We start from the raw sequence: 56876 nt of genomic DNA, 5'->3' as shown, positions 1-56876 counted from the left end.
CTGCGCCGCGCGGTGCCCTGAGCGGGCGACAGCACCCGACCAGAACGCGGGCCCCGGGGTGATCCTCGGGGCCCGCCTCGTCGTGCCACCCGCGGGGCGCCGCCCGGGGGCCGGACCTGCGGACGGGCGAGCCGCATCCGATAGCCTGAGGCCACCCGTAACGACACTGAAGAGGACGGCCGATGCGCGCCCTGGTCACCAGCTCCCGCAACACCTTCGCGCTCGACATCATCCGCAAACTCGGCAGCGGCGGCCACTACGTGGTCGCCGCCGACACGTACGCCGGGGCGATCGGCAGCCACTCGAAGTACCTGTCCGCCCACGTCGTGACCGCGTCACCGCGGTTCGAGACCGACCGGTTCATCGCCGACGTGTGCCGCATCGTCACCGAGCACGAGATCGACACGATCATCCCCACGTTCGAGGAGGTCTTCTACCTCGCAGCGCGGATCAATGACCTCCCCGAGGGCGTCCGGCTGTTCGCGGGCGGCTTCGACAAGCTCGCGCAGCTGCATGACAAGGGCAGCTTCCAGCGTCTCGTGGAGCGGGCCGGGGTTCCGATCCCCGAAACCGTCGTCGTCTCGGACGAGGACGAGCTGCACGCCGCCATCGCCCGCTTCCCGCAGTTCTTCGCGCGAGCCGTCTTCTCGCGCGGGGGCGTGGGTCTGCTGACGAACACCGGCCCCCTCGCCGGGAAGATGGATGTCGCGGACTGCCACCCGACCGCCGATCAGCCCTGGCTCGTGCAGCCCTTCACCGACGGGCCGATGATCTGCACGTACAGCATCATCGTGGACGGCCGGGTCACGGCCCAGTGCACCTACAGCGCGCCGGAGCAGTGGGCGCACAGCACCGGGATCACCTTCCTCGCGGAGGACAGCACCAAGACGCTGGAGTACACGCAGCGGCTCATCGACGAGCTCGACCCGTCCTTCACCGGTCAGCTCTCGTTCGACTTCGTCAACCACGACGGGGAGCTCTACGCCATCGAGTGCAACCCGCGCCCGACGAACGGCGTGATCCTGCTCGAGACCGCGGAATTCCTGCAGGCGCTGCACGGCGTCGCGCCGGCGCCGGTGGTCGTCGAACCGGGCGTGGAGCGGCAGATCCGGCTCGCCGTGCTCGCCGACGCGTTCACCGAGCGCATCTCGCACCTGGGGACCTCGCTGCACGACCTGCTGCACGTGCACGACATCGGGCACGGCTGGCACGACTCGCTGGCGATGATGTGGGGACCGGCCGCGCTGCTGCACGGTGCGAAGCTGGCCCACGGCCACCGCGAGGAGCTCCTCAAGGCCATGAGCGAGGACATCGTCTGGAACGGCGAGCAGATCGAGGGCATGACCCCCGCCGACGCCGCCGCTCTCCTGGACGTCCACGCCCAGCGCATCTGACCCTGCGGGGCCACCGAACCACCCCTGTCGCGGCGAGAGGGCCCGTTGACTGCGGCCGGTAGAGGGGTGGCTCGCTGGCAGAGGGGTGGCTCGCCGGCTGAGAGGGATGCGGGAGCGGGGGCGGAGGCTACGGGCGGGCGGCCAAGACCGCGGTGAGGAGCTCGGGCGCGCGAGCGGCCAGCCCCCGGCGCGGCAGGCGGTCGAGCTGCGGCGCGAGCGCCGGGAGGGAGTCCTGCGTCCCCTGGACGAGTCGGTCGATGGCGTTGAGCAGCGCGATCGGGTGGGTATCCAGCGCGCTGTGCCCGTTCTCGATCGTCACCGTCACCGCCCGTGGTGCCGCCGCGGCCACCCGCGCGGCGATCGCGGGCGGCGTGCGGAGGTCTCGCGAGCCGCTGAGCAGCACGAGCGGCCAGTCGAAGCGCCGCACGCCCTCAGCGAGGTCGAACGGCTCGCCCTCGAACGACGGGAACCGTCCGGCCAGCGGAGCGTACGTGAGCGCCGGGTCGAGCGGGAGCCCATCGGCCACCGCGCCGTAGCCCAGCTCGCGGAACCCGATCGCCCCGACAAGGTCGAACTCGAAGATTCCTGGCACCCGGGTGTTCTCCGTGTCGCGAGTGGCGTAGGCCTCAAGGCCCCGCCACACCCGGCTCCAGCGATGACGCAGGCGACGTCGCAGCACCGGGATCAGCAGCCGGTCGCCCCCGAGCTCATACGCCGCGCGCGCGACGTCGAGGAGGACGCGCTGATCGATGCCCGTGTCGGTCAGCCGCCGCACCAGACCGGCGGCCTCACTCGGCGCATCCCAGAGGAGATCGCGGATGACGGTGCGTTCCAGGTCCAGTTCGTCCGCGGACTGCAGGGCCGAGTCGAGGATCATCCCGGCGACCCGACCGGGGTGGGCGACGCCGAAGCCGGAGGCGAGGTAGCTGCCGTAGGAGGAGCCCACGATGTGCGCGCGCAACACGCCCTCCCGGTCGAGGACCGCGGCGATGTCGTCGAGCACGTCCGGGATGCGCAGGGCGCCGGGCGGCAGGTCGCGCCCGGCGAGGTCCCGGCGCGACAGCCCGACGCCGCGGTGCTCGACCATGATGAGGTCGAGCCCTCTGCGCGCCGCGATCGAGCGCAGCGAACGGTAGGGCAGCACCGAGCCGAGACCCGGGCCTCCGGGGATGACCACCACGGGCGGGCGCGTTCCCCGGGGGCCGGTGCGCACGTACGCGAGGTCGAAGGCCGAGGTGTCGCCCTGCTCCGGGCGACGGACGTACCGGACTCCGCGCGTCCGGCGCGCGATGGTCAGCAGTGCGCGCCCGTACCCGCGCTCCCCCGTGCCCACGACTCGACGACCGGCGAGGACTCAGCGGCCTTCCGCGGCCGCCGTGTGGTGGCGGATCACCTCGGCGACCACGAAGTTGAACCACTTCTCCGCGAACTCCGGATCGAGGTCCGCGTTCTCGGCGAGGGTCTTCAAGCGTGCGATCTGCTTCTCCTCGCGGGCGGGGTCGGAGGCGGGCATCCCGTGTCGCGCCTTGAGCTCGCCCACCTGCTTCGTGCAGCGGAACCGCTCGGCGAGCATGTACATGAGCGCGGCATCGATGTTGTCGATGCTGGCGCGCAGATTCAGAAGGGTCGCGGTCGGGTCGTCGGGCTCGGTCATGGCGTCCTCCACGATTCGAGACTACCGTCCGCGGCCGCACCCCTAGAGTGTGAGGCATGACCGATGCGCTTCCGGGGTCCGCCGGCGACACGACGCCCCCCGCCACGCCGTCCGCGGCCATCCCCGGGCGGTGGCGTGCGATCCACCATCCCTTCGCACTGGGGTTCTTCATCACGCTGGGCGGTCTGATCGCCGTCGTGCTGGGACTGGCGGTCTCGCATCTTTCGACCATCATCATCTACGTCGTGTTCGCAATGTTCGCGGCGCTCGGGCTCGACCCCATCGTCCGCGCCCTGGAACGGCGCGGTCTCAGCCGCACCTGGGGCATGGTCATCGTGTACCTGGGATTCGTCCTCGTGCTCGTGGGCGTGCTCATGCTCGTCATCCCGACCGTGGTGCGCCAGGTCTCGCAGTTCGTCCGGGATGTACCGAAGCTGATCTCCACGTTCCAGAAGTCGGACACCTACAGCTGGCTGCAGACACAGTTCGGCGACTCGGTCGGCGACATCCTGAGTCACGTCCAGAGCTTCCTCGTGAACCCCTCCAACATCGCCGCGATCGGCGGCGGCGTGTTCCAGGTGGGCATGACGATCGTCTCCGGCATCTCCGGGGTCATCATCATCCTCGTCCTCAGCCTCTACTTCCTCGCGTCACTGCCGGCGATCAAGCAGTCCTTCTATCGGCTGGTCCCCGCCTACACCCGCCCGCGGGTCGCCGACCTCACCGAGAAGATCACCGAGTCCATCGGTGGCTACCTCATGGGGATGGTCATCCTCGCGTTCTGCAACGCCACCTTCGTCGGGATCCTGTTCCTCATCCTCGGACTCCCGTTCCCGCTGCTGCTCTCGGTCGTCGCGTTCCTCATCACCCTCATCCCGCTCGTCGGTACCGTGCTGTTCTGGGTCATCGGCTCCGTCGTCGCCCTGTTCGCCGACCCGATGGGTGCGCTGATCTTCGCGATCGCCTACCTCGTCTACATGCAGGTCGAGGCATACATCCTCACGCCGCGCGTCATGAACCGCGCCATCTCGATCCCGGGCGCCCTTGTGGTCATCGGCGCCCTCGTCGGCGGCACGCTGCTGGGCCTCCTCGGCGCACTCGTCGCGATCCCGGTGACCGCCTCGGTGCTGCTGATCCTGAAGACCGTCGTCATCCCGCGACAGGACGCCAAGACCGTCCCCGAGGACTGACGGGCTCAGCGCACGGGGAGCAGGCAGGTCGGGGTCGGCACCTCGACGCGCCGGCGCGTCCGGGAGGGGACGCCCGTGCGCAGATCGAGGGTGAGCACGGAGACCTGGTCCGAGCGCTCCCCCGCCACGAGGACGGTGTCGCGGACGATCAGGTGGTGCCGGGGCCAGACGACCCCCGTCTCGGCGAGCGCCACGGGAACGAGCGTCTCGCCGCCACCGCGCACCCGCACGGCGGCCAGCGTGTCGCTGCCCCGGACGCCGGCATACAGGAACTCACCGTCGGCGGACGAGGCGAGCTCGGCGGCGAGGTCGGCCCCGGGGCGCACCTCCGCCGCGAGGGTCGTGCCGCCCACGATCCGCCATGCGCCGGTCCGGTCCGGGGCGAGTGCGAAGACCTCGCAGGACAGCTCGGTCACGACGTACAGATGACCACTCGGATGGCGCACCATGTGCCGGGGACCGCTCCCGCGGGGCAGGGGGACCGCCCCCACCGGGCGTAACCCGGCGGCGCCGCGGCGCCAGAACCGGACGAGATCGAACCCCATGTCGGTCGTCGCGAGGAGTCCGCCGGGCAGGAACACCGCCTGGTGGGCGTGGGACGCGCGCCCGGGGGCGACGGGATCGTCCGCGTCATCCGGTGCACCCGGTACGGGATCCGGCGGAAGCGCGTAGTCCGGCACCAGGTGCGCGAACTCGGAGCCGGCGGCCGCGCGGAGCGCCTGCGCGGCGAGCGCCAGGTCGACGTCCGGCGAGGAGAACAGCACGGCGCCCTGGGCGGCACCGGGCACCCCCGGGTCGGTCGGTGCCCCGGGGTCGGCCGGCGCCTCCGGGTCGATCGGGGCGTACGGATCCACGGCCGCGGGGGCGATGGTCGCGGAACCGGGACGGCCGCCCGCGTCCAGGTCGACCAGGACCACCCGGCCGTCACCCCAGCACGACGCGACGAGGGCTGAGGCATCCGGGGCGACGGCGATGTGGCAGACGGAATCGCCCACCGGGACGGGTGCACCCAGCGGGCGCAGGGATCGCTCCCCGGTGCGCCGGTAGGCCTGCACCGCTCCGGCTCCCTCGAGCGCCGCATAGACGATGTCGTGGGACGGATGCGGGGTGAGCCAGGAGGGCGAGTCCGCGCTCGGCGCGCTCGTGCCGGTGAACGCGAGTTCGCCGCCGGTGAGCGGGGAGTCCGGTTCCCCGGCGACGAGTCCGCCGATCCCGGTCGCGGAGCCGCCCATCCCGGCGGCGTACCCGCCCACCCAGAAGCGCATCAGTCGACGAGGTCGTGGCGCACGATGACGGCGTCACGGGCGGGGCCCACGCCGATCACCGAGATGCGCGTGCCGCTCATCTCCTCGAGGGCGAGCACGTACTCGCGGGCCGCAAGGGGCAGGTCTTCGAACGTGCGGGCGGTGGAGATGTCCTCGGTCCAGCCGGGGAAGTACTCGTAGACCGGCGTCGCGTGGTGGAAGTCGGTCTGGTTGACCGGCACCTCGTCGAAGCGCCTGCCGTCCACGTCGTAGGCGACGCACACCGGGATGCGCTCGATCCCGGTGAGGATGTCGAGCTTGGTGAGCACCAGGTCCGTGATGCCGTTGATGCGCGTCGCGTACCGGGTGACCGGGGCGTCGTACCAGCCGACGCGGCGCGGCCGGCCGGTCGTGGTGCCGAATTCGAAGCCCCGCGAGCGCAGGAAATCGCCCTGCTCGTCGAAGAGCTCGGTGGGGAACGGGCCGGACCCGACGCGGGTCGTGTACGCCTTCACGATCCCGACGATGCGGTCGAGCCGGTTCGGGCCGACGCCCGAACCCGTGGCCGCGCCGCCCGCCGTCGCCGACGAGGAGGTGACGAACGGATACGTTCCGTGGTCGACGTCCAGCATCGTGGCCTGGCCGCCTTCGAACACCACGACATCGCCCGCGTCGAGCGCGTCGGAGAGCAGCAGGCCGGTGTCGGCCACCATCGGCCGCAGCCGATCCGCGTAGGACAGCAGGTCGTCGACGATCTCGTCGACGGTGATGGCGCGGCGGTTGAACACCTTCACCAGGAGGTGGTTCTTCTGGTCGAGGGCGCCGTCCACCTTCTGCCGCAGGATGTTCTCGTCGAACAGGTCCTGCACCCGGATGCCGACGCGGTTGATCTTGTCCGCGTAGGCGGGACCGATCCCGCGCCCCGTGGTGCCGATCTGCCGCTTGCCGAGGAAGCGCTCGGTCACCTTGTCGAGGGTGCGGTGGTACTGCGTGATGATGTGCGCGTTGGCGCTGACCCGGAGGCGGGACGTGTCGAGGCCCCGGGCGTTGAGCGCCTCGATCTCGGCGAAGAGGACCTCGAGGTCGACGACGACGCCGTTGCCGATGACGGCGTTGACACCCGGGGAGAGGATGCCGCTGGGCAGCAGGTGCAGCGCGTACTTCTCATCGCCGATCACCACCGTGTGACCGGCGTTGTTGCCTCCGTTGAACTTCACCACCCAGTCGGTGCGTTCGCCCAGGAGGTCGGTGGCCTTGCCCTTCCCCTCGTCCCCCCATTGGACTCCGACGATCACGATGCCTGGCATGGAAGCTCCTCGCTTATTGCCGATCGGTACACCCCATCCTATCGACGCGCCCGATCGGCCCCCGATCGGCCGCGCGCGGAATAAAGCGGTGCGGCGTCCGATTGCGTCATATGACGCGCGTTTGGTGCGTCGCTCCCTCCTTCTCGAGAATTGCTGAGCCATGCCCTCCCCCGCCGATCACCACCGCTGGCGCGCCGAGCGCTTCGCCGCCGTCGCCGCACCGACCGGGAACCTCGCGCTGATCGAGACCCGCTGGACCGGGGAGCGCCCGGATCTCGAGGCCGCCCAGGCCGAGGCGGGACCGGGCCGGACGGTCACCCAGATCCAGCGCGCCACCTCCCCGGACGGGGACATCGAGTACGGGCTGCGCGTCTGGGATGCCGACTCCCCCGCCATCCGCGCATTCGACCGCATCGCCACGTACCCGTTCGATCCCGCATGGGTGCTGACCGGTCGCTTCGAGCCCATCGCCGCCGACCGCACGGTTCCCTTCGAGCACATCCGCGACAACGGCGGCACCCGCGACCTCGTCGTCCCGGGCGACGTGATCGTGGAGATCCAGGGCACCGAGTACACCGTCGCCGCCTTCGACGACGGCGGCGTGCTGCTGCTGGTGTTCGGCGACGAGACGAACGGCACGGAGACCTACGGCTCGGGCCGCTTCCTGTTCGTCGAGCGCGCCGAGGGCACCGGCTTCGGCGCGCCCGGACCGGTCGTTCTCGATTTCAACCGGGCGTTCGTGCCGCCGTGCGGGTTCTCCGCGCAGTACAACTGCCCGCTCCCCCCGGCCTCGAACCGCTTCCCGCTGCCGATCCGTGCCGGTGAGAAGAACGTGGTGTTCGTCGACGATTCCGACATCCACGCGCACTGAGCCCCACCAGGGGCTCCGGGAGAACCCAGGGGACACCGTGGCCGGACACCCGGCCCGCCACCGCCGCGCCGGGTGTCCGGCGCCGGCCGCCGGTTACGCTGATCCCATGCGTCGCCGCCTGCTCACCGTCCCCCTCGTCGCGCTCGCCCTCGTCGTCCTCGCCGGATGCTCGACCGGCGGTCCCGCCCCCGCGATATCGTCCCCGGAGGCGTCCGAGTCCGAGGCATCCGGGACCTGCAGCTACATCGTGGGCGGCCCGTCCGCCCGTGAGGTGACGCCCCCGCCCGCGGAGCCGACCCGCAGCGGCACCGTCGCCGCGACGCTCGCCACCAGCGCGGGTGACATCCCCCTGACTCTGGACGCCGACAGCGCCCCGTGCACGGTGGGGAGCTTCGTCGGGCTGTCGGAGCAGGGCTACTTCACCGACACCACGTGCCACCGCCTCACGACGTCGGGGATCTTCGTGCTGCAGTGCGGCGACCCGAGCGCCAACGGCAGGGGTGGTCCCGGGTACAGCTATGCGGACGAGCTCGACGGCTCCGAGACCTACCCGGCGGGCACCGTCGCGATGGCGAACGCCGGTCCCGACACCAACGGCTCGCAGTTCTTCCTCGTCTACGAGGACAGCGAGCTGCCGCCCGCGTACACGGTGTTCGGCACGATGGATGCCGCGGGCCTCGCCGTCGTGCGCGAGATCGCGGCCGCGGGAGCCGAGGGCGGCGCGGCCGACGGGCCGCCGGCGACCCCTGTGACGATCACCGGGGTCGCGATCGGCTGATCCGGCCCGGCATCCGGCCGATCCCGTCCCGCCGCGGTTCCGCCCGTCCCGCCGCGGCGAGGACATTCGCCCGGGCAGAGGACATTCCGGCGGTTTCCGTCCTCTTCTCGGCCGGTCCACCTCCGTTCGCATCGGGGCGCGTGCCCGGATGCGGGACCGGTCAGGGCACGGCCTACGCCCGCGCGCTCAGTAGGATTGAGGTATGTCCAAGGTCCTGCAGTCCCTTCCCGTCGGCGAGCGCGTCGGCATCGCCTTCTCGGGAGGGCTCGACACCTCCGTCGCCGTCGCGTGGATGCGCGACAAGGGCGCCGTCCCCTGCACCTACACGGGCGACCTCGGCCAGCCCGACGAAGACGACATCGAGTCGATCCCCGGCCGCGCGGCACAGTACGGCGCGGAGATCTCGCGACTCGTGGACTGCAAGGCCGCCCTCGTCGAGGAGGGCTTCGTCGCTCTCGCCTGCGGCGCGTTCCACATCCGCTCCGGCGGACGCACCTACTTCAACACGACGCCGCTCGGCCGCGCCGTGACCGGCACCCTCCTCGTGCGTGCGATGAAGGAGGACGGCGTCGACATCTGGGGCGACGGGTCCACCTACAAGGGCAACGACATCGAGCGGTTCTACCGTTACGGCCTGCTCGCGAACCCCGCGCTGCGCATCTACAAGCCGTGGCTCGACGCCGACTTCGTCACGGAGCTCGGCGGCCGCAAGGAGATGAGCGAGTGGCTCGTCGCGCACGGCTTCCCCTACCGGGACAGCGTCGAGAAGGCGTACTCCACCGACGCGAACATCTGGGGCGCGACGCACGAGGCCAAGACGCTCGAGCACCTGGACGTGTCGCTCGAGACCGTCGAGCCCATCATGGGCGTGCGCTTCTGGGACCCGGCGGTCGAGATCGCCACCGAGGACGTCTCGGTCCGCTTCGAGGGCGGTCGTCCGGTCGCCCTCAACGGGGTCGAGTACACCGACCCGGTGGCGCTGGTCTTCGAGGCGAACCGCATCGGCGGCCGCCACGGGCTCGGCATGAGCGACCAGATCGAGAACCGCATCATCGAGGCGAAGTCGCGCGGCATCTACGAGGCCCCCGGCATGGCGCTGCTGTTCATCGCCTACGAGCGCCTGGTCAACGCCATCCTGAACGAGGACACGCTCGCCACCTATCACGAGCAGGGCCGACGCCTCGGCCGCCTCATGTACGAGGGACGCTGGCTGGAGCCGCAGTCGCTCATGCTGCGCGAGTCCATCCAGAAGTGGGTCGGATCGACCATCACCGGCGAGGTCACCCTGCGGCTGCGCCGGGGCGAGGACTACTCGGTGCTCGACACGACGGCGCCGACGATGTCCTACTCCCCCGAGAAGCTCTCGATGGAGCGGGTCGGCGACGCCGCCTTCGGTCCCACCGACCGCATCGGGCAGCTCACGATGCGCAACCTCGACATCGCCGACTCCCGGGCCCGGCTCGAGCAGTACGCCGGGATGGGTCTCATCGGCGGCGCGACCGGCGAGCTCGTCGGCGAGCTGCGCCGGGGCGAGAGCCACGAGATCATCGAGAGCGCGACCCCGCTCTCCGCCGCGAACGAGGAGCTCGCCGAGGCGACGGATGCGGCCAGCGAGGCCGCCGCGTTCGACTCCGGCACCGACTGACCCGCCGCATCCCCGTCGCGCCGCTGTTCCGGTCGCCGGCGCCGTTCCGGTCGCCGACCCTGTGGCCGTGCCTGCACAACGGCGGAGATCGTCCGCGACACCCCGGTGCCCACCCATCCGGGCCGGGGTGTCGGGGTGGATCTCCGCCGTTGTGCACGGCTGACCCCGCGCACCACCATCCCGCACCACCACCGCACCACCGCTGACCCCGCGTACCGCCATCCCGCACCACCGCCGCACAACGGCGGAAGACAGCCGCGACACCCCGGCGCCGCGGCATCCGCGCCGGGGTGTCGGGGTGGATCTCCGCCGTTGTGCACGGCGGAAGGCCCGCGGGCCGGCGCATGGGGCCGCACCGGGCACGGGCGCCGGGCGTCAGCGCGGCTCGTCGCCGGTCTGGTAGACGTCCGGGATGCCGTCGCCGTCGGCGTCGACCGCCTCGGCCTCGGCGATGCGCCGGTACTGACGGTTCCTCACGATCAGGATGCTGGATGCCGCGAGGGCGGCGATGAGCGAGGCCAGCATGATGGCGATCTTGGCGTCGTCGTTGTGCGGGCTGCCGATGCCGAAGCTGAGCTCCGCGATGAGCAGCGAGACGGTGAAGCCGATGCCCGCCAGGACCCCCACCCCGGCCAGGTCGACCCATCGCAGTGAGGGGTCGAGTCGCGCGTGGGTGAAGGCGGTCACGAGCCTGGTCGCGAGGACGATCCCGATGGGCTTTCCCAGGACCAGCCCGGCGGCGACGCCGAGGGTGACCGGATCGGTCGCGGCGCGGACGACGCCGTCCCATCCCCCGATCGCGACACCGGCGGCGAAGAACGCGAACACCGGCACGGCGAACCCGGTCGACAGCGGACGGAACCGGTGCTCGAAGACCTCCGCGAGTCCCGACTGTTCCGCCTCGGCGGGGCTCGCACCCCGAGGCGGACGCACCGGGATGGTGAACGCCAACGCGACGCCGGCGATCGTGGCGTGGATCCCCGATGCGTGCAGGAAGCCCCATGCGACCAGTCCCAGCGGCAGCAGGATGAACCAGGCCGCCGAGGACTTGAGCCGGAAGAACCTCTGGTAGCGCTGGGCGATGAATCCGTACACCGCGATGACGAGCACGGCGAGCAGGAGCGCGACGAGGTTCAGGTCGCTCGTGTAGAAGATCGCGATGATGACGATGGCGATGAGATCGTCGACGACCGCGAGCGTCAGCAGGAAGATGCGCAGCGGACTCGGCAGATGCGACCCGACGAGAGCGAGCACGGCCACCGCGAAGGCGATGTCCGTGGCCGTGGGGATGGCCCATCCGCCGCGCAGACCCGGCTCCTGCCAGACGATCGCAGCGTAGATCGCCGCGGGGACGAGCACCCCGCCCACCGCTGCGGCGACGGGGACGACGGCCGTGCGGATATCCCGCAGGTCGCCCGCGATCACCTCGCGCTTGAGTTCGAGTCCGACGAGGAAGAAGAAGATCGCGAGCAGTCCGTCCGCGGCCCAGGCGCCGACGGACAGCTCGAGGTGCCACGGTTCGTATCCGAAGGTGAAGTCGCGCAAGGCGAAGTAGGAGTCTGCCGCGGGGGAATTGGCCCAGATGATCGCGATCACGGCGGCGGCCACCAGAACGGCGCCGCCGACGGATTCCCGGCGGAGCAGTGTCCCGATACGACGCGCCTCGGTATAGCTGCCACGGCGCGGGAAGACCGAGCCGGAGCGGGAACGAGTGCGGGGGGTGCGTGCAGCCACAGGTGACACCAATCGGAACGTTCGACGAAGGAGGATGTCGACCAGACTTCCCGACGCGCCACCACAAGCGTACCCAACGCGTTCGTCGGCAGGCCCGCGAGCGCGCGCTTTTCCGCGGCATCCGGTTCGCTGTGAGCAAGCCATAATGTGCACAGACGTGTGCATGTTAGCTCTACAATGGGACGCATGTCCGCCCTCCCCGCGCGCGCCCTCCGCCGTGACGCCGAACGCAACCGCGCGACGCTGTTGACCGCCGCCGAGCGCCTTCTGGGGCGCGACGCCCACGCATCGATGGAGGCCATCGCCCGCGAGGCGGGCCTCAGCCGTCGTGCCGTCTACGGCCACTTCGCCGACCGCGAGGCGCTGCTCGGCGAGCTCGTGCGGCTGGGCGCCGAGCGGTTCAACGCCATCGCCGCGGCCGTACCCGCGGATGACGGCGCCGGTGCGCCCATCGCCATCGCCCGCCTCACCGCTCGGCTGTGGGACGAGGCGGCGCAGGTGCAGGTGGCCGCGGCGATCGCCCTGGACGACGCACACGTCCAGCACACCGCCGCCGCCCTCGCCCCCCTGCGCCGACGGCTCCTCGACCTCGTCCTCGCCGGGCAGGAGGCGCGGTCCCTCCGCACGGACATCCCCGCCGGCACCCTCGCCCGGCTGATCGAGGAGACCGGCCGGATGATCATCATCCGGCTCGAGACCTCCTCCGCCGCCGCCGCCCGCCTCCTGGCCGTGCGCACCGTGCTCAGCGTCGCCGGACTGTCCTGGCGGGAGAGTGACGAGTTGCTGTCCGCCCACCCCGACCTGACCGGACCCGAATGATGCACGTCGACCTCTCCCATGTCACGAAGGGGCGGCGCGGGCAGGCCCTGCCCGCCACGTCCCTCTCCTACGCCTCCCGGGAGGCGCGCCTCGCGATCGCGGAGACCGAGCAGCGTCCCACCGTCCTCGGACTCATCGCGAGTGGACGGATGCAGCCGGACGCCGGCTCCGTGACGATCGACGGCGCCGCGAACGCCTCGGCGCTGCGACGGCGGGTCGCTCTCGTGGATGCGCCCCAGGTGTCCGAGCCGGCGCCGAACGTCACGGTCGGCACGGTCGTCGCGGAGGAGCTCATGTTCGCGGGGCGCCCCTCGAACCCGAAGGCCACGCGCGCCTGGCTCCGCGAGCACGGCCAGGCGGAGCACCTGCGCGTGCCGATCGCCGACGTCCGCCCTGCGGATCGGCTGCGGATGCTGCTCGAGCTCGCCGTCCTCCGGGACGGGGTGGAGGGCATCGTGCTGGTGTCCCCCGACCGGCACGGCGGCGATCCGCGGGTGTGGTGGGACCTCGCCGAGGAGTTCGCCGGGCGCGGGTACGCCGTGCTGGTGGTGGCGGGCGAAGCATCCGGGACGGTCCTGGCCGGACGCGCGACCCTCGCCCGACCCGCCGCTCCGCTCGTCTCGGATGCGGCGCAGGACGAGCCCGTGGAGGTGACGGCATGAAGATCCCGGCCATGATCCTGGCGGAACTGCGCCGTCTCACGTCGAGCCGGATGTCGGTACTCGCTCTCGCCGCTCTCATCTGCGTCCCGGTGCTCTACGGCGGTCTCTACCTGTGGGCGAACCAGGACCCGTACGCACGGCTGGACCAGGTGCCGGTCGCCCTCGTCGTGGAGGACAGCGGTGTCGACGAGTCCGGCGTCGTGACCAACTACGGCGATCGGGTCGCGGAGAGCCTCGTCGAGGACGGCGCGTTCGACTGGCAGCGGATGCCGGCTGCCGGCGCCGCTGCGGCCCTGGAGCAGGGAGCGGTGGATTTCACGGTCACGATCCCCACCGACTTCTCCGACGCGCTGGTCTCCCCGGCCGGCGATGAACCGCGCCAGGCCACGCTGGAACTCGCCACGAACGACGCCAACAACTACCTCGCCTCGACCATCGGCGCCCAGGCGATCGAACGCATCCGGTCCTCGGTGGCGAAGCTGGTCGGCGACCAGGCGGCGCTCCGCCTGCTGACCGCGCTGTCCGACGTCCGGGACAGCTTGCAGACGGCTGCCGACGGTGCCGGTGAGCTGACCTCCGGAGCGGTGGATGCCGTCTCCGGTGCGGGCCGCCTCGGGGACGGGGCGGGCCAGCTCGCCGACGGCACCGCCACCCTCGCCTCCGGCGCCGCGGATGCCGCATCCGGCGCCGCGCAGGTGGCCTCCGGGACCCGGCAGGTGGCCGACGGCACCGCCGCCCTGGACGGCTACGCCGACCGCGCCGCCGCCGCCGCGCAGAGCGCCGTCGACGCCCTTCCCGAGGTGCGCGCCGCCCTCGCCGACGAGATGGCCGCCCGCGGCCTCACCCCGGAGGAGATCGCCGACGTGCTCGCACAGCTCGATCCGCTGGGCACACGCATCACCTCGGCGAACGACTCCGTGCAGGCGGCGGTCGGGCAGGTCGACCGCCTGGCGGAGGGCGCCGCACAGGTCGCCGACGGCGCTGCGCAGCTGGCCGACGGCACCGCGCAGCTCGCGAGCGGTACGGAGGCGGCCGCATCCGCCAGCGGTCAGCTGCGGGACGGTGTGGGGACACTCGCGACCGGTCTGAGCGCACTGGCGGACGGAGCCGGAACCCTGCGCGATGGACTCGCGTCGGGGGTGACGCAGATCCCGGAGACGGACGAGTCGCTGCGCGAGCAGCAGGCGACGACCATCTCCGACCCCGTGCTGATCGAATCGAGCAAGGTCGCCGCCGCCGCCGACTACGGGGCAGGTCTCGCGCCGTTCTTCGCCGCCCTCGCCGGGTGGATCGGCATCTACGCGCTCTTCCTGATCGTGAAACCGGTGTCACGACGTGCGGTGACCGCCCTGCACTCCCCCGTGCGCATCACGCTCGCCGGGTGGCTGACACCGGGGCTCCTCGGCGGCGTCCAGATGGTGGCGCTGTTCGGCGTGCTCTCCATCGCTCTCGGCTTCACCTTCGCGAACCCGCTCGCCACTCTGGGGATCATGGTGCTCGCCGCGCTCACGTACGCAGCCATCATCCTGGCCCTGAACGTCTGGCTCGGGTCCGTGGGCCAGTTCCTCGGGCTCGTGCTGATGGTGCTGCAGCTCGTGACCGCGGGCGGAACGTTCCCTTGGCAGACCCTCCCGACACCGCTCACCGGGCTCCATCACATCCTGCCGATGGGTTTCGTGGTGGATGCGATGCGCCAGCTGATGTACGGCGGGGACCTCGGCCGGATCGCGGGCGATGCCGGGATCATGCTGATCTGGACGGCGGTCGCGCTCCTGCTCGCCGCCATCGGGGTCACACGGATGACGCACCGTCGAACGCTCCGCGACCTCGCCCCCAGCCTGATGAGCTGACGCGCCCCCGGCTTCCACCGTCCCGTCGGCCAGGGGTCTCCTTCCCCGCGAGACTGCATCGGCAGCACGAAACAGACGTAACCAGCCGCAGTCTCGTGCGTAGCGTGCTGTCTCGCGGGAGAAAGATTGCCGGTGACGCGGACTCAGCCGCCGGATGCGGGCGGTGTCCGCCGCGAATCGGCCAGCTCGTCCACGTACAGACCGGCCTCGTCCACCGTCCCGTTCCGGTACGACTGCCGCGCCACCATGTGAGCGGACAACGGGGCCGTCGCGAGCTGGACCAGAACGATCGGCACGAGGAAGGCGACCACGGGCCAGGAACGCGCGGACAGCGCGATGGCCAGGCAGATCAGGATCAGCCCGAGCACCTGCGGCTTCGTCGCGGCGTGCAGGCGGGTCGGCACGTCGTGGAAGCGCAGCAGGCCGATCGCGGCCGTCAGGCAGAGCAGGGCGCCGATCAGGATGAGGACGAGCACGGTGACGTCCAGCACCGCATCCCAGGGGCCGGTGACCTCCGCGATGGTCGAGTCGGAGGCGGCGGCGAGGACCGTGTTCCAGACGCGCATCAGTTCGATCCGTCCCTGCGTGCGACGAACCGGGCGATCGAGATCGACCCGAACACGCCGATGGCGGCGATGACCAGCAGCACCGGAAGGGTCGCGGTGTGTCCGTTGATCGCCATCTCGGCCCCCAGCACGCACATCAATTCGGTCAGCAGCACGTCCGAGGCGACCGCGCGGTCCAGGATGGACGGTCCGCGCACGATGCGCCAGACGGTGAGGATCGCGGCGACCGCGAAGATCACGTAGATCGCCATGAGAAGGACGTTCACGATGATGCCTCGCTCTCGGCCATGACCTGCGCGACCTGCACCCGCGAACCCAGGGCGCGCACGATCCGGCGCTCCCACTCCTGCACGCTTCGCCGCTGCGCCTCGACGTCCTCGTCCGACCGCACCCCGATGACATGCAGGTAGAGGATGCGGCGGTCGCGGTCGATGTCGATGATGAGCGACCCCGGGATGAGGGATGCGGTGACCGCGGTGTGCGAGAGGATCAGGTCGTCGTCCGTCCGCATCGGCACGGCGATGATGGCGGTTCCCGGATAGTGCTGGGGGTTGATGACCTGCCAGGCGACGGTGAGCGAACCGCGCACGAGCGCGACGCTGAACGTGGCGATGAAGACCAGTCCGTGCCAGAGATGCACCCGGCCGGACAGCTCCACCGGCGGCAGCTGGAAGACGCGGGTGACGAAGATCGCAGCGAGCAGCCCCGTCACGAACGCCACCACGGTGAACTGTCCCCACAGCAGCATCCACAGCGCGATCAGCCACACGAAGAAGGGCAGCTGCCGCCACACCTGCGTCCAGCGGGTCTTGCGGGTGGTCGGGCTCACGGTGCCACCTCCGCGGAGGGGGTGTCATCGAGCTGCGAGATGTGGACGGGCTGCAACAGGCCTTCGCCGATGCGGGCGCACATGTCGTAGAGGGGACCCGCGAACACCGTCAGCGCCAAAGTCACGGCGACCATGCCGGCGGTGGCGGCGGTCATCACCCGCGGGATCACGCGCCGCTCGGTCTGCACACCCGCGGCCGGCGAGTGGCCCAGGTACTCGACGCGGGCCTCGACCTCCGGCTCCTCGGTGCCGTCCTCGCGCCAGAAGCCGAGGTTCCATGCGCGCATGAGCGAGTACAGGGTGAGCAGCGAGGTGACGATCCCGCCGACGATGAGCACGATCATGAGCGGCGTGCCCACCTCGGCGGCGGCGTCGAACAGGGCGTACTTGCCGATGAAGCCGGAGAACGGCGGGAGGCCGCCCAGGTTGACTGCGGGGATGAAGTACAGCACCGCGATGATCGGCGCCGCGCGCATCAGCCCCTTCAGCTTGAGGATCGAGGTGGTCCCGGCGCGTCGCTCGATGAGCCCCACGGCGAGGAAGAGGGTCGTCTGCACCACGATGTGGTGGATCATGTAGTAGATCGTCGCCCCGATCGCGGCCGGCGTCGCGATGGCGAGCCCGAACACCATGTAGCCGATGTGGCTGACCAGGGTGAACGACAGGATGCGTTTCATCTCCGCCTGCGCGACCGCGCCCAGCACGCCGACGATCATCGTGGCGAGGGCGACGATCAGCAGGAGCGTGTTCACGTCGTTGTCGCGGAACAGCTGCGTCTCGGTGCGGATCATCGCGTAGACGCCGACCTTCGTCAGCAACCCGGCGAACACGGCCGTCACGGGCGCCGGGGCGGTCGGGTACGAGTCCGGCAGCCAGAACGAGAGCGGGAAGACCGCCGCCTTGATGCTGAAGGCGAGCAGCAGCATCAAGTGCAGGACGAGCTGCACGTCCTGCGGCAGCTCCGCCATCCGTTCAGCGATCTGCGCCATGTTCACCGTGCCGAGGGCGCCGTAGATCATCGCGATCGCCGCCAGGAACAGGATCGACGAGACGAGCGAGACGACGATGTAGACCACTCCGGCACGGATGCGGGGCGCCGTCCCGCCGAGGGTGATCAGCACGTAGGAGGCGACCAGGAGGATCTCGAACCCGACGTACAGGTTGAACAGGTCCCCCGCGATGAAGGCGTTGAAGATGCCGGCCGCGAGGATCAGGTACGAGGGGTGGAAGATCGAGACCGGCGTCTCGTCATCGCCGTCGGCGGCACCCTGTCCCACCGAGAACAGGAGGACGGCCAGCAGCACGATGCTCGAGATGAGTACGAGCAGTGCCGCGAGCCGGTCGACGTACAGGACGATCCCGAAGGGGATGGGCCACCCGCCTACCGCGACCGCCAGCGGGGTGCCGCTGTCGACGACCGTGAGCAGCACGGCCGCGATCACCATGACGGCGGTCAGCGTCGTGATCGACACGGCGACCTGGATGCGGCGGCGGCGGCCGAAGACGAGGGTCAGGGCCGCCCCGATCAGGGGCAGGGTGACCAGCAGCGGGACGAGGGCGCTCATCGCGTGCCTCCGTCCGGGTCGTCGTCGTCAGTGCGGGGCAGGTATCCCCGGTCAACCGGGGCGTCCTCGCGGAGTCCGGGCACGTCGCGGCTGCCGAGGACCGTGATGGGCAGGCTCGCCACATCCACGAAGTCCGTCGTCGCGTCGTCGTCCTCCTCGGTGATCTCCTCGTCCATCTCCTCGTCGGCCTCCGCGCTGCGCCGGCGCACGGCCACATCCACGACGTCGTCCTCGACCGTGTCCGCCTGGCCGAGCTGCCAAGAGCGGTAGATGAGGGCGAGGAGGAAGGCCGAGACGGCGAACGTGATCACGATGGCGGTCAGGGTGAGTGCCTGCGGCAGCGGGTCCGAGAACGTCTCGGCATCCGCGCCCTCCTGGAAGAACGGCGCGTCGCCGGGCGCGCCGATCATGATCAGCAGGAGGAGGTTCGCCGCGTTCCCGAGCAGCAGGAACCCGATCAGGACACGGGTGAGGCTGCGCTCGAGCATGGCGTAGACACCGCACGCGAAGAGCACGGCCATGATGATGATGAGCACGAGGGAGACGTTCATCGCACGATCACCCCCCGGTCGCGCAGCACTTTGGTCTGCCGGTCGACCTCGGCGCCGAGGCTGCGGAGGACATCGAGCACGAGTCCGATGACGACCAGGTACACGCCCACGTCGAAGATCGCCGACGTCACGAACTCGACGTGGCCGAGCACCGGGATCTCCGCTTCGAAGAAGGTGCTGGTCAGGGGCGCGGCGCCGAAGAACAGCGGGACGACGGCGCTTCCCACCGCGATCAGCATCCCCGCGCCGAGGAGGCGACCGGCATCCGTGGGCGCCGCCGCGCCGAGCTCGTACGGACCGCCCGCCACGTATCGCATGACGAGCGCCATCCCGGCGATGAGACCGCCGGCGAAGCCACCGCCGGGCAGGTTGTGCCCGGCGAACAGGACGTAGAGCGACACGATGATGATCGTGTGGAAGAGGATGCGGACGACGACCTCGAGGAGGATGGAGCGGTCCTCGGCGCGGACGCGCTGTCCGCCGACGAGCCAGGCGCGACGACCGGTGACCCCGGCGCCCTGCGGCTGCAGGCCCTCGGACGTCTCGAGCAGCGGGCGCCGCGCGGGCATGGTCTGCAGCGGTCGGGTGAGGTCGGAGAGCGTGTCGGATCGGTGCGTGACGAACACCAGTGAGGCGACGCCGGTCGCGGCGAGGATCAGCACCGACAGCTCCCCCATCGTGTCCCACCCGCGCAGGTCCACGAGTGCGACGTTGACGACGTTGCGTCCATGCCCCAGTTCGTATGCGAGGTCGGGGAACCGGAGCGAGATCGGCTCGGCGACGCGGGCACCGGTGGCGACGATGGCCACGAGTGCCATCGTGAGCCCGACCGCGGCGGCGAGGACGGCGCGTGCGATGGGCGCGACGGAGTCGTTGTGGTCCCCCATCCGAGCCGGGATGCGGCGCAGCACGAGGGCGAAGGCGACGAGCGTCACCGTCTCGACGAGGATCTGCGTCAGGGCGAGGTCGGGGGCGCCGCTCGTGGCGAACAGCAGCACCATCCCGAGTCCGGTCACCGAGACGAGGACGACCCCGGTGTAGCGCTTCTGCGCCCGCACGGCGATCAGCCCCGCCACGATCATCACCGGCGCGGCGAACACCTGCACGGGCGACTGCCAGAGCTCCAGCTCCACCTGCCACTGCGAACCGCTCAGCAGGGCGGTTCCCTGGGCGGCGACGAAGACGACGAAGATCGTTCCCACGTAGACGGGCAGCGATCCCCGCTGGGTGAAACCCGTCACCCAGACCGACACCCGGGCGATACCGCGCAGCACGCCGTTGTAGACGTCCGCCGCAGTGAACGGGAGCACCCTCCGGCGCGCCGACCAGCGCACGCGCAGGGCGAGGAAGAACACGAGCGCGCCGAGCAGCACGGAGCCGACCGACAGGAAGAGCGCGGTCTCCCATCCGTGCCAGAGCGCCAGGTGAGCGGTGTACTCGCTCACCTGCGGCGCGGTGTCCGCGTATCCGGCGAAGGCCGTGTCGAGCGCGGGGGCGGCAAAGCCGCCGACGACCGTCAGGCCGGAAAGGATGACGGGCGCGGCGAGGAAGCCCACCGGCGGGTCGGGCCATTCGGTGCGCGGCAGCGCGGCGCCGGATGCGTCCCGCTTGGTCCAGAACGCGCCCCACACGAAGCGGATGCCGTAGGCCATCGTGAGCACCGACCCGATGAGCACCCCGATGAGGGCCACGAGAGCCCACGGCGACGGGTCCTCGAGGAAGGCGGCGAGCACGGTCTCCTTGGCCACGAAGCCGAGCGTCGGGATGATCCCCGCCATGGAGCACACCGCGATGATCGAGAAGACCGCGAGCGTCGGGGCCTGCCGGCCCACGCCGGACAACTCGGTGATGTCGCGTGTGGAGAGCTGGCGGTCGATGACGCCGACCACGAGGAAGAGCGCGGACTTGAAGAGGGCGTGGCTCACCAGGAGGGCGAGACCGCCGAGGGCGGCGTCCCGCGTACCGAACCCGAGCACGATCGTGAGGAAACCGAGCTGGCTGACGGTGCCGAACGCGAGGATGCGCTTCAGGTCGTTCTCACGGAGGGCCTGGATGCCGCCGAGCAGCATCGTGAACACACCGAGCGAGACGACGATGGGACGCCACGGCTCGGCGATCGCGTACACCGGGGCGAACCTGGCGATGAGATAGATGCCCGCCTTCACCATGGCGGCGGCGTGCAGGTAAGCGCTGACCGGGGTCGGCGCGGCCATGGCGCCGGGCAGCCAGAAGTGGAAGGGGAAGATCGCGGACTTGCTGAGGGCGCCGACCAGCAGCATCACGAGGGCGGCGTTGACGACCGGACCCGTGGGTGCCTCGGCGAGGATGCCGGACAGGCTCGAGGTGCCGGCCTCGACCACCAGCAGCACGACGCCGATGAGCATGACGAGCCCGCCGAGCGTGGTCACCAAGAGAGCCTGCAGGGCCGCGCGCCGGCTGGCACCACGGACGTGGTAGTACCCGATGAGCAGGTACGACAGCACGCTCGTGACCTCCCAGAACATCACCAGCACGACGAGGTCGTCGGTCAGCACGAGCCCGTACATGGCGCCCGCGAAGGCCAGGAGGACGGCGGAGAACTGTCCGAGCCCCGAATGCTTCCCCTCGAAGTACCACCGGCAGTAGAGCATCACGAGCGCGCCCACGCCGGTCACGATGAGGGTGAGGACCCAGCTGAGGACGTCCATCCGCATGGACAGCGCGATCCCGAGGCTGGGGATCCACTCGTATGTCTCGAAGGGAATGTCTCCGCCGAGGACCTGTGGGGTGAGCCAGACGGTGTATCCGAACGCCCCGATCGGCAGCACCGCCGCCGCGTAGAAGGCACGCGCGCCGATCCGGCGCACCAGCCAGGGCAGCAGCAGGGGCAGAATCCCGAATGCAGCGAGGATCACCAGCATTGCGGCCTCCTCGGGGTCGTCGGCCTCCGGAGGACGGGAGGACTCAGGCGATCGGGGTGTCCGCTTTATTCTAAACGGACGATGCGGGCTCCCCGCGCGAAATCGGCGCCGGCCCCGTCGTATTCCCCGGTCGGAACGCAGAAGAAAGCAGCATCGACTCCGGCTGGCCACCGGCCAGCATCGCCGAGATCGCGGCTCCGGCCGCCCGCCCCTTCTCCGCCGCCGGCTGCACCATCGTCGTGAGTGTGAGCGGCGCGACACCGTCCACCCAGACGCCGTCGAAGCCGGTGACGGACACGTCGTCCGGCACGACCATGCCGGCATCCTGCACCGCCCGGATGACCCCGACGGCCAGCAGATCGCTCTGGGCGAGGATCGCGGTCGGGCGCGGACCGGGACCGGCCAGCACGGCCTCTGCGGCGGCGTAGCCCTGGTCGATCGAACTCGCCCCGGCGGCGAACGCGGGGGCGTCCGGGAACACGTCCCGGGCACCGGCCAGGCGGTCGCGCGTGACGTCCACGGCGATCGGGGCCCCGTCGGCGATCCATCCCGCGTGGGCGGGCACGGATGCCTGCAGCGTCACGAGGGCGACACGCTCGTGGCCGAGATCCCGGACGTGCCGGGCGATCACCGCCTGCGCCTCGCGGTTGTCCAGGCGGATCTGCGGGACCCCCTCCCCCGCATCCCCTTCGATCACGACGACCGGGATGCCGCGGGCGCGGATCGCGTCCAGGGAATCGGCCAGCCGGCCGCTGCAGCCGACGAGCACGAAGGCGTCGGCCGGCGCGGACCGCAGGCTGGGCTCGCCGCCGTCGGCGCCGTCCCGCAGGAGCAGGAGCCCCGCATCCTGCTCCGCCATCCCCTCGGCGAGGCCGTCCAGCATCACGGTGGTCACCGGATCGCGGAAGGCGTTCTGCAGCCGGTCCCCGATGACCACGCCGACGATGCCGGAACGTCCGCGGCGCAACGACGCCGCGCGCGGATCCGGGCCGGTGTAGCCGAGCTGCTTCGCCGCGGCCACGACCCGTTCGCGCGTCGCGTCGGACACCGGGGTCTTGCCGCTGAACACCACCGACGCGGTCGACGCGGCGACCCCGGCCAGCCGGGCGACGTCGGCGATCGTTGCTCGGCGCACGTTCATGGTGACTCGATGCTAGCCCGTCCCGCGCGCCGGTATCGAATCGATTCGGTATGGTGATCGGATGGAAACGGTCCTCACTCGCTCCCAGTTCGTGCGCTGGCGCACCGCGATCTTCGCCATCTTCCTGGTCAGCGGGCTGAGCATCGCCACCTGGGCCTCGCGGGTGCCCGCGATCAAGGCCGCCCTGGGGATCGACAACGTGCAGATCGGCGGCGTGCTGCTGGTGGGCGGGCTGGCCTCGATCCTCGGACTCTCGGTGAGCTCGGTCATCGTGGCGCGCTTCGGCGCCCGCCGCGGCATGCTCACGCTGATGCTGGTGTTCGCTGCCGGCCTCGCCGTGATCGGCCTCGGGACCGACATCGCCGGGTCCGTCCCGCTGGTGGTCCTCGGGCTGGTCATGTGGGGCTTCGGCAACGGTGCGCTGGACGTGATGATGAACGTCGAGGGCGCCGCGATCGAGACGGAGTCCGGCCGTACGCTGCTGCCGTTGTTCCACGCGTTCTTCAGCGCCGGCACGGTCGTCGGCGCGGGGCTGGGAGTACTGCTCATCTCCCTGGGATCGAACGTCTTCGTCCACCTCTCCATCGTCGCGGCGGTGATCGCCGTGGTCGCGTGCGTGAGCATCGCGAACGTCCCCGACCGCGCACAGGCGGGCGATCCCGCCGCCGCGGAACCGGCGGGCTGGAAGGCGCGCCTGGGCGTCACGCTGTCCGCGTGGCGCGAGCCGCGCACCTACGCGCTCGGCGTCGTGATGCTGGGGATGGCGTTCGCCGAGGGCGGCGCCAACGACTGGCTCGCGCTCGGCGTCGTGGAAGGCCACGGCGCGCCCCAGGAGATGGGCGCGCTGGGTCTCGCCGTCTTCTCCGTGAGCATGACGGTCGTGCGGGTCTTCGGCGGGCCCCTCGTGGACCGATTCGGGCGGGTGGCCGTCCTGCGCGTTCTGTCCGTAGCCGCGGTCGCGGGACTCCTGCTGTTCATCCTCGCGCCGACGACGCCGCTCGTCTTCGTCGGTGCGGCGCTGTGGGGCGTCGGGGCATCGCTCGGGTTCCCGCTCGGTATGTCCGCGGCCGGTGACGACCCCGCCCGTGCGGCCGCCCGGGTCAGCGCCGCAGCGACCATCGGCTACGTCGCCTTCCTCGCCGGTCCGCCGCTGCTCGGCGTCATCAGCGAGCAGATCGGCCTGCTCAACACGCTGTACATCCTCGTCGTCCTGGTCGCCGCATCCGGGTTCGCCTCTCCTGCCGCCCGACCGCTCCCCGGGGCGACCGTCGGTTCCGGACAGCACTGACCGGGGATCCCCTCCGACGCGCCGGACGGGCGCGGGCCGCGGGTAGGCTCTTCGGGTGCGCCTCGTCATCGCCCGCTGCTCCGTGGATTACACCGGTCGCCTCAACGCGCACCTGCCCCTCGCGACCCGCCTGCTCGTCCACAAGGGCGACGGCAGTCTCCTGGTGCATTCCGACGGGGGCTCGTACAAGCCCCTGAACTGGATGAGTCCGCCCTGCCGGCTGGTCACCGAGGTGCCGGATGAGGATTCCGCGAGCGCCGGCGTGATCGAGCAGTGGCGGGTCACCCACGCCAAGACCGGCGACGCGCTGCTGGTGCGCATCTACGAGGTGCTGCACGACTCCGCGCACGAGCTGGGCGTCGATCCGGGACTGCAGAAGGACGGCGTGGAAGCGGACCTGCAGCGCCTGCTCGCCGAGCAGGTGGAGGTCATCGGCGAGGACCTCACCCTGGTACGGCGCGAGTTCCCCACGGCGATCGGTCCCGTCGACCTGCTCCTGCGCGACCCCGCCGGCGGCACGGTCGCCGTCGAGGTCAAGCGCCGCGGCGACATCGACGGCGTCGAGCAGCTCACCCGTTACCTGGAACTGCTCGGTCGTGACCCGCACCTCGCTCCGGTGCGCGGCGTGTTCGCCGCGCAGGAGATCAAGCCGCAGGCGCGGGTGCTCGCCACCGACCGCGGTATCCATTGCGTGACCCTCGACTACGAGGGCATGAAGGGCATCGAATCGGGCGTTCCGCGCCTGTTCTGACGACACCCGACCCCGCTCGCGGCGCCGGCGTGCTCACAGCCCGAGCACCCAGGTCGCGACGAGGAAATACAGGATCAGGCTCGTCGCGTCGCAGAACGTCGAGATGAACGGCGTGCTGAACACCGCCGGATCGGCGCGCACGGCCCGGGCCAGCATCGGCATCACCCCGCCCACGCAGGCGGCGAGGGTGCAGATCGCGAACAGGGTGATCCCGATGACGAGGCCGAACCGGATGCCGAACACGAGTCCGGCCAGCACCAGCCCCAGCATCCCGAGCAGCCCGCCCAGGATGGCGCCCACCCGCACCTCCCGCCACGCGACCCGGAGCACGTCCCGAGCGGCCACCTCCCCCATCGCGAGGGCGCGCGTGACGGTCGTGGCGGCCTGCGCCCCGGTGTTCCCCGCCGTTCCGGTGAGCAACGGGACGAACAGCGCGAGCGTGACCACCTCCTCGAGTGTCGCCTCGAAGAAGCCGAGAACTTGCACGGTGAGCAGCGCCGAGATGGCCAGCACGAGCAACCACAGGACACGCGACCGCACGATCCCGAGCACGCTCGTGGACAGGTACGGGCGACGCAGCGGCTCGGAGGCCCCTTGCCGGGCGGCGTCCTCGTCCTCGGCGTCCTCCAGGATCCGGGCGGCGTCGTCCACCGTCAGCAGACCCACCAGCCGACTCTCGCTGTCGACGACGGGGACCGCCAGGAGCCGGGAATCGACGACCCTGCGCGCCGCGACCTCGGCATCCTCCGTCGCCTGCACGACCCGCGCCTCGCCCATGACGTCCTCGACCCGGGCGTCCGAGCGCCCCATCACGAGCTCGCGCAGTTCCACGACCCCCTGAACCCGTCGCGCTCCGTCCGTGACGGGGAGGATGTAGACCGTCTCGGCCTCCGCGTTGCGGTGACGGACATGGCTGAGCGCATCGCCCAGGGTGAGTTGCGGTTGCAGCCGGACGAACTCCGTGCTCATGTAGCGGCCGATGCTGGATCTCGGATACCCGAGGATCGGTGCCGTGAGCTCGCGTTCACGGGGCGACAGGCCGCGCATGAGCTTCTGCGCGACCCCCGCGGGGAGCTCGTCGACCAGCTGAGCACGATCGTCCGGGTCCAGCTGCTCGAAGACGCGCGCGACGTCCTCGTCGCGCAGGCCCTGGAACAACTCGATACGCATGCCCGGGTCGAGCAGCTCGAACACCTCCAGCGCCGCGTCCCGGCCGAGCAGCCGGTACAGCACCGCTCGATCCGCGGCCCCCTCCCGCTCGAGCAGGCGCATGATCACGGAGGCGTCCTGCGCGGCGAGCAGCCCGCTGAGCGCGGGGAGATCCCGTGATTTCAAGGCGGCCGCCACGTCGCGCTGCAGTCCGATCAGAACCTCGTCCATGCCTCCGCATCCTTCCAGACCGACGCGGCGACGGCGGGGCGCCCGTCCGTGCGCTCGGCGGTCCCCGGTCCGCTCGGGCCCGGATAGCGTAGGAGCATGACCGCCCGCTCCCCCTTCACCTGCATCCTCTGGGATGTGGACGGCACCCTCGTGGACGCATCCGACGGCATCCTGCGACGGCTGTCCGTCACGCTCGCCCACTACGGACTGCCCGCGCCGACCCGCCCCGAACTCGTGCACTGGATCGGTCCGCCGCTGTACGACTCCTTCCAGCACCACGCGAAGATGACCGCGGAGGGCGCGGCTGAGGCCGTCGCCTTCTACCGCGACCTGGGCCGGGCCGACGGCTACACGAAGGACGCCCGGCTCTACCCCGGAATGGCAGAGCTGGTGCACGAGCTCGCGGCGGCAGGCGTGCCGCAGGGCACGGCCAGCTCCAAGCCCGAGGTACAGGTGGTGGCACTGATGGAGTTCTTCGGTCTCACCGAAGAACTCGTCGCCATCACCGGGGCCACCCCGGATGAGAAGACGCTCGCCTCCAAGGCGGACATCGTGGCCGAGGCCCTGCGGCGGATGGAGGCCGCCGGCGTGGACGTGTCCCGCCCGGTGCTCATCGGCGACCGCCACCACGACGTCGACGGCGGGGCCGCCCACGGCGTCCCGGTGATCTTCGTCCGGTGGGGGTTCAGCTGGCCGCACGAGTCGGAGGGTGCCCAGGCCGTCGTGGACGACGTCGCGGCGCTGCGGTCCCTGCTGCTGGTGGACGAACCGACCGCTTGACCTCCGCGGGAGCGCTCCTCCCCCGCCGATAGGGTGAGCGCATGACGACGGACACCGCTGCCCGCCCCGCTGCCCTGCGGTTCCTGCAACGCATTCCCGCGACGCTCGCCGTCGTCGTCCTCCTGCTCGCCGTCGGGGTCCTCTCCGGGGGGCTCTGGGCGTCGTTCGCCGACAGCACGGGCCTGCAGACATGGGGCTACGGCCTGCCCGCTTTGGAGCAGGGCCGCTGGTGGACCCCGCTGACCGGGACGTTCCTCGTCGCCCATACCTGGGTCTATCCCCTCGTGCTCGCCACCTTCGCGGGGATGGCGTACCTCGAGTACCGGCGCGGATCCCTGGTCGCCCTCGCGTACTTCTTCGGCGGGCAGCTCTTCGCCGTACTGGGAGCCGCCCTGCTCCTCTGGGCACTCTCCCCGCTCGGCTGGAACTGGGCGCTCACGCAGGGCGCCGCGCTGGACGTCGGGCCGTCGGGAGGCAGCTTCGCGTGCCTCGCCGCCGCCATCAGCCTGTTCGTCCCGCCGTGGCGGGTGCGCGCGTGGCTGGTGCTGCTGGCCTACGTCTTCGTGACCATGGTCTTCTGGGGGACGCTGGACGACATCGAGCACCTGCTCGCCGTCGTCCTCGTCGTCTTCGTGGATCGCACCCTTCGCGTGCAGCGCACGACGCTGCGCGAGCAGCGTCTCGTCGCGTTCGTCTCGCTCGTCGTACTGGGCGTCCTCGAGATCATCGTGCTCCTGGTGCCGACGGACGGGCCGTTCGGGGTCAGCAGTCCGGCATCCGGATCCTTCGCCGACATCGCCGTGGACGTGGTCGTGATCGCCCTCATCGCGAACGGTCTGCGCCGTGGCCGCCGCTGGTCGTGGATCCTCGCCGTGCTGCTGTGCGTGCTCAACCTCCTCACCACAGTCGTCGTGGTGGTGCTGCTCGCCACCGTCGGGTGGACCGAGGTGCATGAGGCGATCGACGGCGACCCCTCGCTCACGCTCGCCACCGGCGCCACCTGGATCTTCCTCCTGCTGTACCTGATCGGGGTCCGCAGCGCCTTCCGCGCGCACCGTGGTGCGGACATCGGCGTCCCGCCCCGCCCGACGGTCGACGACGTGAAGGAGGAGCTGCACGCCCACGGCGGCGGCACGCTCTCCTGGATGACGACGTGGGAGGGGAACCGGTACGCGCGCACCTCGCGCGGGATCGTCGCCTACCAGAACCGAGCCGGGGTGGCCATCGCCCTCGCCGACCCGCTCGGCGCCGAGTCCGGGCGCCCGGACTCGGTACGGGAGTTCATCGACGATGCCGAGCGTGCCGGGCTCATCCCGTGCTTCTTCAGCTGCAACGAGGCGACGAGAGCGGCCGTGCCGCCGACCTGGCGCAGCCTCATCGTCGCCGATGACACGATCGTGGACCTCCCGGGACTCGCGTTCACCGGGAAGGCGTGGAACTCGGTGCGTTCCTCGTTCAACCGCGCCGAGCGCGAGCAGATGACCTTCCGGATGAGCCGGGTGAAGGAGGAGAGCTGGGGGGTCCGTCAGCAGCTCCGGGCCATCTCGGAGAGCTGGGTGGGAGACAAGGGCCTGCCGGAGATGGGGTTCACCCTCGGCACACTCGTCGAGGCCGAGGATCCGGAGGTGCGCCTGGCGCTGGCGATCGCCCCGAACGGGGACGTCGACGGCTTCCTCTCCTGGCTGCCGGTCTACGGTCCGACCGGGAGCATCCACGGCTGGACGCTCGATCTGATGCGTCGTCGGGATGGCGGGTTCCCGCCGGTCATGGAGTACCTGATCGGTTCGTCCGCGAAGCTCTTCTCCGAGGAGGGCGCACAGATCATGTCGCTCTCCGGTGCCCCGCTGACGCACGACTACCCGCCCGGAGCCGGCGTCATCGCCGAGCTGAGCGCGAAGCTGGCCGACGCACTGGAACCGGTATACGGGTTCCAGTCCCTGCACCGCTTCAAGGAGAAGTTCCACCCGCGGTACGAGACCATGTACCTCCTCTACCGCGATGAGAGCGACCTGGCGCGGATCGGACTCGGGCTCACCCGGGCGTTCCTGCCCACCGCGACGCTGCGGCAGTTCGCGGATGCGGGGTTGGAACTGGTCAGGGGCGGCTGACGCAGACGCAAGGAAGGGGTGGGATGCCGAAGCATCCCACCCCTTCCTTGATCGTTTCAGACCGCGCGGATGCTGGCGGCCTGCAGACCCTTGGGACCCTGTTCGACCTCGAACTCGACGCGCTGGTTCTCTTCCAGCGAGCGGTATCCGTTGCCCTCGATCGCGCTGAAGTGCGCGAAGACGTCAGCGCCGCCCTCGTCCGGAGCGATGAAGCCGAAGCCCTTCTCCGAGTTGAACCACTTGACCGTACCCTGCGTGCTCATGCAATGCCTTCTTGTGCTGCCCGGCACCGTGTGCGCCGGAATTGCCCCTTACCGTACCGGCCGGAAGCCCCTGGGGCGAGGGGTAGACAGATGGTGACCGAAACGTTGCAGAGAAGGAGACGCCACGAACCATTCGACGCCCGGGCCGAGCAGAGCTCACAGGCCCGGGCGTCGACGGATCCCCCCGGATATGCCGCGCAGAGCGCGACAGCGATCACTCTACTGGCTCGGGCGCGTCGCCGGGAGAGGATTTCGCCCGGATTCCGCGAAATCACCCGAAGTCCACCCGCTCGGCGGGGGAAAAGAGAAGCCCCCTCCAGCTGGGGGGAGCGGAGGGGGCGCAAATCCCGGCACTGGGGGAATGACGGAATTGCAATTACTAGGATACGCTCCCTTGCCGCCCGCGGAGACCGCACGCAGCCGACACAGGACGAACACTCAGGTTCATCCCGGCCAGGGCGATCCGCGGCGCGGGCACGGCCTCGATCACTCCGGGCGGACCCGGCCGCCCCGGCCCCGCTCCACCCGCTGGCGGAGGTGGGACGATGTACCGGTGCGCATCGCGATAACAGGATCATCCGGCAAGCTCGGCACCGTGGTGGCCCGCGAGCTACGGGCGAACGGGTATGACGTCATCGGGCTCGACATCGCCGGCGAACGCGGACCCGGTTTCGTGCAGGTGGACCTGACCGATTACGGGCAGGTCATCGATGCGCTCGGCGGTGTCGGAGACCGCCACGACGGCATCGACGCCGTCGTCCACCTCGGGGCCATCCCCGCCCCCGGCATCCGCAGCGACATCGCGACCTTCCACAACAACATGACCGCGACCTTCAATGTGTTCTGGGCCGCGGTCAGGCTCGGGATCCGTCGCATCGTGTACGCGTCCAGCGAGACGGTCCTCGGCCTGCCGTTCGACGTGCCGCCGCCGTATGTCCCGGTCGACGAGGAGTACGCGCCGCGTCCGGAGTCCGTGTACTCCCTGGTGAAGACGCTGGAGGAGAGGCTGGCGGTCGAACTCGTCCGCTGGCACCCTGACCTCTCGCTCACCGCCCTCCGGTTCTCGAACGTCATGAACCCCGAGGACTACGCCGCGTTCCCCTCCTTCGACGCGAACGCGTACGCGCGGAAATGGAACCTGTGGGGGTACATCGACGCGCGGGACGGTGCCCAGGCCGTGCAGCGCGCACTCGAGGTCGCCCCGCCCGGATTCGATCAGTTCATCATCGCGGCCGCGGACACCGTGATGTCCCGGCCGAACAAGGAGCTCCTCGCCGAGGTGTTCCCCGACGTGCCGATCGCCCGCGAGTTCGCGGAGCACGAGACGCTACTGTCCATCGCGAAGGCACGACGCCTGCTCGGCTACGAGCCCCGGCACTCCTGGCGCGACGCCGGCTGACGAAGACGGGCCCGTCAGTTCAGCGCCGAGGACGTCACAGAGCTCCGGGGCTACCTCGCCGACTGGGAGGCCGCCTCGCAGGTGAGGGATGGAGCGCCCGGGCCGTCGGCGCCTCGTCAACGCCACCTCGGAGGTGGGGCCTCTCCTGAGATCCTGCGAGATGGCTCAACGTACAGAACCTTCACGCAGGTGGGCACGGCGAAGATTCCGAGCACGGTTCCCGATTGGGAGGCGGTGGTGACGCACGTCTACAGCTCGTGCTGTTGCACAGATCGTTGCATGACCCCGAAAACGAAATAACCCCGACCAGTAAATCCCTGGTCGGGGTTATTTCGTCGCTGTGCGCGAGGGGGGAGTTGAACCCCCACGCCCTTTCGGGCACTGGCACCTGAAGCCAGCGCGTCTGCCTATTCCGCCACTCGCGCGAGTCGCTTTTCCGGGGAATCGCGAACTCAACTTCCCGATCGTACCACGCCGGATCGGGTCTCCTGAGCCGCGGGAAACCGGCGTCGGGGACCTGATCCAGCACATGCTCACGTCCTGACGCGTCCGTGCAACTACGATGGTCCCACCCGGTCTGCCTGCCTGAGGAGTCGTGTGGGACTACTTGACAGCTTCGAGAGAGGTCTGGAGCGCGCCGTCAACGGTGCGTTCGCCAAGACCTTCCGTAGCGGCATCCAGCCTGTGGACATCGCGTCCGCCCTCCGCAGCGAGCTCGACGCGAAGGCGGCGGTCGTCTCGCGCGACCGCATCCTGACGCCCAACACCTTCACCGTGTTCCTGTCCCCGACGGACGACGAGAAGATGCGCGCCATCGGACGCACCCTCACCGACGAGCTCGACGCCCTCGTCACCAAGCACGCCCGCGCACAGGGATACTCCCTGGCCGGGCCGTTGTCGATCACGCTGGCACGCGACGAGCGGTTGTCGACCGGCCAGTTGCGCGTGGAGTCGCAGACTGCGTCCGGGCAGGTCAGCTGGCGCGCGGTCGTCGAGATCAAGGGCACCCGGCATCCGCTGGTCGCCGCGCGCACCGTGATCGGACGCGGCAGCGACGCGGACATCACCATCGCCGACTCCGGGACCAGCCGCAAGCACGTCGAGATCCTGTGGGACGGCGAGCGGGCCATGGTGCGTGATCTGGGGTCGACCAACGGCACGAAGCTCAACGGGCGCAAGATCTCCGAGGCACCCCTGCCGCCGGACGCGACCGTCACGATCGGCCGCACGGACATCGTGTTCCGCATCGTCGCGCAGTCCTCCGGCGCTCCGCGCCCGCCCCGCTCGGACGACGCCACCCGGGCCTTCACCGTGGGTGACCTCGACAGCTGGGGAGGATCGTCCTCGTGAGTGAACTGACACTCCTCCTGCTGCAGATCGGGTTCCTGGTCCTGCTCTGGTTCTTCGTGTTCGCCGTCGTGTACTCGCTGCGCGCGGACCTGTTCGGGGTGCGGGTACGCAAGCTCCCGGAACCCGCCGCCGCCGGAGCCGCACCCACTGCCGCGCCCGCCGCCGCGCCCCGCACCACGAAGCCGGCGACGAAGAAGAGCAAGGGCGGGAAGGCGACCACCGACACGGTCTCCCGCATCGTCATCACGAGCGGCCCGAAGGCGGGCCTCGTGCTGCCCCTGGGCACCGAACCGCTGACGATCGGGCGCTCCAGCGAATCCGGCCTCGTCATCCGCGACGACTACACCTCCTCCCACCACGCCCGCCTCATGCTGTGGGGCGACCAGTGGATGATCCAGGACCTGGACTCGACCAACGGCACCTGGCACAACGGGGAACGCGTGGTCTCACCGGTGCCGGTCCTGGTCGGCGCACCGATCAAGGTCGGCGCGACGACCTTCGAGTTGCAGGACTGAGTCCCGGACATGGTCTTCCAAGGATCGAGCGCGGCGCTTTCGCACACCGGGAAGGTCCGGTCCAACAACCAGGACTCCGGGTACGCCGGGTCGAACCTGTTCGTCGTCGCCGACGGGATGGGCGGGCATGCCGGCGGTGACGTCGCCTCGAGCATCGCCGTCTCCCGCCTGGCCGAACTCGACCGCCCCTTCGCCGACACGGCGGATGCCGAACGCGCCCTGCAGCGGGCCATCACCGAGACCGCGACGGACCTGATCGACACGGTGCGCACCCGCCCCGAGCTCGCCGGCATGGGCACGACCGTGAGCGCGCTGCTCATGGTCGACGACTACGCGGTGATCGCGCACATCGGCGACTCGAGGATCTACCTCTTCCGTGACGGTGCGTTGACGCAGATCACGACCGACCACACGTTCGTGCAGCGTCTCGTCGACTCCGGCCGGATCACCCCGGAGGAGGCGCGCTACCACCCGCGTCGATCCGTGCTGATGCGCGTGCTCGGGGACATGGATCCCGACCCCGAGATCGACACGTTCATCATGCCGACCCAACCGGGTGATCGCTGGCTGCTGTGCTCGGACGGACTCTCCGGGGTCGTGGACGACGCGCACACCCAGAAGGCGCTGGCCGCGGGCAACGCCCCAGCCCGCATCGCCGACGTCCTGCTCAAGCAGGCGCTGGACGGTGGCGCCCCCGACAACGTCACGATGGTCATCGTCGACATCGGCGGGCACCATCCGGTCTTCTCCGGGACGCCCGCCATCGTCGGCTCCGCCTCGAACCCCTCCGGGATCGAGGTGCCCGCCGCCCGATCCGGACGGTCCTCGTGGCTGCATCCCGGCCGCCAGGCGGCCAACGAGCCCACCCACTACGAGCCGGCACCGGAGTTCCTCGAGGAACTCATCGAAGAGGATCGCCGCCGCGCCCGCCGCCGGCGGGTCGGCTGGTTCGTCGGCTTCGTGCTCGTGCTCGCGGTGATCGCCGGCGCGCTCTTCCTGGGCTACAACTGGACCCAGACCCGCTACTTCGTCGGCGCGGACGACGATTCGGTCGTCATCTACCAGGGCGTCCAGCAGAGCATCGGTCCGATCAGCCTGTCCAGCCCGTACGAGGACACCGGGATCGCCCTGGCCGACCTCAGTCCGTTCGACCGCCAGACGGTGGAGTCCACCATCTCCGCGCGCTCCCTCGCCGACGCGAAGCTGATCGTCTCACGCCTCGCTCCGATCGGGGAGGACGGATGACGACCGAACCGCAGATCGCCCCCGACACCGCGGTGATGCGGGCACTCAAACGCATCCGGATGCCGCAGAAGCAGCGCAACCGCGAGCTCTGGCTGCTGCTGTTCGCCTTCGTGGTCAACGGTGCCGCGGTCGCCCTGGTGCAGCTAGGCGCCACGGACGCGATCGATCCGAGCTTCCTCTACTACTGCGGTGGGATCGGTGTGCTCGCGCTGACCCTCCACATCGTGCTGCGTTTCGTGGCGCGGGACGCGGACCCGTTCGTGGTGCCGATCGCGACGCTGCTGACCGGTCTCGGACTCGCCATGATCTACCGGATCGACCTCGAACTCGGTCAGTCCGGCTGGGCGGCGGCATCCACCCGTCAGCTGGCCTGGGCGGCCATCGCGATCGCCGCAGCCGTCGCCGTCGTCCTGTTCCTGCGCAACTACCGGGTGCTGTTCCGGTACACCTACGTGTCCGGGTTCATCGGCGTCGCCCTCCTGCTGCTGCCGTTCGTCCCGGGCCTCGGCACCGACGCCAATGCCGACGTCTGGGTATCGCTGGGGTTCTTCTCGTTCCAGCCGGGTGAGCTGGCGAAGATCGCGCTGGCGATCTTCTTCGCCGGATATCTGGTCCGCACCCGGGAGAGCCTGACCTCCGTCGGGACGCGGTTCCTCGGCATCACCTGGCCACGGGCGCGCGACCTCGGCCCGATCCTGGTCGTCTGGCTCGTGTCCCTGGCCATCATCGTGCTGCAACGCGACCTGGGTACCGGCCTGCTCATCTTCGGGATGTTCGTGGCCATGCTGTACGTCGCCACCGGCAAGACCGGATGGGTACTGCTCGGTCTCGGTCTCGCCGTCGCCGGCGCCGCCGCGGCGTCCCAGGTGCTCACCTACGTCGGGTGGCGCTTCGCCAACTGGCTGGACGCGTTCAATCCGGCGATCATCGACCGGGACGGCGGCAGCTACCAGCTCGTGCAGGGCATCTTCGGCCTCGCCCAGGGCGGACTGCTCGGCACCGGACTCGGACGCGGGCGGCCCTCGCTCACGCCGCTCGCCCAGAGCGATTACATCTTCCCGAGCCTCGGTGAGGAACTCGGTCTCGTGGGCGTGTTCGCCATCCTCTGCCTCTACATGGTGTTCACCAGCCGGGGCCTGCGCGTCGGCATCGCCGGTCAGGACGACTTCGGGAAGCTCCTGGCCACGGGACTCTCGTTCACGATCGCCCTGCAGGTGTTCATCATGGTGGGCGGCGTGACCCGGGTGATCCCGCTCACGGGCCTCACCACCCCGTTCCTCGCGGCGGGTGGTTCCTCGCTCGTGGCGAACTGGATCATCGTCGCGCTCATCCTGCGTATCTCGGACGCCGTCCGCAATCAGCCGCGGGTGGTGATCGGATGAGCAAAGAGCTGCGCCGTCTCAGCATCGTGATGCTGATGATGTTCCTCGTCCTGTTCGGATCGACCAGCTGGATCCAGGTCGTCCAGGCCGACGCGCTCGGCGAGAACGGATACAACAAGCGCGCCCTCTACGACTCCTACGAGGTGCAGCGGGGGTCGATCATCGCCAGCGGGACCGCCATCGCCTCGTCCGTGCCCTCGGGGGACGTGTACAGCTGGCAGCGGGTCTACACCGACCCCGCGATCTGGGCGCCGGTCACCGGCTACATCAACGCCGCCCTGGGTTCCGCCACCGGGATCGAGCAGGCCATGAACCAGGATCTCAGCGGCACCGGCGGGTCCCAGTTCTTCAACCGCGTCGAGCAGGTCTTCACGGGACAGCCGCCGCAGGGCTCGAACGTCGTCCTCTCGCTCGACGCCCGCGTCCAGCAGGCCGCCTACGACGCCCTCGAGGGCTTCGAGGGCGGGATCGTCGCGATCGAGCCGGACACCGGCCGGATCCTGGCCATGGTCTCCACGCCCAGCTACGACACGAACGTCCTGGCCTCCCACGACATCCAGTCCGTGCAGTCTGCCTACGACGCGCTCGAGGCCGATCCGCTGCATCCGCTCTCGAACCGGGCGATCGCGGGTTCACTCAACCCGCCCGGGTCCACGTTCAAGCTCGTGGTGGTGTCGGCGGCGCTGGCCTCCGGCGAGTACACGCCCGAGTCGACCCTGCCGAACCCCGCCGTCTACCAGTTGCCGCAGTCCAGCTCCACCGTGCGCAACGCCAGCGGCGGCACCTGCGGTGAGGGTGAGGAGGTCACGATCGCGGACGCGCTGCGGCTGAGCTGCAACATCCCGATGGCGGAGCTGGCCGTCCGGCTGGGCGACGACGCCATCCGCGAGGAGGCCGAGAAGTACGGCTTCAACGACGCGTTCACGATGCCGCTCACCTCGACCGCGTCGAGCTACCCGCGCGGTCTCGACGACCCGCAGACCGCCCTCACCGGCTTCGGTCAGGGTCAGGTGATCGCCACGCCGCTGCAGATGGCGATGGTCTCGGCGGGAATCGCCAACGACGGGGTCGTGATGAATCCGCGGATGGTGGACCAGGTCATCGGGCCGGATCTGTCCGTGCAGCAGCAGACCGAGAGCACGGAGTTCGGACGGGCGCTGGAATCCCCGCTCGCAGAGGAGATGGTGCGGATGATGGTCGCCAATGTCAGTTCGGGTGTGGCGTCGAATGCAAGAATAGACGGGGTCGAAGTGGGCGGTAAGACCGGTACCGCGGAGAACGGTGGTAGCGCGCCGTATTCTCTCTGGTTCACAGGTTTCGCACCGGCGGAGGACCCGAAGGTCGCCGTGGCGGTCGTCGTCGAGAACGGCGGCGGACAGGGTCAGTCGGGCAGCGGTGGCTCCATCGCGGCTCCCATTGCAAAAAAGGTCATGGAGGCGGTGCTGGGCAGATGAGACCGACGCAGGGTGCGACTTTCGGTGGCCGGTATGAGTTGGACTCTCGGATCGCCATCGGCGGCATGGGCGAGGTGTGGGAGGCTACCGACCACGTCATCGGCCGGACCGTCGCCATCAAGATCCTCAAAGACGAGTACATGGGCGACCCGGGCTTCCTGGAGCGCTTCCGCGCCGAGGCCCGCCACGCCGCGCTGGTGAACCACGAAGGGATCGCGAGCGTCTTCGACTACGGCGAGGAGAACGGCTCCGCCTTCCTCGTCATGGAGCTCGTCCCCGGGGAAGCGCTGTCCACGATCCTGGAGCGCGAGGGACCCCTCTCGACCGACAAGACGCTGGACATCGTCGCCCAGACCGCGTCGGCTCTCCAGGCGGCGCATGCCGCGGGCCTGGTGCACCGCGACATCAAGCCCGGGAACCTCCTGATCACGCCGGACGGCCGGGTGAAGATCACCGACTTCGGCATCGCCCGGATCGCCGACCAGGTGCCGCTCACGGCCACCGGTCAGGTCATGGGCACGGTGCAGTACCTCTCGCCCGAGCAGGCGTCCGGTCACGCGGCCTCGCCGGCGACCGACACCTACTCGCTCGGGATCGTCGCGTACGAGTGCCTGGCGGGGAAGCGTCCGTTCACCGGCGAGTCCCAGGTCGCCATCGCGATGGCGCAGATCAACGAGCAGCCGCCGCCGCTGCCGTCGACCGTGCCGGTCCCCGTGCAGAACCTCGTCCTGGCGATGATCGCCAAGAAGCCCGAGGACCGCCCCGCCTCGTCGGCCGCGGTCGCGCGTGCCGCCAGCGCGCTGCGCCGTGGCGACCTCGCCGCCGCAGCCGCCGCCGTCCCCGCCGTCGCGGCGGGCGTCGCCGACGACGACGACGACGCGACCCAACTGCTCGGTTTCGGCGGGGAGACGGGCATGGCCACGCAGCTCCTGCCCTCGGGCACCGCGCCGGCCGCGACCGCCGAGAAGACAACCAAGCGCAAACGCAGCCCGTGGACGTGGCCGCTCATCGCGCTCATCGCCCTGCTCGTCATCGTCCTGGGCGGAACGATCTGGGCGCTGTTCGGGAACCCGGCACCGGATTCCTCCACCACGAGCAGTTCCCCGGCCAGCAGCGCGCCCCGCCCGACGGCGAGCACTCCTGCCCCCACCCAGACCTCGAACGCGGTGAACGTGGACGGACTGGGGCTCGTGGGCAAGACCTGCGACGAGGCCAGGGCCGTGGCATCCGAGGCGGGGCTGGAGAACATCTCCTGCCAGACCGGGAACGCCGCGTCCTCCGCGGATCAGGTCGGCCGGGTGTACCAGGTCGACCCGACCGGGAACGTGCCTGCCACCCAGGCGGTGACGCTCACGGTCTACGGGGAGCAGATCCAGATCGGCGCCCCCACGGCACCCCGGATCCAGGTGAACGGCTCGTCCGTCGACACCGTGACCCCGGGCTCGACCGTGCAGATCAACTGGGACGGTTTCTCCTGCCCCTCCGGTACCGGATCGGTCGTCAGCTACAACCTCACGGCGGTCAACGGGATCTTCGCCTCGACCGGTCAGTCCACGGCCAAGGCGGGACCGAACGAACGCCCCGTCCAGCTCGAGGTGGGCAGCAACACGAACCAGGCGCTGATCGTCAGCTACACGGTCACCTGCTCTGGATCCGGGAACGGGACGACGCGCGACAGCGAATCGTCGCCGCAGACCCAGGCGACCGTCCAGGCCGCTCCCGAGCCCGACCCCGACCCCACGCCGGACAGCACTCCTTGAGATGTCCCGACCCGCCCGCGGGGAGTCCACGGGCGGGTCGGTTAGGCTGGCACACGTTGCACCCAGGGAGTCGCCGTGTCAGATGATCCACGTGTGCTCGCCGGCCGTTATCGCGTCGACGAGCTCATCGGCCGCGGCGGAATGGCCAGCGTCTACCGGGGGTACGACCTCACCCTCGGCCGCGAGGTGGCGCTGAAGATCCTCAAGCGCGAACTCGCCGACGACGCGGCGTTCCGCACGCGGTTCCGCCTCGAGGCGCAGGCGGCCTCCCGGATGGCGCATCCCGCCATCGTGCGCGTGTTCGATGCGGGCGAGGGATCCGAGACCGCGCCCGACGGTTCCGTGCATCCCGTGCCGTTCATCGTCATGGAGCTCGTACACGGAGCCCTGCTGAAGGACATCATCGCCGAGGGTCCCCTGACGCCGGAGCAGGCGGCCCGGTACGCCGACGGCATCCTCGAAGCCCTCGAGTACTCGCACCGGGCGGGCGTGGTCCACCGGGACATCAAGCCCGGCAACGTCATGGTGACCGGCTCCGGTCAGGTGAAGGTCATGGACTTCGGCATCGCACGCGCGGTGTCCGATTCGTCGTCCACCGTCGCGGAGACCACCACGATCCTCGGCACCGCCGCCTACTTCTCTCCCGAGCAGGCCAAGGGCGAACCGGTCGACGCGCGCGCGGACCTCTACTCGGCCGGTGTCGTCCTGTACGAGATGCTCACCGGACGCCCGCCCTTCCGCGGGGAGACCCCCGTGGCGGTCGCCTACCAGCACGTGAGCGAGACGCCCGTGCCGCCGACGGACATCGTCGAGGACATCCCGCGCGGCCTCGACGCCGTCGTCCTGCGTGCGCTCGCGAAGGACCCGTACCAGCGATACCAGGATGCCGCCTCCTTCCGCGCGGCCATCGAGGAGGGCCTCAGCGGACGGGCGCCGTCCAAGCGCCAGGTCGGCACGCTCACCAGCCAGCTGTACGGCGCGAACCCCCGTCAGGCGACCGAGACCGCCCGCTCGCTGCGGCAGCTGTCCAACGACACCACGATGCGGCGCACGCAGGCGGGTCCGCCCGTCGCGTGGATCTGGTCCGGTGTCGTCATACTCGCCGTGCTCCTGATCTCCGTCTTGTTCTGGGTCCTCACCATCCGTCCCGCGGACCCGGTGCCGGACTCGGCGCGGATCGTTCCGGACGTGTCCACGATGACCTTCGAGCGGGCCGTGGAGCTGCTCACCGCGGAGGACCTGCTCGTCGAACGGGAGGACATCGCGGACGATCGCATCGGCGTCGGCAACGTCGTCCGCACCGATCCGATGGCGGGTACGTCCGTCTCCCCCGGTCAGGCCGTCACCGTCTTCGTCTCCACCGGCAAGGAGAGCGTGGCGGTCCCCCCGCTCACCGGCATCCCCGAGCAGGAGGCACGGGACGCCCTGGCGGCGGCGGGTCTCACGATGGGGACCATCACCCCCGTCAACGACCCGCGCACCGCCGGCGGGATCGTCCTCGCCGCGCTCACCGCCGACGGGGAGATCCAGGCGGGCACCGAGGTGCCGGCGGGGACCATCATCAACCTCCGGGTGGCGAGCGGACGGGTCGTGCTCAACGACGTGACCGGCTACACCATGGATGCGGCGACCCGGGATCTCGAGAACCTGGGGCTCGTCGTGACCGCCGCGGAGGATCCGGGCTGCCCGGCGACGACGCCCAGCACGGTCAAGGTCATGTCCCTGGCGCCGGGCGAGGTGCCGATCTCCTCGGAGATCACCCTGACGTACTGCTCGGGCTGACCACGGCACGCCCCCGGTGCGGGGACAGACCGGCACCGCGCGCTGCCGCATCCGGGACCCCGATGGATTCCAGCCAGGTCCCGATCATCCGGTAACCGTGCTCGGTGAGCACGCTCTCCGGGTGGAACTGGACCCCGGCCAGCGGAAGGGTCCGATGGACGATGCCCATGACCGTTCCCTCCGGCGTCCGTGCCGTGATGCGCAGCTCGTCCGGCACGGTCTCGGGCACGACGGCCAGGGAGTGATACCGGCCGGTCGTCACCGGGGAGGGGACACCGGCGAAGACGCCCTCTCCGGTGTGGTGTACGGGGGAGGTCATCCCGTGCATGAGCTCCGGGGCGACCGCGACCCGCGCACCGAAAGCCACGGCCAGCGCCTGATGCCCGAGGCACACCCCGAGCAGCGGCGTTCCGGTCGCCGCGGCCGCACGAACGACGGCGATCGAGGCACCCGCATCCTCGGGCCTGCCGGGCCCCGGCGAGATGAGCACCCCGGCGAACCCCACCAGCGCGTCCGGGACGGCATCGAGGGAGATCTCGTCCGCCTCGCGCACGGTCACCCGCGCCCCGAGTTCCACCAGATAGCCGATCAGCGTGTGGACGAAGCTGTCATGGTTGTCCAGGACCAGCACGGGCACGCCTGCGACGGACGTCCCGTTCACTCGACCGTGACGTCTTCGGGCAGGAGCAGAGGGCTGACCCAGGGGAACACGTAGAAGAAGAGCGCGTACAGGACCGCCGCGACCAGGACGAGGACGATCAGCAACCGGACCCACCAAGGTCCGGGCAGGACTCGCCAGAGGGCGCCGTACATCAGGCCACCGCCTCGGTCAGCGCTGCCGGCTCCCCCGCCGAGCGCGGGGTGAAGGACTCGAACACCCCGTAGGCGGCCAGCCGCTCCGAGAAGCCGTAGCGGGGACTGCACGTGGTCATCGTGATGTACCGATCGTCGGCCGCCACATCGTCCTGGCGGGGAACGGGAAGCAGCACGTCGACGGAATCGGGTGTGACGTACTCGGAGTTGCGGAACCGGTAGGTGTACCACCCGTCCGGCGTCTCGATGACGATCGCGTCACCGGCCTGCAGTGCGGGGAGGTTCATGAACGGCGCGCCGTGACTGCCGCGGTGGGCGGCCACAGCGAAGTTGCCCACATCGCCCGGCATGGCCGTGCCCGGGTAGTGCCCGATCGCGCCGACGTTCAGGCTGGTCGAGGCGTTGACCCCGCCGGCGAGCTTGACCATGTAGTCCGCGCCGAAACGGGGGATCCGCATGATCCCGAAGGTCTCCCCCTCGGCGGCTTCCGGGATGGCTATCGGGTCCGCCGTCACCGCGGCCGAGTCCGTGGCTTCGGGATCCGGCGTGGCATCGGGGGATACGGTCTCGTACTGCTGCTCCCACTGCTCGGCGAGCTGGGATCCCTCGGCGTTGTTCTGCGCACCGACGATCGCATCGCCGATCCACATCTGCCACGCCACGAAAAGGAACGCGATCACACCGGCGGTGAGGAGCACCTCGCCGATGACCCCCACCACGCTCACGCGCGACCTGCGGCGGCGACCACGGCGGGTGGACGGACCCGCCGAACCACTCTCAGGGGGGCGCGCCGCGGACATACCGGAAGTGTACGGGATGGGCCCGGGAGCGGGCCGGGTGGGACAATGGTCGCGGAGGGAAAGGCGGTGACGCGTGGCGCACCCGAGACGGTGGACGGCTGTGCTCTGCGCCCTGGTCGGCGCGACCGCGGTGATCGCGGGCTGCAGCAGCCCCGCATCCGCGCCGGAGCCCTCGATCACGCCTCCCCCGCCGCAGCCCGTCGTCGCCAACGACCTCACCGACGAGGAGATCAGCGCGATCGTGTCCGAGCAGTGCGGACCGGTGTTCGCGGCACGCGGCGGCGATCCCGTGGCTGAGGTGCGTGCGCTGGACCAGTTCCGGGCGGATGCGGTCGTCTTCCTCGCCTCCAGCGCACAGTGCGACGACATCCCCACCGTGCTCGACGGGGAGTCCGGGGATCCGGCCGTCCCGTTCGTCTCCCCCGTCCAGGTCCTCGATCCGCCCTGCCCCGGCGACACCCTGGTGTCCTTCTGGGCGCACTACGACGACGACCTCATCTTCGGCAACCCCGAGCTCGACCGGGCGCTGCAGGCCGGCGACTGTGTGCGCACGTTCTTCTTCACCTACTCGGATGCCGGTGAGGGCGAATCGACGTACGCCTCGGAGCGGGAGGCCGGCATCCGGGCCGCCTACGACGTGATGCGCGGATCGTCGGGCCCGTGGACAGACCGGACGATCCAGCTCGCGAGCGGCGCCGTCCTGACCATGAGCCGTCCGGTCGACGACGACCGCATCACCCTGTTCTTCCTCCGGCTGCCGGACGGCGGCCTGGCCGGGGCGACGTTCGAGTACACCGGCGAGCAGACCCTGACCAAGCTCAATTCCGGCGAGCTGCTGTCCTTGCGGACCCTCGACACCGGCCGGTCCGTGTCGCGGGCAACGCTCGAGAAGACCGTCCGGGAGCTCATCGAGGGCTACGACGCTGCGACCGTGCTCACACATCAGCCCACCCCCTCCGACAGCGGAACGCCGGACCATCCCGATCATCGGGCCGTCGGCGAGATCGTCAGCGCCGCCGTCGCCCAGGACCTGGCCGACCGGGTGCGCTACGCCCTCGGCTATCCCTCGGATGCCCAGCCGGTCAACGTCGGTGACGCGGAACTGGCACGGAAGCTCGCGGCCTTCTCCGCGTACGCCTCGCACGACCCTGTCCTGAAGTGCAGCGACCCGACGAGTTGTCTGCGCCGGGTGCACTTCGGCGACTGGTTGCAGCGGCAGTACCTCACCCCCGCCGTGCCCACGCCCTGAGACCCCTCCGGCGATCGGGGACACGGGACTCGGACCCCGCGCGGCCCTCGGGCTAGGATGTCGTTATGGCACGCTCGGACAACGACGAGGACCTCACGCCCGCACAGGCCGGTGAGCCCGCACCGAATCCCGTCTGGTTCAAGCCCATCATGATCGGCCTCATGCTGGTCGGCTTGGTCTGGGTGCTGGTGTTCTACCTCAGCGGGAGCCAGTTCCCGATTCCCGGCATCGACGCCTGGAACCTCGTGATCGGCTTCGGGATCGCCTTCATCGGCTTCCTGATGACGACCCGCTGGCGCTGACCCCGGATCGGAATGACACCGGTGTGATTCATCCCCAAGCTGTGGATGAACCTGTGGATAACTTCCGTCACCCGTAGATCACCGGCGGCACGAGCAGCAGCAGCCCGAGGACCACGGCCCACCCGACGAGCAGACCGATCTGCAGCGGACGCTGACGCGGCGCGCGTGTGCGCGCGTAGATCAGACCGATCACCGCACCCGTCACGAGGCCACCCACGTGCGCCTGCCAGGAGATCCCCATCCCGGGGATGAATCCGATCGCCAGGTTGATGCCCAGCACGATCAGGATGCCGGTGATCTGCGAGCCGATGTGTCGCGCGATGATGATGAGGGCGCCGAAGATCCCGAAGATCGCGCCGGACGCGCCGACCACGAAACTGCCGGGCGCGAGCAGGGCGACGGCGACCGACCCGCCCAGGGCGCTGAGCAGGTACAACGTGAGGAACCGGGCCCTGCCGAGCAGAGGCTCGAGACTGCGCCCGATCATCCAGAGCGCCAGCATGTTCAGGCCCACATGCCAGAGCGACGAGTGCGCCACGCTCGCCGTCAGCAGCCGCCAGGGTTCGAACGGCCCGCCCGTCAGCTGGGGATAAAGGGCGCCCGCGTAGAACCCCAGAGCGCGCGTGATGACGTTCCCGAACAGGAACTGCAACACGTACACCGCGGCGGTCACGCCGATGATGGTGTACGTGACGACCGGACGACCCGACCCGGCCGCGACGACCCCCGACCTCTGCCACCGGCGTTGCGCCGTGCGCTGCGCCGGAGTGGCGGAGCGCTGCTGCTCCTGCATGCACTCCGGGCAGATCACACCGACGGCCGCCTGCGTCTGACACTCCGGACAGATCGTGCGCAGACACCGCTGGCACAGCACGAAGCTCTGCCGATCGGGATGCCGGTAACAGAAGTTCTCGCGGTTTCCCGCGAACCCGGGGTTCGTCACGCCAGGAAGGAGGTCAGACCGCGGCGACGTCGATGGAGGAGATGACCACGGGCTCTACCGGGCGGTCCCCGGCACCGGTGGGCACGGCCGCGATCGCGTCGACCACGGCGCGGGAGGCGTCATCGGCCACCTCACCGAAGATGGTGTGCTTGCCCTGCAGCCACGGCGTCGGGTCGGTCGTGATGAAGAACTGCGACCCGTTCGTCCCCTCGGCGGCACCGGTGATGGCGTTGCGGCGGAGACCGGCGTTCGCCATGGCGAGGATGTACGGCTTCTGGAACGTCAGCTCCGGGTGGATCTCGTCGTTGAACGTGTATCCCGGGCCGCCGGTGCCCTGACCCAGCGGGTCGCCACCCTGGATCATGAAGCCCGGGATGATCCGGTGGAAGACGACATCCGTGTAGAGGGGGCGATCGCCCGGCTTGCCGGTGGCGGGGTCGGTCCATTCCTGCGAACCGTCGGCGAGACCGGTGAAGTTCTGGACGGTGCGCGGCGCGTGGTCGCCGAACAGGTTGACGACGATGTCGCCGTGGTTGGTGTGGACGGTTGCGACGGCAGTGTGCTGGACCATGGCTACATTCTCTCAGAGTTCGCTGCAAGCCCTGCCGTCTACAGAGTCATCCTCTGGCAGGATGGGCACACCACAACCCATGAATAGGGGGATCTCACGTGAGCCTCAGTCGCAAACGGAAGAAGGAGCTCCGCAAGCTCCAGAACCACGCCACGAAGGTGTGGGAATCCCAGCAGGTGCTCGTCGGTGAGGCGGCCGATGTCGCCCGAGAGGCCGGACGCCAGCTCGGCCACTACAACCGCGAATACGTGGTGCCCACGGTCAAAGGCGGCTACGAGCGGTACGCCGCACCGTACGTCGACCGCGGCGTGAAGACGTCTCGCAAGGTGCTGTCCGAGAACGTCCTGCCCGCTGCGGGCGCGGTCGTCGGCAGTGCCATGTCCGTCTGGGATGCGGCGAACGACACCCGGGCCCGCCTCCAGTCGGGCCGCGGCGTGTCCTTCGACAGCGCCGCCTACCAGAAGAACGCCGCGAAGTACGGCAAGCAGGCCACTCGCGCGCTGACGGGGAAGCTGTCCGCCCTGGAGCCGCAGAAGAAGAAGAAGAAGGGCATGGGGGCCGGCAGCGTCATCGCCATCCTCCTCGGTGTCGCGGCCGCCGCAGGCGTGCTGTACGCCGCGTGGCAGACCCTGCGCGCGGACGACGAACTCTGGGTCGCGGACGACCCGCTCCGCGCACCCGACGCGTGACACAGGATCCGACAGGGCGGGTGCGGCGTGCCGCATCCGCCCTCGGTCTCTCCGTGGACATCCGGGAGCGCCCGGATGCGACGAGCCTGGCCGGAGCGGCAGCGCTACTGGGGATCCCGCCGGCCGACATCGTGAAGACCCTCGTGGTCGCGCGCAGCGACGACAGTTTTCTGTTCGCCCTGATCCCGGGGGACCGGGTCATCTCCTGGCCGAAGCTGCGTGCCGCCGTGGGCGTGAACAAACTGCATCTGCCCGATCCCGACCGGGCGTTCGAGGCGACCGGGTACGAGCGCGGCACGATCGTCCCGCTCGGCAGCACCACCGCGTGGCCGGTATATGCCGATGAGAGCATGCGAGGGAGGCGGATCGCCATGGGCGCCGGCGCCCGCGGCTACAGCCTCTTCGTCGACGCGGACGACGTGCTCGAGGCGCTCTCCGCGACGGTGACGGACATCTCCGCTCCGCAACCCGCCCGCTAGGCCTTCAGCCCCGCCATCCGCAACCCGATGGCGACCAGCTTTACCCGAGGCACGGATCTCAGCTCGTCCAACGCGAACCACTGCGCCCGGTCCGTCGAGCCGTTCACCTCGGCGCGCAGTCGCCCACCGACGATCGTTGCTCGGTAGATGATCCGCAGGGTGTGCAGCGGCGTGTCGGACTTCGCGATCCGGCGATGTGCGGGGATCACGCGGGAATGGATGCCGAGCAGGTCGCCCACCCCGACACGGTAGCCCGTCTCTTCCCGCACCTCACGGCGCACGGCGTGCACGGGGTCCTCGCCCTGCTCCAGGCCGCCGCCGGGGAGCGTCCATGCGCTCCGGCGCCCCTCGTTCCAGTGCGCGAGCAGGATCCGTCCCTCCTCATCGGTGACGATCGCGTACGCCGCGACGCGCAGATCCATGCCCGTGACTATATCGGCCAGTGGCGTTCTCTTCGCCCGAGGATGCCGATCCCCCCGGAACGGGATCGGAGACTTCCTCGTTACGCCCATGTCCGGCCGCTCGGACTGGTACCTCATGGTCCCGGGCATCCCGAGTCGCACGGTCGCCGGCGCCCTCGCGGCCCTGGTGACCGCCACAGCGCTCTCGGCGGCGCTTGCACGACGTCCGGCCGTCGCGGGGGCGCCGGCATCCCGCGGGCACCGTCTGAGCCGTTCCACGGGAAACGAAGAACCCCCGGAACTCCGCTGTTTCTGCGGGGTTCCGGGGGTTCTTGCGAGGTGTGGAGCCTAGGAGATTCGAACTCCTGACATCCTGCTTGCAAAGCAGGCGCTCTACCAACTGAGCTAAGGCCCCGGGGCTGTTCGGTGGGGCTACCAGGACTTGAACCTGGGACCTCTTCATTATCAGTGAAGCGCTCTAACCGCCTGAGCTATAGCCCCGAACTGTTGCCGACTCGCGCCGCCAACCTCCAAGACTTTACCGGAATCGGCGCGATTTCACGAATCGGCGGTCAGTTGGATGTGAACCCCACGAGGAGACCGCCGGTCACCTTCACCGCGAGGTTGTAGATCCCCGCGACGACGGCTCCGAGGACCGTGACGACGACGAGGTTCAGGATCGCCACGACCGCGGCGAACGCCATCACCTGCGGCAGTCCGACGAACTGACTCAGCGAGAGCGAGCCGTCGGAGAAGGACGCGAAGAACTCGTCGGCCTTCGCGATCAGTCCGGTGGTCTGGACGATCATGTAGACCAGGAAGAACGAGACGACCGTCACGATCGCCAGCGCGACCGCCGCCAGGAACGACAGCTTCACCGCCGACCAGAAGTCGACGTAGACGAGGCGGAGGCGCACCTGCTTGGCGCTGCTCTTGCTGCTCGACTTCTTGGCGAGCTTGTCGGCTACCGTGCTCATGCGTCAGTACTTTCGTCGGGGACAGGGGCGGACGCTTCCTCCACGTCCGAAGCCTCTTCGGTTACCTCTGCCAGTCGCCGCTCGGAGTTGCGGGCGATCGCGATGATTCGATCGTCATCGTCCGGTCGGGCGAAGACCACACCCATCGTGTCGCGACCCTTGGCAGGCACCTCGGCCACGGCAGAGCGTACCACCTTGCCACTGGCAAGAACCACCAAGACCTCGTCGTCGTCACCGACGATCAGAGCACCGGCGAGCACCCCTCGGTCCTCGTTCAGTTTGGCGACCTTGATGCCCAGCCCGCCGCGACTCTGGACCCGGTACTGGTCCACATCGGTGCGCTTGGCGTAGCCGCCCTCGGTCACGACGAAGACGTCCTCGTCGGGATCGGCGACGGATGCGGACAGCAGGCTGTCGCCGTCACGGAAGGACATGCCCTTCACGCCCTCGGTCGAGCGTCCCATCGGGCGCAGCGAGGAATCCGTGGCGGTGAACCGCAGCGACATGCCGAGCCGGCTCACCAGCAGGATGTCGTCGGTCTCGTCCACGAGGAGCGCACTGACCAGTTCGTCCTCCTCACGGAGCTTGATGGCGATGACTCCACCCTGACGGTTCGTGTCGTACTCGGTCAGACGCGTCTTCTTCACCAGACCGCCGCGCGTGGCGAGCACCAGGTAGGACGCGGCGGTGTAGTCGCGGATGTCCAGGATCTGGGCGATCTCCTCGTCCGGCTGCAGGGCGAGGAGGTTCGCGACGTGCTGGCCCTTGGCGTCGCGGCCGGCTTCGGGGACCTCGTAGGCCTTCGCGCGGTAGACCCGGCCCTTCGTCGTGAAGAACAGCAGCCAGTGGTGGGTCGTCGTCACGAAGAAGTGCTCGACGACGTCATCCGCGCGCAGCTGCGCGCCCTTCACGCCCTTGCCACCACGGTGCTGCGAGCGGTAGTTGTCGCTGCGGGTGCGCTTGATGTACCCGGCCCGCGTGATGGTGACGACCATCTCCTCTTCCGGGATCAGGTCCTCGATGGACATGTCGCCGTCGAAGCCGTAGAGGATCTGCGTGCGCCGCTCGTCGCCGTACTTCGCGACGATTTCGGTGAGCTCGTCGCGCACGATCGTACGCTGGCGCGCGGGGGTGGCGAGGATGTCCTGGAAGTCGAGGATCTGCGACTCGATCTCCTGGGCCTCGTCGACGATCTTCTGACGCTCGAGCGCTGCCAGACGGCGCAGCTGCATCGCGAGGATCGCATCCGCCTGCACGTCATCGATGTCCAGCAGGGTGCGCAGGCCCGCGCGTGCCTCATCCACGGTGGGGGAGCGGCGGATCAAGGCGATGACCTCATCGAGGGCGTCGAGCGCCTTGAGGTATGCACGCAGGATGTGCATGCGCTCTTCGGCCTTGCGCAGACGATAGATCGTGCGCCGCACGATGACGTTGATCTGGTGCGTCACCCAGTGCGAGACGAAACCGTCGAGGGGCAGCGTGCGGGGCACACCGTCGACGATCGCGAGCATGTTCGCACCGAAGTTGTCCTGTAGTTGCGTGTGCTTGTACAGGTTGTTCAGCACGACCTTCGCGACCGCGTCGCGCTTGAGCACGACGACCAGGCGCTGGCCGGTGCGGTCGCTGGACTCGTCGCGGATGTCGGCGATGCCGGTGATCTTGCCGTCACGGGCGAGGTCACGGATCTTCACCGCGACGTTGTCGGGGTTGACCTGGTACGGCAGCTCGGTGATGACGAGGCAGGTACGCCCCTGGATCTCCTCGATGTTCACCACGGCGCGCATCGTGATCGAACCACGACCGGTGCGGTAGGCGTCCTGGATGCCGCGGGTGCCGAGGATCTGCGCAGCGGTGGGGAAGTCCGGGCCCTTGATGCGCTGCATCAGGGCTTCCAGGAGTTCTTCCCGCGTCGCCTCGGGGTGTTCGAGCGCCCACAGGACGCCGTCGGACACCTCGCGCAGGTTGTGCGGCGGGATGTTGGTGGCCATACCCACGGCGATACCCACCGAGCCGTTGACCAGCAGGTTCGGGAACCGCGCCGGCAGGACGACGGGCTCCTGGGTCTGACCGTCGTAGTTGTCCTGGAAGTCGACGGTCTCCTCTTCGATGTCGCGCACCATCTCGAGCGCGAGGGGAGCCATCTTCGTCTCGGTGTACCGGGGGGCGGCGGCCCCCTGGTTGCCGGGGGAGCCGAAGTTCCCCTGGCCGAGCGCGAGCGGGTAGCGCAGCGACCACGGCTGGACGAGGCGCACCAGCGCGTCGTAGATCGGCGCGTCACCATGCGGGTGGTACTGCCCCATCACCTCGCCGACGACGCGCGCACACTTGGAGAAGGACTTGTCGGGACGGAAGCCCCCGTCGTACATGCCGTAGATCACACGGCGGTGGACGGGCTTGAGGCCGTCCTCCACGCGCGGCAGGGCACGGCCGACGATGACGCTCATCGCGTAGTCGAGGTAGCTGCGCTGCATCTCGGACTGCAGGTCGACCTGGTCGATCCTGCCGTGGTCGTGCTCGGGGGCCTCGCTCGGACGCTCTTCGTCAGTCATTCTTCTCTTCTTCGTGATGTAAGCCGGAACCGGGGTCTCTCAGATCTCGAGAGGACCTAGATGTCGAGGAACCGGACGTCCTTGGCGTTGCGCTGGATGAAGTGACGCCGGGATTCGACGTCCTCACCCATCAGCGTGGAGAAGATCTCGTCCGCGGCGGCCGCGTCGTCGATGGTGACCTGCAGCAGGGTGCGGGTCTGCGGGTCCATCGTCGTCTCCCACAGTTCCTTGGCGTTCATTTCGCCGAGCCCCTTGTAGCGCTGGATACCGTTGTCCTTCGGGATCCGCTTGTTGCCGGCCAGTCCCTCGGCGAGCAGCGCGTCGCGCTCCGCGTCGCTGTAGACGTACTCGTGCGCGGAGTTGGACCACTTCAGGCGATACAGCGGGGGCTGCGCGAGGTACACGTACCCCGCCTCGATCAGCCCGCGCATGTAACGGAACAGGAGGGTGAGCAGCAGCGTCGTGATGTGCTGACCGTCGACATCCGCATCGGCCATCAGGACGATCTTGTGGTACCGGGCCTTCTCGATGTTGAAGTCCTCGCCGATACCCGTACCGAAGGCCTGGATCATCGCCTGGACCTCGTTGTTACCCAACGCACGGTCGAGGCGTGCGCGTTCGACGTTGAGGATCTTGCCGCGCAGCGCGAGGATCGCCTGGGTGTACGGGTCCCGGCCCTGCACCGCGGAGCCGCCGGCCGAGTCACCCTCGACGAGGAAGATCTCGCTGATGACGGGGTCCTTGCTCGTGCAGTCCTTGAGTTTGTCCGGCATCGAGGCGGACTCGAACACGCTCTTACGGCGTGCGGTCTCGCGGGCCTTGCGCGCCGCCATCCGGGCGGTCGCCGCATCGATCGCCTTGCGGATGATGTTCTTCGCCTGCTGCGGGTTCCTGTCGAACCAGTCGCCGAGCTGGTCCCCGACGACCTTCTGCACGAACGCCTTCGCCTCGGTGTTGCCGAGCTTGGTCTTGGTCTGGCCCTCGAACTGGGGCTCTGCGAGCTTGACCGAGATGACGGCGGTGAGGCCCTCGCGCACGTCCTCGCCGGAGAGGTTGTCGTCCTTCTCCTTGAGCAGGTTGTTCGCGCGGGCGTATTTGTTCACCAGTGTCGTCAGCGCGGCGCGGAATCCCTCTTCGTGGGTGCCGCCCTCGTGCGTGTTGATGGTGTTCGCGTAGGTGAAGACGTTCTCCGTGTAGGACGTGGTCCACTGCATCGCGAGCTCCAGCGCGATCTTGCGCTCGGTGTCCTCGGACTCGAAGTCGATGATGGCGTCGTTGACCGCCTCGGCCTTGCGGACGCGGTTGAGGTACTCGACGTAGTCGACGAGACCCCGCTCGTAGAGGAACTCGTCGTGCGGCTGGGTGACCACGAGCTGCCCGTCGACCTCTTCGTCGATCGCCCGGTCCGCCCGCTCGTCGCGGAGGGAGATGGCCAGTCCCTTGTTCAGGAACGCCATCTGCTGGAAACGCGTCCGCAGGGTGTCGTAGTCGAAATCGACGGACTCGAAGATCGTGGCGTCCGGCCAGAACGTGATGGTCGTGCCGGTCTCGGTGCTGTCCTCGGCCTTCTCCAGAGGCGCCTGGGGCACGCCGCCGTCGCGGTAGGACTGACGCCACACCGCCCCCTGACGCTTGACCTCCACCTCGAGCCGGCTGGAGAGAGCATTCACGACGGAGGAGCCGACGCCGTGCAGACCGCCGGAGACCGCGTATCCGCCGCCGCCGAACTTGCCACCGGCGTGGAGGACGGTGAGCACGACCTCGACGGTCGACTTCCCCTCGGCCTTATGGATGTCCACCGGGATGCCACGGCCGTTGTCGATCACGCGGACCGCGCCGTCGGGGAGGATCGTCACCTCGATCCGGTCGCAGTACCCCGCGAGCGCCTCATCGACGGAGTTGTCGACGATCTCGTACACGAGGTGGTGCAGACCGCGCGGACCGGTCGATCCGATGTACATGCCCGGGCGCTTGCGAACGGCCTCGAGGCCCTCGAGCACCTGGATGGCGTCGGCTCCGTAGTCGTTCCGGCCGTCGGTCGCGTCGTCGTTTCCGTTGTCGCCGGGCACGCTGGGAGGTGTAGAGGACGTCATGGGTTTCGAGCGCTCCGGTTCAGTAGACGGGTCCTGGTCATTCTATCAACTCAGCATCTTCCGCGGGGCGTGTGCGCCCGTGTGGCGTGATGAAATCCGCCAAGGTACCTCGGTACGTGGGTTATCCGTAGGTATCCCGAGGACCCCGGCCTGGAACGGCTCTGGGACCCCATTTCCACGAAGGGACGTCCGGTCCGACGAAGCGGACATTCTGCACACCGGCGTCCGGGAACCGCTGCGCGATCTCCGTCACGATGTGCGTGCGCATGATGCGAAGCTGCTTCGCCCACGCCGTGGAGTCGCACTGCACCGTCAGCACCCCGGCGTCCAGACCGACCGGACGCGTGTGCTGGGCGGTTTCGTCGCCGGCGACCTCGCGCCACTTCAGGATGAGGTCTTCGCGGGCCAGCAGCGGGTCCCATCCGGCCTGGCGCGTCCAGACCGCGATCACGTCGCCGAGCCCGTGCGGGTCACGGCCCGGAGCGAAGGGGATGCTCTCGCCGTCGCCGGGAACCCGCCGCTTGCGGCGCGAGCGCCGGCCCGTCGGTTCGAGCCCCCGCAGCCGCAGATAGGTGGACAGGGTCTCGGGCAGGTCGTCCTCGGCGTCAGTCATCGTCGATTCCCCGGATGCGGCCGGCTTCGATCCGTACTGTCCTGCCGCGGAGCCCGGCCGGGACATCCGCTTCGACGGCAGCGGTCACGATGACCTGCTCGAAGTCCGCCACCAGCGCCGCGAGGCGCGCCCGGCGGTCCGCGTCGAGCTCGGCGAAGACGTCGTCGAGGATGACGATCGGGTCGCCCAGCGCGGAATCCGCACGCAGCAGCTGCGCCGACGCCAGCCGGAGCGCGAGCGCCACCGACCAGGACTCCCCGTGGGAGGCGTACCCCTTCACGGGGAGGGAACGGATGCGCAGCAGGAGGTCGTCGCGGTGCGGACCGACGAGCGTCACCCCGCGCTCGAGCTCGGCGGTGCGCCGGGCGGCGAGGGCGGCACGGAACGCCTGAGCGGTGTCGCCCGCGGCGAGCGTGCCGGAGGCATCCGCATCCTCCTCCGGGTCCGCGCCGGCCAGCGAGGAGACCCAGCCGATCTCGGGGGAGTGGTCCGCGCCCGCGATCGCCGCGTAGGCCGCCACGAGCGGAGGATGCAGATCGTCGGCGAGGCGGCCGCGGGCCTGGATGATCTCGGTGCCGAGCGCGACGAGCTTGTCGTCCCACACGTCGAGGGTGGGGAGCCCGTCGGCGCGCAGGCCCCGGGCCCGCGCCGACTTCAGCAGTGCCGTGCGCTGGCGCAGGACCCGGTCGTAGTCGGCCAGCACACCCGCCATCCGGGGGATCCGCTGGACCAGCAGCTGGTCGGCGAACCGCCGACGTGCGGACGGGTCGCCCCGCACGATCTGCAGATCCTCGGGCGCGAAGAGGACAACCTGCGCGTAGCGGGGGAGTTCGGCGGTCCGCACCGGCGCTCCGCCGACGCGGGCCTTGTTGGATCCGGTCTTGTTGATCTGCACCTCGAGGAGCACCCGGCGCTCACCGTGCGCGAGTCTTGTGCGGACGATCGCGGCGTCCGCCCCGGCCCGGACGAGGGGAGCGTCCGCCGAGACCCGGTGCGACCCGAGCGTCGCGAGGTAGGTGATCGCCTCGGCGAGGTTCGTCTTCCCCTGGCCGTTGCGTCCGACCAGCAGGTTCGCACCGCTCGCGAACGACAGTTCCGCGTGTTCGTAGTTGCGGAAGTCCACGAGACTCAGCTGCTCCACGATCACCGAGTCAGACTACCCGTGACCTCGGTCATCCGAACGGGGGAGTACTCAGCGAAGCAGCAGGTTCGGCTGGAGCAGGTACTTGAACGATCCCTCGCCGCCCTTCTCGACCGAGGTCTGCGGGGTGACCAGGATCGGGCTGAGCTTGTTCGCGTTCTCACTGGACGTGAAGGTGACCCGGGTGAACTCGCTGCGCACGGCGGAGAGGGCCTCGAGCAGGTACTGCGGGTTGAGGCCCAGCGTGACGTCCTCCCCGGTCAGGGTCGAGTCGACGGATTCGGAGGCGCGGGCCTGTTCGGTACCGGATGCCTCCATGGCCACGCCCTCCGCGCTGAACGTGAAACGCAGCGGCGCGGAGCGGTCGAGGACCAGCGAGACGCGGCGGACGGCCTCGGCCAGATCGGCGGTGTTGACCACCGCGTGGTGCTCGGTCTGCTCCGGGAACAACCGGCGTACCGGCGGGAAGTTCCCCTTGATCAGCAGCGAGGTGACGGTCTTGTTGCCCGAGCTGAACGCGATGATCTCCCGGTCTCCGGACCCGGAGAAGGCGATCGAGATGTTCTCGCCGTGCGAGAAGGTCTTGCCCACCTCCTGCAGCGTGCGTGCCGGGACGAGTGCCGCGGTGGTCTCCCCCTCGGCGGTCGCGGGCCCGTCCCAGGGGATCTGGCGCAGAGCAACGCGATAACGGTCCGTGGCCACCAGGCTGAGCTGGTTGCCGCTGACCTCGAGCTGCACGCCGGTGAGTACCGGCGTGACGTCGTCACGGGATGCGGCGAAGGCGACCTGAGCGATGGCGGTGGCGAAGTCCTCGGCGGGGACGAGACCGGATTCGCCGCTGACCTCGGGGATCGCGGGATATTCCTGAACCGGCATAGACGCCAGGGTGAATCGGGCGGACCCGCAGGTGAGCAGGATCCCGTCGTCGTCGACGGAGATCTGGACCGGGGCGTTCGGGAGACGGCTGGCGATGTCGGAGAGCAGACGCCCGTGCACCAGGATCGTGCCGGGTTCGTCCACCGTGGCATCGATGGTCGTCCGTGCCGACGCTTCGTAGTCGAAGGCCGACAGCGAAAGACCGTTCTCGCCGGCTTCGATCAGGACACCGGCCAGGATCGGCTGAGGGTTGCGCTGGGGCAGAAGCTTGACGACGAACGACACAGCCTCGCTGAACACATCGCGATTGACGTGGAACTTCACGGACGCTCCCTCGAAGTCGGGTTGGGCCTTCCCATGCTAGTGCTGTGATTCCCCCAGGCGAATACCGAGCCCGCATCCGGCTCCCAAGGTGATCGCAGGAGTTTCCATTGAGAAGTGATTGTCATCTTGTTAACAACTGTGGGAACTGTGGATAACTCGGTGGATGACTGTCGGCGAGCGGGAACTACACACGTGTGACTTGTGGAATCCGTGAGGAATCCGCTGTCGAATCGGGATCGAATGACAACACCTTGTCATTCGGTTCTCCACAGGTCGGGGCGGATCCACTCACATTCGTGTCGGCGCGCCTCACAGTTATCCACAGGTTGTCCACATGTGCAGAAGCCGATTGTCGGGAGGTCCCCCGCGCGTGTCAAGACGTCATGAGACGGCGCGTCGTCTTCGTCCGGGCTCTCGCGGGCGCGTCCGGTCCGCCGCAGACGCGAGAACGCCCCCAGGGATTCCTGGGGGCGTTCTCGCGATCCGGGCTCAGCGGCCGACGCGTCCGAGCTGCGTCGTGATCTCGGAGACCTGGTTGTAGATCGAGCGTCGCTCCTTCATGAGGTCGCTGATCTTCTTGTATGCGTACATGACCGTGGTGTGGTCGCGGTTCCCGAACAGCTGCCCGATCTTGGGCAGAGAGAGGTTCGTGCGCTCCCGGCAGAGGTACATGGCGATCTGCCGGGCGGTGGCCACGGCCTGCGATCGGCTCGATCCGTACAGGTCGTCGACCGACAGCTTGAAGTACTGGGCGGTCGCGGTGATGATGTCCGTCGGTGAGATGACGTTGGCATCGTCCTGATCGATGATGTCTCGCAGCACCTGTTGTGCCAGGGAGATGTCCAGCGTCGAGCGGTTGAGGCTGGCGAACGCGGAGACCCTGATGAGGGCGCCCTCCAGTTCCCGGATGTTGCTCGAGACGACCGTGGCGATGTACTCGAGGACCTCGTCGGGGATCTGGAGCCGTTCGTTCTGCGCCTTCTTGCGCAGGATCGCGATACGCGTCTCGAGGTCGGGCGCCTGGACGTCGGTGATCAGGCCCCACTCGAAGCGGCTCCGCATCCGGTCTTCGAACCCGGTGAGGTGCTTCGGCGGGACGTCGCTGGTGATCACGACCTGTTTGTCGTGGTCGTGCAGGGTGTTGAAGGTGTGGAAGAACGCCTCCTGCGTCTCGGCGCGTCCTTGCAGGAACTGGATGTCGTCGATCAGCAGGATGTCGACCTCGCGGTACCTCGCCTGGAACGCGGCCCCTCGGTTGTTGGCGATCGAGTTGATGAAGTCGTTCGTGAACTCTTCGCTGGAGACGTACCGGACGCGGATCCCGGGATACAGACTGAGGGCGTAGTCGCCGATGGCGTGCAGCAGGTGCGTCTTACCCAGTCCCGAGTCGCCGTAGATGAACAGCGGGTTGTAGGCCTTGGCCGGTGCCTCGGCGACAGCCACCGCTGCGGCATGGGCGAAGCGGTTGGACTGGCCGATGACGAAGCGGTCGAAGGTGTACTTCGGATTCAGCCGGGTGTCGGCGCGAGCGTTGCCGGGACTCTCGACGCGTTCCTCGATGGGGGCGGGAGGCGTCTCGATGGGGGCGGTCTGGACGGCCTGCGGCATGGAGAGGTGCTGGCCGACGAGATCCGGGTTGACGACGACGCGGAAGGCGCTCACCTCATCCGTCGGCGATGCCTGGGTGAGGGCCTCCAGGATCACCGCGCGCAGACGCTTGTTCAGTTGCGCGGCGGTGAGGTCGTTGGGGACGTCGAGGTAGAGGGTGCCGGCCATCACGCCCTGCGGCACCGCGAGGTTGAGGAAACCGTGCATCTGCGGCGAGACGCGTTCGTCGCGGGCCAGAATTCCCAGCGCTTCGGACCAGACAGGGACGTCCGGTGACTCTTGCACGGCCAT

At 69.5% G+C, this 56876-nt stretch carries 52 protein-coding genes and 3 tRNA genes (1 of these 55 running past the window's edge); 25 read left to right on the top strand and 30 right to left on the bottom strand.

Features of this window, described 5'->3' with window-relative positions:
* A protein-coding gene (locus F6J84_RS00270) for a hypothetical protein (protein ID WP_150970414.1) crosses the window boundary here: on the top strand, positions 1-21 show its 3' end. Its footprint begins 675 nt before the window's first position; the window shows 21 of its 696 coding nt (coding positions 676-696); its start codon lies beyond the left edge, outside the window; the stop codon is at positions 19-21.
* Positions 22-182: 161 nt separating this feature from the next.
* Complete coding sequence (locus F6J84_RS00265; RefSeq protein ID WP_150970412.1) at positions 183-1394, top strand: ATP-grasp domain-containing protein; 1212 nt, start codon at positions 183-185, stop codon at positions 1392-1394.
* A gap of 127 nt (positions 1395-1521) precedes the next feature.
* Here F6J84_RS00265 and F6J84_RS00260 read toward each other — a convergent pair whose 3' ends face one another.
* Positions 1522-2727, bottom strand: coding sequence for an alpha/beta fold hydrolase (locus F6J84_RS00260; RefSeq protein ID WP_238702543.1), 1206 nt, complete (start codon positions 2725-2727; stop codon positions 1522-1524).
* Positions 2728-2748: 21 nt separating this feature from the next.
* Entirely contained in the window at positions 2749-3048 is a 300-nt protein-coding gene (locus F6J84_RS00255; RefSeq protein WP_150970410.1) for a chorismate mutase, read from the bottom strand.
* A 56-nt stretch (positions 3049-3104) separates the two neighbouring features.
* Here F6J84_RS00255 and F6J84_RS00250 point away from each other — a divergent pair, with 56 nt between their 5' ends.
* Positions 3105-4238 carry an AI-2E family transporter gene (locus F6J84_RS00250; RefSeq protein ID WP_150970408.1) on the top strand — a complete coding sequence of 378 codons (1134 nt, stop codon included), beginning with the start codon at positions 3105-3107 and terminating at the stop codon, positions 4236-4238.
* A 5-nt stretch (positions 4239-4243) separates the two neighbouring features.
* Here F6J84_RS00250 and F6J84_RS00245 read toward each other — a convergent pair whose 3' ends face one another.
* Both F6J84_RS00245 and F6J84_RS00240 read right to left on the bottom strand, forming a co-directional pair.
* Positions 4244-5503: a lactonase family protein gene (locus F6J84_RS00245; RefSeq protein WP_150970406.1), complete on the bottom strand. Its 1260-nt coding sequence runs from the start codon at positions 5501-5503 to the stop codon at positions 4244-4246.
* Positions 5503-6789, bottom strand: coding sequence for an adenylosuccinate synthase (locus F6J84_RS00240; protein ID WP_150970404.1), 1287 nt, complete (start codon positions 6787-6789; stop codon positions 5503-5505). Before F6J84_RS00240 ends, F6J84_RS00245 begins: the two co-directional genes overlap by 1 nt.
* A gap of 160 nt (positions 6790-6949) precedes the next feature.
* Between F6J84_RS00240 and F6J84_RS00235 the strand changes: the two genes are divergently transcribed.
* The 3 genes from F6J84_RS00235 to argG all read left to right on the top strand — a co-directional run bounded on the left by F6J84_RS00235 (position 6950) and on the right by argG (position 10083).
* Complete coding sequence (locus F6J84_RS00235; RefSeq protein WP_150970402.1) at positions 6950-7660, top strand: DUF1684 domain-containing protein; 711 nt, start codon at positions 6950-6952, stop codon at positions 7658-7660.
* Positions 7661-7766: 106 nt separating this feature from the next.
* Positions 7767-8438 (top strand): peptidylprolyl isomerase, encoded by a 672-nt coding sequence (locus F6J84_RS00230; RefSeq protein WP_150970400.1) that lies wholly within the window; start codon positions 7767-7769, stop codon positions 8436-8438.
* A 202-nt stretch (positions 8439-8640) separates the two neighbouring features.
* Positions 8641-10083, top strand: coding sequence for an argininosuccinate synthase (argG, locus tag F6J84_RS00225; protein ID WP_150970399.1), 1443 nt, complete (start codon positions 8641-8643; stop codon positions 10081-10083).
* 375 nt (positions 10084-10458) lie between these two features.
* On the opposite strand, the gene nhaA is transcribed toward argG, so the two are convergent.
* On the bottom strand, positions 10459-11817 hold the full coding sequence (nhaA, locus tag F6J84_RS00220; RefSeq protein WP_238702542.1) for a Na+/H+ antiporter NhaA: 1359 nt from the start codon (positions 11815-11817) through the stop codon (positions 10459-10461).
* A gap of 186 nt (positions 11818-12003) precedes the next feature.
* On the opposite strand from nhaA, the gene F6J84_RS00215 reads away from it, so the two are divergent.
* Genes F6J84_RS00215 through F6J84_RS00205 form a run of 3 tightly spaced genes read left to right on the top strand, consistent with a single transcriptional unit; the run spans position 12004 to position 15148 of the window.
* Positions 12004-12636, top strand: coding sequence for a TetR/AcrR family transcriptional regulator (locus tag F6J84_RS00215; RefSeq protein WP_150970397.1), 633 nt, complete (start codon positions 12004-12006; stop codon positions 12634-12636).
* Positions 12633-13298, top strand: coding sequence for a hypothetical protein (locus F6J84_RS00210; protein ID WP_238702541.1), 666 nt, complete (start codon positions 12633-12635; stop codon positions 13296-13298). Before F6J84_RS00215 ends, F6J84_RS00210 begins: the two co-directional genes overlap by 4 nt.
* A complete protein-coding gene (locus tag F6J84_RS00205; protein ID WP_150970395.1) occupies positions 13295-15148 on the top strand; it encodes a YhgE/Pip family protein in 1854 nt (617 codons plus the stop codon). Before F6J84_RS00210 ends, F6J84_RS00205 begins: the two co-directional genes overlap by 4 nt.
* 143 nt (positions 15149-15291) lie before the next feature.
* Here F6J84_RS00205 and mnhG read toward each other — a convergent pair whose 3' ends face one another.
* From mnhG to F6J84_RS00170, 7 genes are all read right to left on the bottom strand, one after another.
* The gene (mnhG, locus tag F6J84_RS00200; RefSeq protein ID WP_150970393.1) at positions 15292-15714 is read right to left on the bottom strand and encodes a monovalent cation/H(+) antiporter subunit G; all 423 of its coding nucleotides are present in this window, start codon (positions 15712-15714) and stop codon (positions 15292-15294) included.
* Positions 15714-15980, bottom strand: coding sequence for an MrpF/PhaF family protein (locus F6J84_RS00195; RefSeq protein WP_150970391.1), 267 nt, complete (start codon positions 15978-15980; stop codon positions 15714-15716). Before F6J84_RS00195 ends, mnhG begins: the two co-directional genes overlap by 1 nt.
* A complete protein-coding gene (locus tag F6J84_RS00190; RefSeq protein ID WP_150970388.1) occupies positions 15977-16543 on the bottom strand; it encodes a Na+/H+ antiporter subunit E in 567 nt (188 codons plus the stop codon). The genes F6J84_RS00195 and F6J84_RS00190 overlap by 4 nt, the downstream gene beginning before the upstream one ends.
* The gene (locus F6J84_RS00185) at positions 16540-18108 is read right to left on the bottom strand and encodes a Na+/H+ antiporter subunit D (protein WP_150970386.1); all 1569 of its coding nucleotides are present in this window, start codon (positions 18106-18108) and stop codon (positions 16540-16542) included. The genes F6J84_RS00190 and F6J84_RS00185 overlap by 4 nt, the downstream gene beginning before the upstream one ends.
* A complete protein-coding gene (locus F6J84_RS00180) occupies positions 18105-18659 on the bottom strand; it encodes a Na(+)/H(+) antiporter subunit C (RefSeq protein WP_150970383.1) in 555 nt (184 codons plus the stop codon). Before F6J84_RS00180 ends, F6J84_RS00185 begins: the two co-directional genes overlap by 4 nt.
* On the bottom strand, positions 18656-21559 hold the full coding sequence (locus F6J84_RS00175; RefSeq protein ID WP_150970381.1) for a Na+/H+ antiporter subunit A: 2904 nt from the start codon (positions 21557-21559) through the stop codon (positions 18656-18658). Before F6J84_RS00175 ends, F6J84_RS00180 begins: the two co-directional genes overlap by 4 nt.
* 70 nt (positions 21560-21629) lie before the next feature.
* On the bottom strand, positions 21630-22700 hold the full coding sequence (locus F6J84_RS00170; protein ID WP_150970378.1) for a LacI family DNA-binding transcriptional regulator: 1071 nt from the start codon (positions 22698-22700) through the stop codon (positions 21630-21632).
* 61 nt (positions 22701-22761) lie between these two features.
* Between F6J84_RS00170 and F6J84_RS00165 the strand changes: the two genes are divergently transcribed.
* Together F6J84_RS00165 and nucS are read left to right on the top strand one after the other, a co-directional pair.
* On the top strand, positions 22762-23988 hold the full coding sequence (locus tag F6J84_RS00165) for an MFS transporter (RefSeq protein ID WP_150970376.1): 1227 nt from the start codon (positions 22762-22764) through the stop codon (positions 23986-23988).
* Between the two features lie 55 nt (positions 23989-24043).
* Positions 24044-24739 (top strand): endonuclease NucS, encoded by a 696-nt coding sequence (nucS, locus tag F6J84_RS00160; RefSeq protein ID WP_150970375.1) that lies wholly within the window; start codon positions 24044-24046, stop codon positions 24737-24739.
* Between the two features lie 33 nt (positions 24740-24772).
* On the opposite strand, the gene mgtE is transcribed toward nucS, so the two are convergent.
* Positions 24773-26119: a magnesium transporter gene (mgtE, locus tag F6J84_RS00155; RefSeq protein ID WP_150970372.1), complete on the bottom strand. Its 1347-nt coding sequence runs from the start codon at positions 26117-26119 to the stop codon at positions 24773-24775.
* 96 nt (positions 26120-26215) lie between these two features.
* Between mgtE and F6J84_RS00150 the strand changes: the two genes are divergently transcribed.
* Together F6J84_RS00150 and F6J84_RS00145 are read left to right on the top strand one after the other, a co-directional pair.
* Positions 26216-26899 carry an HAD hydrolase-like protein gene (locus F6J84_RS00150; RefSeq protein WP_150970370.1) on the top strand — a complete coding sequence of 228 codons (684 nt, stop codon included), beginning with the start codon at positions 26216-26218 and terminating at the stop codon, positions 26897-26899.
* Positions 26900-26940: 41 nt separating this feature from the next.
* Positions 26941-29007, top strand: a complete 2067-nt coding sequence (locus F6J84_RS00145) for a bifunctional lysylphosphatidylglycerol flippase/synthetase MprF (RefSeq protein WP_150970368.1) — start codon at positions 26941-26943, stop codon at positions 29005-29007.
* A gap of 56 nt (positions 29008-29063) precedes the next feature.
* Here the strand turns inward: F6J84_RS00145 and F6J84_RS00140 are convergent, their stop codons facing one another.
* Complete coding sequence (locus F6J84_RS00140; protein ID WP_150892811.1) at positions 29064-29270, bottom strand: cold-shock protein; 207 nt, start codon at positions 29268-29270, stop codon at positions 29064-29066.
* Positions 29271-29823: 553 nt separating this feature from the next.
* Here F6J84_RS00140 and F6J84_RS00135 point away from each other — a divergent pair.
* Positions 29824-30669, top strand: coding sequence for an NAD-dependent epimerase/dehydratase family protein (locus F6J84_RS00135; protein ID WP_150970366.1), 846 nt, complete (start codon positions 29824-29826; stop codon positions 30667-30669).
* A gap of 341 nt (positions 30670-31010) precedes the next feature.
* Here the strand turns inward: F6J84_RS00135 and F6J84_RS00130 are convergent.
* A tRNA-Leu gene (locus F6J84_RS00130) sits at positions 31011-31094 on the bottom strand.
* A 172-nt stretch (positions 31095-31266) separates the two neighbouring features.
* On the opposite strand from F6J84_RS00130, the gene F6J84_RS00125 reads away from it, so the two are divergent.
* The 7 genes from F6J84_RS00125 (at position 31267) to pknB (ending at position 40157) form a co-directional block, all read left to right on the top strand.
* Entirely contained in the window at positions 31267-32019 is a 753-nt protein-coding gene (locus F6J84_RS00125) for an FhaA domain-containing protein (protein ID WP_150970364.1), read from the top strand.
* On the top strand, positions 32016-32534 hold the full coding sequence (locus F6J84_RS00120; RefSeq protein WP_150970362.1) for an FHA domain-containing protein FhaB/FipA: 519 nt from the start codon (positions 32016-32018) through the stop codon (positions 32532-32534). Before F6J84_RS00125 ends, F6J84_RS00120 begins: the two co-directional genes overlap by 4 nt.
* Positions 32535-32543: 9 nt before the next feature.
* Entirely contained in the window at positions 32544-33779 is a 1236-nt protein-coding gene (locus F6J84_RS00115; RefSeq protein ID WP_150970361.1) for a Stp1/IreP family PP2C-type Ser/Thr phosphatase, read from the top strand.
* Entirely contained in the window at positions 33776-35161 is a 1386-nt protein-coding gene (locus tag F6J84_RS00110) for an FtsW/RodA/SpoVE family cell cycle protein (protein WP_150970359.1), read from the top strand. Before F6J84_RS00115 ends, F6J84_RS00110 begins: the two co-directional genes overlap by 4 nt.
* A complete protein-coding gene (locus tag F6J84_RS00105; RefSeq protein ID WP_150970357.1) occupies positions 35158-36615 on the top strand; it encodes a peptidoglycan D,D-transpeptidase FtsI family protein in 1458 nt (485 codons plus the stop codon). The genes F6J84_RS00110 and F6J84_RS00105 overlap by 4 nt, the downstream gene beginning before the upstream one ends.
* Positions 36612-38375 carry a protein kinase domain-containing protein gene (locus F6J84_RS00100; RefSeq protein ID WP_150970355.1) on the top strand — a complete coding sequence of 588 codons (1764 nt, stop codon included), beginning with the start codon at positions 36612-36614 and terminating at the stop codon, positions 38373-38375. Before F6J84_RS00105 ends, F6J84_RS00100 begins: the two co-directional genes overlap by 4 nt.
* A 75-nt stretch (positions 38376-38450) precedes the next feature.
* A complete protein-coding gene (pknB, locus tag F6J84_RS00095) occupies positions 38451-40157 on the top strand; it encodes a Stk1 family PASTA domain-containing Ser/Thr kinase (RefSeq protein WP_150970353.1) in 1707 nt (568 codons plus the stop codon).
* Here pknB and F6J84_RS00090 read toward each other — a convergent pair.
* The 3 genes from F6J84_RS00090 to F6J84_RS00085 are packed head-to-tail and all read right to left on the bottom strand — an operon-like array spanning position 40132 to position 41770.
* Positions 40132-40818 carry an anthranilate synthase component II gene (locus F6J84_RS00090; RefSeq protein ID WP_202980461.1) on the bottom strand — a complete coding sequence of 229 codons (687 nt, stop codon included), beginning with the start codon at positions 40816-40818 and terminating at the stop codon, positions 40132-40134. The two genes, pknB and F6J84_RS00090, sit on opposite strands and share 26 nt — an antisense overlap.
* Positions 40815-40970, bottom strand: coding sequence for a hypothetical protein (locus F6J84_RS15365; RefSeq protein WP_191621795.1), 156 nt, complete (start codon positions 40968-40970; stop codon positions 40815-40817). Before F6J84_RS15365 ends, F6J84_RS00090 begins: the two co-directional genes overlap by 4 nt.
* The gene (locus F6J84_RS00085; protein ID WP_150970351.1) at positions 40970-41770 is read right to left on the bottom strand and encodes a class E sortase; all 801 of its coding nucleotides are present in this window, start codon (positions 41768-41770) and stop codon (positions 40970-40972) included. Before F6J84_RS00085 ends, F6J84_RS15365 begins: the two co-directional genes overlap by 1 nt.
* A gap of 73 nt (positions 41771-41843) precedes the next feature.
* Between F6J84_RS00085 and F6J84_RS00080 the strand changes: the two genes are divergently transcribed.
* The gene (locus F6J84_RS00080; RefSeq protein WP_150970349.1) at positions 41844-43019 is read left to right on the top strand and encodes a PIG-L deacetylase family protein; all 1176 of its coding nucleotides are present in this window, start codon (positions 41844-41846) and stop codon (positions 43017-43019) included.
* Between the two features lie 65 nt (positions 43020-43084).
* Entirely contained in the window at positions 43085-43321 is a 237-nt protein-coding gene (locus tag F6J84_RS00075; RefSeq protein WP_150892798.1) for a cell division protein CrgA, read from the top strand.
* Positions 43322-43388: 67 nt separating this feature from the next.
* Here F6J84_RS00075 and F6J84_RS00070 read toward each other — a convergent pair whose 3' ends face one another.
* Complete coding sequence (locus F6J84_RS00070) at positions 43389-44264, bottom strand: rhomboid family intramembrane serine protease (protein WP_150970347.1); 876 nt, start codon at positions 44262-44264, stop codon at positions 43389-43391.
* 13 nt (positions 44265-44277) lie between these two features.
* Positions 44278-44835, bottom strand: a complete 558-nt coding sequence (locus F6J84_RS00065; protein ID WP_150892796.1) for a peptidylprolyl isomerase — start codon at positions 44833-44835, stop codon at positions 44278-44280.
* Between the two features lie 98 nt (positions 44836-44933).
* On the opposite strand from F6J84_RS00065, the gene F6J84_RS00060 reads away from it, so the two are divergent.
* A complete protein-coding gene (locus tag F6J84_RS00060; protein ID WP_150970345.1) occupies positions 44934-45524 on the top strand; it encodes a DNA helicase in 591 nt (196 codons plus the stop codon).
* Positions 45521-46003 carry an aminoacyl-tRNA deacylase gene (locus F6J84_RS00055; protein ID WP_238702540.1) on the top strand — a complete coding sequence of 161 codons (483 nt, stop codon included), beginning with the start codon at positions 45521-45523 and terminating at the stop codon, positions 46001-46003. Before F6J84_RS00060 ends, F6J84_RS00055 begins: the two co-directional genes overlap by 4 nt.
* Here the strand turns inward: F6J84_RS00055 and F6J84_RS00050 are convergent.
* The 10 genes from F6J84_RS00050 to dnaA all read right to left on the bottom strand — a co-directional run bounded on the left by F6J84_RS00050 (position 46000) and on the right by dnaA (position 56876).
* Positions 46000-46425, bottom strand: coding sequence for an NUDIX hydrolase (locus F6J84_RS00050; RefSeq protein ID WP_150970343.1), 426 nt, complete (start codon positions 46423-46425; stop codon positions 46000-46002). The genes F6J84_RS00055 and F6J84_RS00050 overlap by 4 nt on opposite strands.
* A 321-nt stretch (positions 46426-46746) precedes the next feature.
* A tRNA-Ala gene (locus tag F6J84_RS00045) sits at positions 46747-46819 on the bottom strand.
* 12 nt (positions 46820-46831) lie between these two features.
* Positions 46832-46905, bottom strand: a tRNA-Ile gene (locus F6J84_RS00040).
* A gap of 71 nt (positions 46906-46976) precedes the next feature.
* The gene (locus F6J84_RS00035) at positions 46977-47381 is read right to left on the bottom strand and encodes a DUF3566 domain-containing protein (protein ID WP_150892791.1); all 405 of its coding nucleotides are present in this window, start codon (positions 47379-47381) and stop codon (positions 46977-46979) included.
* Positions 47378-49930, bottom strand: coding sequence for a DNA gyrase subunit A (gene gyrA, locus F6J84_RS00030; RefSeq protein WP_150970340.1), 2553 nt, complete (start codon positions 49928-49930; stop codon positions 47378-47380). The genes F6J84_RS00035 and gyrA overlap by 4 nt, the downstream gene beginning before the upstream one ends.
* A gap of 56 nt (positions 49931-49986) precedes the next feature.
* Complete coding sequence (gyrB, locus tag F6J84_RS00025; RefSeq protein WP_150970338.1) at positions 49987-52023, bottom strand: DNA topoisomerase (ATP-hydrolyzing) subunit B; 2037 nt, start codon at positions 52021-52023, stop codon at positions 49987-49989.
* Positions 52024-52144: 121 nt separating this feature from the next.
* Positions 52145-52636, bottom strand: a complete 492-nt coding sequence (locus tag F6J84_RS00020; RefSeq protein WP_150892788.1) for a DciA family protein — start codon at positions 52634-52636, stop codon at positions 52145-52147.
* Positions 52629-53783, bottom strand: a complete 1155-nt coding sequence (gene recF / locus F6J84_RS00015) for a DNA replication/repair protein RecF (RefSeq protein WP_150970336.1) — start codon at positions 53781-53783, stop codon at positions 52629-52631. The genes F6J84_RS00020 and recF overlap by 8 nt, the downstream gene beginning before the upstream one ends.
* 45 nt (positions 53784-53828) lie before the next feature.
* On the bottom strand, positions 53829-54977 hold the full coding sequence (gene dnaN, locus F6J84_RS00010) for a DNA polymerase III subunit beta (protein ID WP_150970334.1): 1149 nt from the start codon (positions 54975-54977) through the stop codon (positions 53829-53831).
* A 489-nt stretch (positions 54978-55466) separates the two neighbouring features.
* On the bottom strand, positions 55467-56876 hold the full coding sequence (dnaA, locus tag F6J84_RS00005) for a chromosomal replication initiator protein DnaA (RefSeq protein WP_150970332.1): 1410 nt from the start codon (positions 56874-56876) through the stop codon (positions 55467-55469).

Origin of the sequence: Microbacterium caowuchunii, from assembly GCF_008727755.1 — a bacterium.
GTDB classification, from domain to species: domain Bacteria; phylum Actinomycetota; class Actinomycetes; order Actinomycetales; family Microbacteriaceae; genus Microbacterium; species Microbacterium caowuchunii.
Note: the sequence above shows the minus strand (reverse complement) of the source record. Positions and strands in the feature narration are given on the sequence as shown.

What these genes read in the sequence shown, in the direction of transcription:
- F6J84_RS00265 (WP_150970412.1), top strand. Translation starts at nt 183, where the DNA reads ATGCGCGCCCTGGTCACCAGCTCCCGCAACACCTTCGCGCTCGACATC.
- F6J84_RS00255 (WP_150970410.1), bottom strand. Translation starts at nt 3,048, where the DNA reads ATGACCGAGCCCGACGACCCGACCGCGACCCTTCTGAATCTGCGCGCC.
- F6J84_RS00250 (WP_150970408.1), top strand. Translation starts at nt 3,105, where the DNA reads ATGACCGATGCGCTTCCGGGGTCCGCCGGCGACACGACGCCCCCCGCC.
- F6J84_RS00245 (WP_150970406.1), bottom strand. Translation starts at nt 5,503, where the DNA reads ATGCGCTTCTGGGTGGGCGGGTACGCCGCCGGGATGGGCGGCTCCGCG.
- F6J84_RS00240 (WP_150970404.1), bottom strand. Translation starts at nt 6,789, where the DNA reads ATGCCAGGCATCGTGATCGTCGGAGTCCAATGGGGGGACGAGGGGAAG.
- F6J84_RS00235 (WP_150970402.1), top strand. Translation starts at nt 6,950, where the DNA reads ATGCCCTCCCCCGCCGATCACCACCGCTGGCGCGCCGAGCGCTTCGCC.
- F6J84_RS00230 (WP_150970400.1), top strand. Translation starts at nt 7,767, where the DNA reads ATGCGTCGCCGCCTGCTCACCGTCCCCCTCGTCGCGCTCGCCCTCGTC.
- argG (WP_150970399.1), top strand. Translation starts at nt 8,641, where the DNA reads ATGTCCAAGGTCCTGCAGTCCCTTCCCGTCGGCGAGCGCGTCGGCATC.
- F6J84_RS00215 (WP_150970397.1), top strand. Translation starts at nt 12,004, where the DNA reads ATGTCCGCCCTCCCCGCGCGCGCCCTCCGCCGTGACGCCGAACGCAAC.
- F6J84_RS00210 (WP_238702541.1), top strand. Translation starts at nt 12,633, where the DNA reads ATGATGCACGTCGACCTCTCCCATGTCACGAAGGGGCGGCGCGGGCAG.
- F6J84_RS00205 (WP_150970395.1), top strand. Translation starts at nt 13,295, where the DNA reads ATGAAGATCCCGGCCATGATCCTGGCGGAACTGCGCCGTCTCACGTCG.
- mnhG (WP_150970393.1), bottom strand. Translation starts at nt 15,714, where the DNA reads ATGCGCGTCTGGAACACGGTCCTCGCCGCCGCCTCCGACTCGACCATC.
- F6J84_RS00185 (WP_150970386.1), bottom strand. Translation starts at nt 18,108, where the DNA reads ATGAGCGCCCTCGTCCCGCTGCTGGTCACCCTGCCCCTGATCGGGGCG.
- F6J84_RS00180 (WP_150970383.1), bottom strand. Translation starts at nt 18,659, where the DNA reads ATGAACGTCTCCCTCGTGCTCATCATCATCATGGCCGTGCTCTTCGCG.
- F6J84_RS00175 (WP_150970381.1), bottom strand. Translation starts at nt 21,559, where the DNA reads ATGCTGGTGATCCTCGCTGCATTCGGGATTCTGCCCCTGCTGCTGCCC.
- F6J84_RS00170 (WP_150970378.1), bottom strand. Translation starts at nt 22,700, where the DNA reads ATGAACGTGCGCCGAGCAACGATCGCCGACGTCGCCCGGCTGGCCGGG.
- F6J84_RS00165 (WP_150970376.1), top strand. Translation starts at nt 22,762, where the DNA reads ATGGAAACGGTCCTCACTCGCTCCCAGTTCGTGCGCTGGCGCACCGCG.
- mgtE (WP_150970372.1), bottom strand. Translation starts at nt 26,119, where the DNA reads ATGGACGAGGTTCTGATCGGACTGCAGCGCGACGTGGCGGCCGCCTTG.
- F6J84_RS00150 (WP_150970370.1), top strand. Translation starts at nt 26,216, where the DNA reads ATGACCGCCCGCTCCCCCTTCACCTGCATCCTCTGGGATGTGGACGGC.
- F6J84_RS00145 (WP_150970368.1), top strand. Translation starts at nt 26,941, where the DNA reads ATGACGACGGACACCGCTGCCCGCCCCGCTGCCCTGCGGTTCCTGCAA.
- F6J84_RS00140 (WP_150892811.1), bottom strand. Translation starts at nt 29,270, where the DNA reads ATGAGCACGCAGGGTACGGTCAAGTGGTTCAACTCGGAGAAGGGCTTC.
- F6J84_RS00115 (WP_150970361.1), top strand. Translation starts at nt 32,544, where the DNA reads ATGGTCTTCCAAGGATCGAGCGCGGCGCTTTCGCACACCGGGAAGGTC.
- F6J84_RS00110 (WP_150970359.1), top strand. Translation starts at nt 33,776, where the DNA reads ATGACGACCGAACCGCAGATCGCCCCCGACACCGCGGTGATGCGGGCA.
- F6J84_RS00105 (WP_150970357.1), top strand. Translation starts at nt 35,158, where the DNA reads ATGAGCAAAGAGCTGCGCCGTCTCAGCATCGTGATGCTGATGATGTTC.
- F6J84_RS00100 (WP_150970355.1), top strand. Translation starts at nt 36,612, where the DNA reads ATGAGACCGACGCAGGGTGCGACTTTCGGTGGCCGGTATGAGTTGGAC.
- F6J84_RS15365 (WP_191621795.1), bottom strand. Translation starts at nt 40,970, where the DNA reads ATGTACGGCGCCCTCTGGCGAGTCCTGCCCGGACCTTGGTGGGTCCGG.
- F6J84_RS00085 (WP_150970351.1), bottom strand. Translation starts at nt 41,770, where the DNA reads ATGTCCGCGGCGCGCCCCCCTGAGAGTGGTTCGGCGGGTCCGTCCACC.
- F6J84_RS00075 (WP_150892798.1), top strand. Translation starts at nt 43,085, where the DNA reads ATGGCACGCTCGGACAACGACGAGGACCTCACGCCCGCACAGGCCGGT.
- F6J84_RS00065 (WP_150892796.1), bottom strand. Translation starts at nt 44,835, where the DNA reads ATGGTCCAGCACACTGCCGTCGCAACCGTCCACACCAACCACGGCGAC.
- F6J84_RS00050 (WP_150970343.1), bottom strand. Translation starts at nt 46,425, where the DNA reads ATGGATCTGCGCGTCGCGGCGTACGCGATCGTCACCGATGAGGAGGGA.
- F6J84_RS00035 (WP_150892791.1), bottom strand. Translation starts at nt 47,381, where the DNA reads ATGAGCACGGTAGCCGACAAGCTCGCCAAGAAGTCGAGCAGCAAGAGC.
- gyrA (WP_150970340.1), bottom strand. Translation starts at nt 49,930, where the DNA reads ATGACTGACGAAGAGCGTCCGAGCGAGGCCCCCGAGCACGACCACGGC.
- gyrB (WP_150970338.1), bottom strand. Translation starts at nt 52,023, where the DNA reads ATGACGTCCTCTACACCTCCCAGCGTGCCCGGCGACAACGGAAACGAC.
- F6J84_RS00020 (WP_150892788.1), bottom strand. Translation starts at nt 52,636, where the DNA reads ATGACTGACGCCGAGGACGACCTGCCCGAGACCCTGTCCACCTATCTG.
- dnaA (WP_150970332.1), bottom strand. Translation starts at nt 56,876, where the DNA reads ATGGCCGTGCAAGAGTCACCGGACGTCCCTGTCTGGTCCGAAGCGCTG.